The organism is Cellulomonas sp. (assembly GCF_036279715.1).
Taxonomy (GTDB): Bacteria; Actinomycetota; Actinomycetes; order Actinomycetales; family Cellulomonadaceae; genus Cellulomonas_A.
Genome location: NZ_DASUIR010000071.1, coordinates 1 through 50539 on the forward strand (window position 1 = coordinate 1; position 50539 = coordinate 50539).

50 protein-coding genes and 1 pseudogene are annotated in these 50539 nt (G+C 72.4%); 14 read left to right on the plus strand and 37 right to left on the minus strand.

Features of this window, described 5'->3' with window-relative positions:
• The 4 genes and pseudogenes from VFW79_RS07415 to VFW79_RS07430 form a co-directional block, all read left to right on the plus strand.
• Positions 1-1624, plus strand: a pseudogene (locus VFW79_RS07415) (phosphoketolase family protein); the annotation flags it as partial.
• Between the two features lie 92 nt (positions 1625-1716).
• The gene (gene pta, locus VFW79_RS07420; RefSeq protein ID WP_329676678.1) at positions 1717-3801 is read left to right on the plus strand and encodes a phosphate acetyltransferase; all 2085 of its coding nucleotides are present in this window, start codon (positions 1717-1719) and stop codon (positions 3799-3801) included.
• Positions 3798-4994, plus strand: a complete 1197-nt coding sequence (locus tag VFW79_RS07425; protein ID WP_329676679.1) for an acetate kinase — start codon at positions 3798-3800, stop codon at positions 4992-4994. The genes pta and VFW79_RS07425 overlap by 4 nt, the downstream gene beginning before the upstream one ends.
• A gap of 195 nt (positions 4995-5189) precedes the next feature.
• Positions 5190-6839: a tetratricopeptide repeat-containing diguanylate cyclase gene (locus tag VFW79_RS07430; RefSeq protein ID WP_329676680.1), complete on the plus strand. Its 1650-nt coding sequence runs from the start codon at positions 5190-5192 to the stop codon at positions 6837-6839.
• 22 nt (positions 6840-6861) lie between these two features.
• On the opposite strand, the gene VFW79_RS07435 is transcribed toward VFW79_RS07430, so the two are convergent.
• The 8 genes from VFW79_RS07435 to VFW79_RS07470 all read right to left on the minus strand — a co-directional run bounded on the left by VFW79_RS07435 (position 6862) and on the right by VFW79_RS07470 (position 15686).
• A complete protein-coding gene (locus tag VFW79_RS07435; protein WP_329676681.1) occupies positions 6862-8493 on the minus strand; it encodes a succinic semialdehyde dehydrogenase in 1632 nt (543 codons plus the stop codon).
• Positions 8494-8519: 26 nt separating this feature from the next.
• Entirely contained in the window at positions 8520-10238 is a 1719-nt protein-coding gene (locus VFW79_RS07440) for a phosphoenolpyruvate--protein phosphotransferase (RefSeq protein ID WP_329676682.1), read from the minus strand.
• Positions 10235-10555: an HPr family phosphocarrier protein gene (locus VFW79_RS07445; protein WP_329676683.1), complete on the minus strand. Its 321-nt coding sequence runs from the start codon at positions 10553-10555 to the stop codon at positions 10235-10237. The genes VFW79_RS07440 and VFW79_RS07445 overlap by 4 nt, the downstream gene beginning before the upstream one ends.
• Positions 10556-10655: 100 nt before the next feature.
• Positions 10656-12143 carry a PTS fructose transporter subunit IIBC gene (locus VFW79_RS07450; protein ID WP_329676684.1) on the minus strand — a complete coding sequence of 496 codons (1488 nt, stop codon included), beginning with the start codon at positions 12141-12143 and terminating at the stop codon, positions 10656-10658.
• Positions 12140-12595, minus strand: a complete 456-nt coding sequence (locus VFW79_RS07455) for a PTS sugar transporter subunit IIA (protein ID WP_329676685.1) — start codon at positions 12593-12595, stop codon at positions 12140-12142. The genes VFW79_RS07450 and VFW79_RS07455 overlap by 4 nt, the downstream gene beginning before the upstream one ends.
• 1 nt (position 12596) lies before the next feature.
• Positions 12597-13544: a 1-phosphofructokinase gene (pfkB, locus tag VFW79_RS07460; protein ID WP_329676686.1), complete on the minus strand. Its 948-nt coding sequence runs from the start codon at positions 13542-13544 to the stop codon at positions 12597-12599.
• Positions 13541-14302: a DeoR/GlpR family DNA-binding transcription regulator gene (locus tag VFW79_RS07465; protein ID WP_329676687.1), complete on the minus strand. Its 762-nt coding sequence runs from the start codon at positions 14300-14302 to the stop codon at positions 13541-13543. Before VFW79_RS07465 ends, pfkB begins: the two co-directional genes overlap by 4 nt.
• A gap of 247 nt (positions 14303-14549) precedes the next feature.
• A complete protein-coding gene (locus VFW79_RS07470; RefSeq protein ID WP_329676688.1) occupies positions 14550-15686 on the minus strand; it encodes a GuaB3 family IMP dehydrogenase-related protein in 1137 nt (378 codons plus the stop codon).
• 153 nt (positions 15687-15839) lie between these two features.
• Here VFW79_RS07470 and VFW79_RS07475 point away from each other — a divergent pair, with 153 nt between their 5' ends.
• Positions 15840-16559, plus strand: coding sequence for an exonuclease domain-containing protein (locus tag VFW79_RS07475; protein ID WP_329676689.1), 720 nt, complete (start codon positions 15840-15842; stop codon positions 16557-16559).
• A 36-nt stretch (positions 16560-16595) separates the two neighbouring features.
• Here VFW79_RS07475 and guaB read toward each other — a convergent pair whose 3' ends face one another.
• The 3 genes from guaB to VFW79_RS07490 form a co-directional block, all read right to left on the minus strand.
• Complete coding sequence (gene guaB / locus VFW79_RS07480; protein WP_329676690.1) at positions 16596-18125, minus strand: IMP dehydrogenase; 1530 nt, start codon at positions 18123-18125, stop codon at positions 16596-16598.
• A 30-nt stretch (positions 18126-18155) separates the two neighbouring features.
• Positions 18156-18818 (minus strand): response regulator transcription factor, encoded by a 663-nt coding sequence (locus tag VFW79_RS07485; protein ID WP_329676691.1) that lies wholly within the window; start codon positions 18816-18818, stop codon positions 18156-18158.
• Between the two features lie 152 nt (positions 18819-18970).
• Positions 18971-20062, minus strand: coding sequence for a MerR family transcriptional regulator (locus tag VFW79_RS07490; protein WP_329676692.1), 1092 nt, complete (start codon positions 20060-20062; stop codon positions 18971-18973).
• Between the two features lie 200 nt (positions 20063-20262).
• On the opposite strand from VFW79_RS07490, the gene VFW79_RS07495 reads away from it, so the two are divergent.
• Positions 20263-20553: a WhiB family transcriptional regulator gene (locus VFW79_RS07495; protein WP_329676693.1), complete on the plus strand. Its 291-nt coding sequence runs from the start codon at positions 20263-20265 to the stop codon at positions 20551-20553.
• 94 nt (positions 20554-20647) lie between these two features.
• Here VFW79_RS07495 and groES read toward each other — a convergent pair whose 3' ends face one another.
• Positions 20648-20944: a co-chaperone GroES gene (gene groES, locus VFW79_RS07500; RefSeq protein ID WP_109130710.1), complete on the minus strand. Its 297-nt coding sequence runs from the start codon at positions 20942-20944 to the stop codon at positions 20648-20650.
• Positions 20945-21188: 244 nt separating this feature from the next.
• On the opposite strand from groES, the gene VFW79_RS07505 reads away from it, so the two are divergent.
• Both VFW79_RS07505 and VFW79_RS07510 read left to right on the plus strand, forming a co-directional pair.
• Entirely contained in the window at positions 21189-22379 is a 1191-nt protein-coding gene (locus tag VFW79_RS07505; protein WP_329676694.1) for a class I SAM-dependent methyltransferase, read from the plus strand.
• Positions 22376-23521: a glutamate--cysteine ligase gene (locus tag VFW79_RS07510; RefSeq protein WP_329676695.1), complete on the plus strand. Its 1146-nt coding sequence runs from the start codon at positions 22376-22378 to the stop codon at positions 23519-23521. Before VFW79_RS07505 ends, VFW79_RS07510 begins: the two co-directional genes overlap by 4 nt.
• A gap of 47 nt (positions 23522-23568) precedes the next feature.
• Here VFW79_RS07510 and tsaD read toward each other — a convergent pair whose 3' ends face one another.
• Positions 23569-24627 (minus strand): tRNA (adenosine(37)-N6)-threonylcarbamoyltransferase complex transferase subunit TsaD, encoded by a 1059-nt coding sequence (gene tsaD, locus VFW79_RS07515; protein WP_329676696.1) that lies wholly within the window; start codon positions 24625-24627, stop codon positions 23569-23571.
• Between the two features lie 86 nt (positions 24628-24713).
• Between tsaD and VFW79_RS07520 the strand changes: the two genes are divergently transcribed.
• A complete protein-coding gene (locus VFW79_RS07520) occupies positions 24714-25367 on the plus strand; it encodes a malonic semialdehyde reductase (protein ID WP_329676697.1) in 654 nt (217 codons plus the stop codon).
• 104 nt (positions 25368-25471) lie between these two features.
• Here VFW79_RS07520 and VFW79_RS07525 read toward each other — a convergent pair whose 3' ends face one another.
• The 7 genes from VFW79_RS07525 to VFW79_RS07555 all read right to left on the minus strand — a co-directional run bounded on the left by VFW79_RS07525 (position 25472) and on the right by VFW79_RS07555 (position 31802).
• Complete coding sequence (locus VFW79_RS07525) at positions 25472-26335, minus strand: sulfurtransferase (RefSeq protein WP_329676698.1); 864 nt, start codon at positions 26333-26335, stop codon at positions 25472-25474.
• Positions 26332-26850: a ribosomal protein S18-alanine N-acetyltransferase gene (rimI, locus tag VFW79_RS07530; RefSeq protein ID WP_329676699.1), complete on the minus strand. Its 519-nt coding sequence runs from the start codon at positions 26848-26850 to the stop codon at positions 26332-26334. Before rimI ends, VFW79_RS07525 begins: the two co-directional genes overlap by 4 nt.
• Positions 26847-27548: a tRNA (adenosine(37)-N6)-threonylcarbamoyltransferase complex dimerization subunit type 1 TsaB gene (gene tsaB / locus VFW79_RS07535; RefSeq protein WP_329676700.1), complete on the minus strand. Its 702-nt coding sequence runs from the start codon at positions 27546-27548 to the stop codon at positions 26847-26849. The genes rimI and tsaB overlap by 4 nt, the downstream gene beginning before the upstream one ends.
• An 18-nt stretch (positions 27549-27566) precedes the next feature.
• Positions 27567-28169, minus strand: coding sequence for a tRNA (adenosine(37)-N6)-threonylcarbamoyltransferase complex ATPase subunit type 1 TsaE (tsaE, locus tag VFW79_RS07540; protein WP_329676701.1), 603 nt, complete (start codon positions 28167-28169; stop codon positions 27567-27569).
• Positions 28166-29377, minus strand: a complete 1212-nt coding sequence (gene alr, locus VFW79_RS07545) for an alanine racemase (RefSeq protein WP_329676702.1) — start codon at positions 29375-29377, stop codon at positions 28166-28168. Before alr ends, tsaE begins: the two co-directional genes overlap by 4 nt.
• Positions 29378-29464: 87 nt before the next feature.
• Complete coding sequence (locus tag VFW79_RS07550; RefSeq protein ID WP_414647908.1) at positions 29465-30085, minus strand: nucleoside/nucleotide kinase family protein; 621 nt, start codon at positions 30083-30085, stop codon at positions 29465-29467.
• A gap of 43 nt (positions 30086-30128) precedes the next feature.
• Positions 30129-31802 carry an NAD(P)H-hydrate dehydratase gene (locus tag VFW79_RS07555; RefSeq protein WP_329676703.1) on the minus strand — a complete coding sequence of 558 codons (1674 nt, stop codon included), beginning with the start codon at positions 31800-31802 and terminating at the stop codon, positions 30129-30131.
• Between the two features lie 20 nt (positions 31803-31822).
• Between VFW79_RS07555 and VFW79_RS07560 the strand changes: the two genes are divergently transcribed.
• Positions 31823-32809 carry an LLM class F420-dependent oxidoreductase gene (locus tag VFW79_RS07560; RefSeq protein WP_329676704.1) on the plus strand — a complete coding sequence of 329 codons (987 nt, stop codon included), beginning with the start codon at positions 31823-31825 and terminating at the stop codon, positions 32807-32809.
• 10 nt (positions 32810-32819) lie between these two features.
• Here the strand turns inward: VFW79_RS07560 and VFW79_RS07565 are convergent, their stop codons facing one another.
• Positions 32820-33173, minus strand: coding sequence for a holo-ACP synthase (locus VFW79_RS07565; RefSeq protein WP_329676705.1), 354 nt, complete (start codon positions 33171-33173; stop codon positions 32820-32822).
• Between the two features lie 10 nt (positions 33174-33183).
• Positions 33184-35043 carry a glutamine--fructose-6-phosphate transaminase (isomerizing) gene (glmS, locus tag VFW79_RS07570; protein ID WP_329676706.1) on the minus strand — a complete coding sequence of 620 codons (1860 nt, stop codon included), beginning with the start codon at positions 35041-35043 and terminating at the stop codon, positions 33184-33186.
• 130 nt (positions 35044-35173) lie between these two features.
• On the opposite strand from glmS, the gene coaA reads away from it, so the two are divergent.
• Positions 35174-36130 (plus strand): type I pantothenate kinase, encoded by a 957-nt coding sequence (coaA, locus tag VFW79_RS07575; RefSeq protein ID WP_329676707.1) that lies wholly within the window; start codon positions 35174-35176, stop codon positions 36128-36130.
• A 31-nt stretch (positions 36131-36161) separates the two neighbouring features.
• On the opposite strand, the gene VFW79_RS07580 is transcribed toward coaA, so the two are convergent.
• The 7 genes from VFW79_RS07580 to VFW79_RS07610 all read right to left on the minus strand — a co-directional run bounded on the left by VFW79_RS07580 (position 36162) and on the right by VFW79_RS07610 (position 43169).
• Positions 36162-36803 (minus strand): hypothetical protein, encoded by a 642-nt coding sequence (locus tag VFW79_RS07580; protein WP_329676708.1) that lies wholly within the window; start codon positions 36801-36803, stop codon positions 36162-36164.
• Between the two features lie 249 nt (positions 36804-37052).
• Complete coding sequence (locus VFW79_RS07585; protein WP_329676709.1) at positions 37053-37760, minus strand: DedA family protein; 708 nt, start codon at positions 37758-37760, stop codon at positions 37053-37055.
• Positions 37761-37996: 236 nt separating this feature from the next.
• The gene (locus tag VFW79_RS07590; RefSeq protein WP_414647909.1) at positions 37997-38611 is read right to left on the minus strand and encodes a peptide deformylase; all 615 of its coding nucleotides are present in this window, start codon (positions 38609-38611) and stop codon (positions 37997-37999) included.
• A 44-nt stretch (positions 38612-38655) separates the two neighbouring features.
• Positions 38656-40005, minus strand: coding sequence for a phosphoglucosamine mutase (gene glmM / locus VFW79_RS07595; protein WP_329676711.1), 1350 nt, complete (start codon positions 40003-40005; stop codon positions 38656-38658).
• Positions 40006-40171: 166 nt separating this feature from the next.
• Complete coding sequence (rpsI, locus tag VFW79_RS07600; RefSeq protein WP_109130728.1) at positions 40172-40660, minus strand: 30S ribosomal protein S9; 489 nt, start codon at positions 40658-40660, stop codon at positions 40172-40174.
• A gap of 49 nt (positions 40661-40709) precedes the next feature.
• A complete protein-coding gene (gene rplM, locus VFW79_RS07605) occupies positions 40710-41153 on the minus strand; it encodes a 50S ribosomal protein L13 (protein WP_109130729.1) in 444 nt (147 codons plus the stop codon).
• A 333-nt stretch (positions 41154-41486) separates the two neighbouring features.
• On the minus strand, positions 41487-43169 hold the full coding sequence (locus VFW79_RS07610; protein ID WP_329676712.1) for an ABC-F family ATP-binding cassette domain-containing protein: 1683 nt from the start codon (positions 43167-43169) through the stop codon (positions 41487-41489).
• 83 nt (positions 43170-43252) lie between these two features.
• Between VFW79_RS07610 and VFW79_RS07615 the strand changes: the two genes are divergently transcribed.
• Complete coding sequence (locus VFW79_RS07615) at positions 43253-43705, plus strand: DUF5709 domain-containing protein (protein WP_329676713.1); 453 nt, start codon at positions 43253-43255, stop codon at positions 43703-43705.
• A gap of 10 nt (positions 43706-43715) precedes the next feature.
• On the opposite strand, the gene truA is transcribed toward VFW79_RS07615, so the two are convergent.
• Positions 43716-44615 carry a tRNA pseudouridine(38-40) synthase TruA gene (gene truA / locus VFW79_RS07620; protein WP_329676714.1) on the minus strand — a complete coding sequence of 300 codons (900 nt, stop codon included), beginning with the start codon at positions 44613-44615 and terminating at the stop codon, positions 43716-43718.
• Between the two features lie 43 nt (positions 44616-44658).
• On the opposite strand from truA, the gene VFW79_RS07625 reads away from it, so the two are divergent.
• The gene (locus VFW79_RS07625) at positions 44659-45450 is read left to right on the plus strand and encodes an ROK family protein (RefSeq protein WP_329676715.1); all 792 of its coding nucleotides are present in this window, start codon (positions 44659-44661) and stop codon (positions 45448-45450) included.
• A 15-nt stretch (positions 45451-45465) separates the two neighbouring features.
• Here the strand turns inward: VFW79_RS07625 and VFW79_RS07630 are convergent, their stop codons facing one another.
• The 7 genes from VFW79_RS07630 to infA all read right to left on the minus strand — a co-directional run bounded on the left by VFW79_RS07630 (position 45466) and on the right by infA (position 49714).
• Positions 45466-46179: an alpha/beta hydrolase gene (locus VFW79_RS07630; RefSeq protein WP_329676716.1), complete on the minus strand. Its 714-nt coding sequence runs from the start codon at positions 46177-46179 to the stop codon at positions 45466-45468.
• A 133-nt stretch (positions 46180-46312) separates the two neighbouring features.
• Positions 46313-47014 (minus strand): 50S ribosomal protein L17, encoded by a 702-nt coding sequence (gene rplQ, locus VFW79_RS07635; protein WP_329676717.1) that lies wholly within the window; start codon positions 47012-47014, stop codon positions 46313-46315.
• 74 nt (positions 47015-47088) lie between these two features.
• Complete coding sequence (locus VFW79_RS07640; protein ID WP_329676718.1) at positions 47089-48102, minus strand: DNA-directed RNA polymerase subunit alpha; 1014 nt, start codon at positions 48100-48102, stop codon at positions 47089-47091.
• A gap of 137 nt (positions 48103-48239) precedes the next feature.
• Positions 48240-48641 carry a 30S ribosomal protein S11 gene (gene rpsK / locus VFW79_RS07645; protein WP_109130736.1) on the minus strand — a complete coding sequence of 134 codons (402 nt, stop codon included), beginning with the start codon at positions 48639-48641 and terminating at the stop codon, positions 48240-48242.
• A 105-nt stretch (positions 48642-48746) separates the two neighbouring features.
• Positions 48747-49127 carry a 30S ribosomal protein S13 gene (gene rpsM / locus VFW79_RS07650; RefSeq protein ID WP_329676719.1) on the minus strand — a complete coding sequence of 127 codons (381 nt, stop codon included), beginning with the start codon at positions 49125-49127 and terminating at the stop codon, positions 48747-48749.
• A 190-nt stretch (positions 49128-49317) separates the two neighbouring features.
• On the minus strand, positions 49318-49431 hold the full coding sequence (gene rpmJ / locus VFW79_RS07655; RefSeq protein WP_013117849.1) for a 50S ribosomal protein L36: 114 nt from the start codon (positions 49429-49431) through the stop codon (positions 49318-49320).
• A 61-nt stretch (positions 49432-49492) separates the two neighbouring features.
• On the minus strand, positions 49493-49714 hold the full coding sequence (gene infA, locus VFW79_RS07660; RefSeq protein ID WP_024286981.1) for a translation initiation factor IF-1: 222 nt from the start codon (positions 49712-49714) through the stop codon (positions 49493-49495).
• Positions 49715-50262: 548 nt separating this feature from the next.
• On the opposite strand from infA, the gene VFW79_RS07665 reads away from it, so the two are divergent.
• Positions 50263-50539, plus strand: a 277-nt coding sequence (locus VFW79_RS07665) for a hypothetical protein (RefSeq protein ID WP_329676720.1), incomplete at its 3' end; no start/stop codon positions are given.

Genomic DNA, 50539 nt, shown 5'->3' on the forward strand with positions numbered 1-50539 from the left:
CGACGACTCCCGTCCGCAGTGGCCGATGATCATCTTCAAGACGCCCAAGGGCTGGACGTGCCCGCCGGTCATCGACGGCAAGCAGGTCGAGGCCTCCTGGCGCTCGCACCAGGTCCCGCTCGCGAGCGCACGCGACACCGCAGCCCACCTCGACGTGCTCGAGGGGTGGCTGCGTTCGTACCGCGCCGAGGAGCTGTTCGACGCGACCGGGCGCCTCGAGCCGGACATCGCCTCCCTCGCGCCCGTCGGCCACCTGCGCATGAGCGACAACCCGCACACCAACGGCGGTCTGCTCCTCAAGGACCTCCGGCTCCCGGACTTCCGCGACTTCGCGGTCGACGTCCCGGTGCCGGGCGGCTCGATCTCCGAGGCGACGCGCGTCCTGGGCGACTGGCTGACCGAGGTCATCAAGCTCAACCCGGACAACTTCCGGATCTTCGGCCCGGACGAGACGGCGTCGAACCGGCTGCAGTCGGTCTTCGGTGTCACGGACAAGGTCTGGGACGCCGAGTACCTCGCCCCGGAGGTCGACGAGCACCTCGCCCGCGCGGGTCGGGTCGTCGAGATGCTCTCGGAGCACCAGTGCCAGGGATGGCTCGAGGGATACCTGCTGACCGGGCGCCACGGCCTGTTCAACTGCTACGAGGCGTTCATCCACATCATCGACGCGATGTTCAACCAGCACGCCAAGTGGCTCAAGGTCACCAACGAGATCCCGTGGCGCCGGCCGGTCGCGAGCCTGAACTACCTGCTCTCGAGCCACGTCTGGCGCCAGGACCACAACGGGTTCAGCCACCAGGACCCGGGGTTCATCGACCACGTCGTCAACAAGAAGGCCGAGATCGTCCGCGTCTACCTGCCGCCGGACGCGAACACCCTCCTCGCGACGTACGACCACTGCCTGCGCAGCCGGCAGTACGTCAACGTCGTCGTCGCGGGCAAGCAGCCGGCGCCGAACTTCCTGACGATGGACCAGGCCGTGGCGCACTGCTCCCGCGGCCTCGGCATCTGGGAGTGGGCCGGGACCGAGGTCGTCGGCCACGACCCGGACGTCGTGCTCGGGTGCGCGGGCGACGTGCCGACGCTCGAGGTGCTCGCCGCGGCGGACATCCTGCGCCGCGAGCTGCCCCAGCTCAAGGTCCGCGTGGTCAACGTCGTGGACCTCATGCGTCTGCAGGATGAGCACGAGCACCCGCACGGCCTGTCCGACCGCGACTTCGACACGCTCTTCACGACCGACAAGCCGGTGATCTTCGCGTACCACGGCTACCCGTGGCTCATCCACCGCCTCACGTACCGTCGCAAGGGCCACTCGAACATCCACGTGCGCGGCTACAAGGAGGAGGGCACGACGACGACGCCGTTCGATATGGTCATGCTCAACGACCTCGACCGGTTCCACCTCGTGATGGACGTCATCGACCGCACCAAGGGCCTCGGGTCCAAGGCTGCGGGCCTGCGTCAACGCATGTCGGACGCACGCCTGGCCGCGCGCCAGTACACCCGGGACTTCGGCGAGGACCAGCCGGAGGTCCGCGACTGGGTGTGGCCCGACGCGGGCGACACCGCCGACGCCGAGCAGGTGGCCGCCGCGATCAGGAACACGGGCGGCGACAACGACTGACCCCTGCCGAGACCAGCACGAGACGCACCTGACCCACGGCACGACACGGACGACGACCTGCGCGGAGCATCGCGCACGAAGAGGGCAGCACTGTGGCACGCAGCATCTATCTCACCTCCCCGGAGGGGGAGACCAACAAGTCGACGGTCGCGCTCGGTCTCGTGGACCTGCTGACCCGCACCGTCCAGCGGGTCGGGGTCTTCCGGCCGATCGCACGGTCGAGCGACAGCCGCGACTACGTGCTCGAGCTCCTGCTCGAGCACGACGGCGTGGACCTGTCCTACGAGGACTGCCTCGGCGTCACCTACGAGCAGGTGCACGCGGACCCGGAGGCGGCACTCGCCGAGATCGTGCAGCGGTACCACGCGGTCGCCCGTCAGTGCGATGCGGTCGTCGTCGTCGGCACGGACTACACCGACGTCTCCGGGCCGACGGAGCTCGCGTACAACGCGCGCATCGCCGCCAACCTGGGTGCGCCCGTCCTGCTCGTCGTGAGCGGGAACGGGCGCAGCCCCGACGAGGTCCGTCAGGCGGCTGAGGTCTCGATCGCCGAGCTCGAGGCCAACTACGCCCACGTCGTCGCCGTGATCGCCAACCGGTGCGCAGAAGGCGCCGTCGAGGAGATCCGTGCGGCCCTGAGCGCCACGGTCCCCGCGTGGGCGATCCCCGAGGATCCGTACCTGTCCGCGCCGACGGTGCGCCAGCTCATGGAGGCCGTCGGCGGGAGCCTCGTCGTCGGGGACGAGCAGCTGCTGTCCCGCGAGGTCGTCGACGTGCTCGTCGGCGCCATGTCGATCGAGCACCTGCTCGACCGGCTGCACGACGGTGTCGTCGTCATCACGCCCGGCGACCGATCGGACATCCTGCTCGGGCTCCTTACGGCGCACACGGCCGAGGGCTTCCCGTCGCTCGCCGGCATCATCCTCAACGGCGGGTTCTTCCCGCCGCCGACCGTCGCGCGCCTGGTCGAGGGCATCGGGACGAGGCTGCCGATCATCCGCACCGACCTCGGGACGTTCCGCAGCGCGAGTGCGGCCGCACGCACGCGCGGGCGGCTCAGCGCCGACTCCCAGCGCAAGGTCGACACCGCCCTTGCGCTCTTCGAGAAGCACACCGACAGCGCGGCACTCGTCGCGGCCCTCGAGGTCCCGCACCCCGAGGTCGTCACGCCGCTCATGTTCGAGTGGACGCTGCTGGACCGCGCGCGGTCACACCGCAAGCACATCGTGCTGCCCGAGGGCAACGACGACCGGATCCTGCGGGCCGCCTCGACGCTGCTCCAGCGCGGCGTCGCAGAGCTCACGCTGCTCGGCGACGAGGGGGCGATCCGCACCCGCGCCACCGAGCTCGGGCTGCAGATCGCCGACGCCCACGTGGTTGACCCCAAGCAGGGCGACCTGTTCGAGCGGTTCGCCAGCGAGTACACGGCGCTGCGTGCGCACAAGGGCATGACGCTCGACCGCGCCCGCGAGATCGTCTCGTCGGTGTCCTACTTCGGCACGATGATGGTTCACGACGGACTCGCCGACGGCATGGTGTCAGGCGCTCTCCACACGACCGCGCACACCATCAGGCCGTCGTTCGAGATCATCAAGACCGTTCCGGGCGTCTCCATCGTCTCGAGCGTCTTCCTGATGTGCCTCGAGGACCGGGTGCTCGTCTACGGCGACTGCGCGGTGAACCCTGACCCGACGGCCGAGCAGCTCGCCGACATCGCCATCTCGTCGGCCGCGACAGCTGCGCAGTTCGGCGTCGAGCCGCGCATCGCGATGCTGTCGTACTCGACCGGTGAGTCCGGCACGGGCGCCGACGTCGACAAGGTCCGGCGCGCCACCGAGCTCGTCCGCGAGCGGCGCCCCGACCTGTCGGTCGAGGGCCCGATCCAGTACGACGCCGCCGTCGACGCGTCCGTCGCCCACACCAAGATGCCCGAGTCGACGGTCGCCGGACGCGCGACCGTCTTCGTGTTCCCCGACCTCAACACCGGCAACAACACGTACAAGGCCGTGCAGCGCTCCGCAGGGGCCATCGCGATCGGACCGGTGCTGCAGGGTCTGCGCAAGCCCGTCAACGACCTGTCGCGCGGCGCGCTCGTTCAGGACATCGTCAACACCGTCGCGATCACCGCCATCCAGGCGCAGGCCCTGGACGCGTCCACCACGGAAGGCCTTCAGTGAACTCCCTCGTCCTCGTCATCAACTCCGGCTCGTCGTCGATCAAGTACCAGCTGCTCGACGTCACGGCGAAGGAGGTCCTCGCCAACGGCATCGTCGAGCGCATCGGTCTCGACATGGGGCGTGTCAAGCACGCCGGCCCGGACGGGGACACCGTCCTCGAGCAGCCCGTGCCCGACCACGAGGCGGGCATGAAGCTCGTGCTCGGCCTCTTCGCCACGCACGGTCCGCAGATCGACGAGACGGCACTGGTCGCGGTCGGCCACCGGATCGTGCAGGGCGGCAGCGTCTTCCAGGGACCCGCCCTGATCGACGACGCGGTCCTGCAGCAGATCTCCGACCTGTCTCCGCTCGCCCCCTTGCACAACCCCGCGCACGTCGCGGGGATCGTGGCGGCCCGGCACGCGTTCCCGACGGTGCCCCACGTCGCGGTGTTCGACACGTCGTTCCACCAGACCCTCCCGCCGGCGGCCTACACGTACGCGATCGACCGCGAGCTGGCCGCGACGTACTCCATCCGCCGCTACGGCGCACATGGCACGTCGCACAAGTTCGTCTCGCGCGCGGCGGCCGAGTTCCTCGGCAAGGACCCCAGCGAGATCAACGTCATCGTGCTGCACCTCGGCAACGGGGCGTCGGCGACGGCGGTGCGCGGCGGCATCTCGGTCGAGACCTCGATGGGTCTGACCCCCCTCGAGGGTCTCGTCATGGGCACCCGCTCGGGCGACATCGACCCCGCCGTCCTGTTCCACCTCGCACGCCAGGGACACCTGTCGATCGACGACCTCGACGACCTCCTCAACCGCAGGTCGGGCATGCTCGGGCTCTCGGGCTACACGGACATGCGCGACGTGCACGACGCCGTGGCCGCGGGCGACGAGAACGCGCGCACCGCCCTCGAGGTCTACTTCCACCGGATCAAGGGCTACGTGGGCAACTACTACGCCCAGCTGGGCCACGTCGACGCGATCGTCTTCACGGCAGGCATCGGCGAGAACGACGACATCGTGCGGATCGGCTCGCTGACGGGACTCGAGCGCCTCGGCATCGCCGTCGACCCCGACCGCAACGCCGGGCGGATCAAGGTGCCGACGATCATCTCCCCCGACGGCAGCGAGGTCACGGTGCTGGTGTACCCGACGAACGAGGAGCTCGAGATCGCGCGCGAGTCGGTCGAGCTGGTGCGGAGCCGCTGACGCTCGATCGCGGCTGCTGAGGCCGGTGCGGAGCCGCTGACGGAGCTGCGGGGAGGCTGGGCCGGCGCGGACACGCCGACCCAGCGCGTCCACGCCTCGGACGATCTGCCCTAATCGCTCACATCGCGCCCAAATGTGTCGATCATGGGGCGTGACCCACAGCCAGCTGCGGTGTCCGCCCGGTGCGGAGTGAGCGTGCATCCCGAGCGCGCCGTCTCGGAGCCGCGCGCCGAGCATCACGATCTCGTGGAGCACGTGCGTGTGCTGAGCGACAACGACCCGGCACAGTGCGTCGTCCAGGGGCGGCTCGGGCTGGGCATCGTCCGGGACGCCCGTGACGAGGTCGCGGAGATGCACCTGTGCGCTCACCTCGGGTTCGCGTACTACCTGCTGGCGGAGGATGCGCCCGCGCTCGAGGTGACCCAGCGGGCGCTCGACCTGGCCCGGGCGCAGCACGACCGGTCCTGGGAGGCCAAGGCGCTCGCCACCTTGGGAAGCGTGCACAGCGGGTTCGGGGACAACACGTCGGCGATCGACTTCCTCGAGCAGGCGCTTGCGATCCGGCGCGAGCTCGACGACACCTTCGGCACAGCGGTCGCGCTCAACAACCTGGCCGACACCTACGTCGAGATGCGGCAGTTCTTCGACCGCGCCCGCGAGCTGCTGACGGAGTCGCACGCGCTGTTCTCGTCGATCCCCGACTCAGCCGAGGCGACGAAGGGCGCGTCGGTCTCGCTCGGGACGCTCGCCGAGCTCGCCATGGCCGAGTCGGAGCGCGTGGGCCTCGCCGCGCACGACGCGGCGTCCGCGTCCGCGGAAGCCCTGATGCGCGCTCGCGAGAGCCTCGCGGTCGCCGAGACGCTCGACGACAACCTGCGCATCCTGGCGATCGCGCGGCTCGTGGAGGCGCGCGCCCTCGTCGCGTGCGGACGCCACGACGAGGCGGAGCAGGCGATCGGTCGGATCCGAGCCATGGGCGGGGTCACCGGCACGCCCTACTTCCAGATCATGGACAGCATGCTGACGGGCCGCATCCACCGGACGCGTGGGTTCCACGCTGCGGCCGCCCAGGCGGTCGAGGCCGGCCTCGCGTTGACCGACGACACGCCTCGCCTGACCGAGCGCGTCCAGCTGCTCAGCGACCTGGTCACGGTCCACGAGGAGCGCGGGGCGTTCGCCGACGCCCTCGGGGCGCATCGGCGACTGTTCGAGGCGACACTCCGGGCACGCGACGAGGTCGCCGAGCGCCGCGGTCGAGTCCTCAACGGCCATCTCGACCTGGAGCGCGCCCAGCTCGCCGCCGAGCGGGCGCAGCTGCGGTCCGAGCAGCTCGAGTCGGTCAACCGCACCCTGGCCTACGACGCGCTGCACGACGGGCTGACGGGCCTGGCGAACCGCCGCGACTTCGACTCCACGCTGACTGCCATCACGTCGCGGGCTCATGCCCCACTGACGCTGCTCCTGACGGACCTCGACAAGTTCAAGGGCGTCAACGACGAGTTCTCCCACCTCGTCGGCGACGAGGTCCTGCGGCGCGTCGCCCAGATCATCGGCGCGTGCGTCCGTGGCACCGACCTCGTCGCGCGGATCGGCGGGGAGGAGATCGCGGTCCTGCTCGCGTCCGACCTCGACCCGACGTTCGTCGCCGAGGTGTGCGAGCGGATCCGACGTTCGATCGCGGACTACGCGTGGGACGACGTCGCGCCCGGCCTGCGTGTGACGATCAGCATCGGCGCGGCGTCGTGGCGCCCCGGGGAGAGCCCCGTGCACCTGCACGGCCGCGCCGACGCGCTGCTCTACGAGGCCAAGCGGCTGGGCCGCAACCGCATCGTCCGGGACGCCTGAGCCGTCGTCGCCGACCGTCGGGTCATGGCAGGCGCAGCGCCCGCATCGCGCGCAGCGCGTGGGTGAAGACCACGGGCCACCGCTCGGTGCCGAGGTCGAACAGGCGCTGGAGCCCCATCGGCGGGCCGCCGAAGACCCCGTGCGCGCCGCGCTGGATCGCGACCGACTGCAGGTCCGTCGTCGCCCACAGCCCTTCGCGACCGTGCCGGTGCCCGAGCCCCGAGTGCCCGCGTCCACCCTGCGGTGCGCCGGTCGAGCCCCAGACCGCGACGTAGCCCTCGTTGACGTTGACCGTGCCCGCGTGGACCCGGGCAGCGATGGCGGCACCCCGGCGCGCGCTGCGCGTCCACACGCTCGCGTTGAGCCCGTACGGGCTGTCGTTCATGGCGGCGACCGCCTCGTCGTCCGACGCGACGCGGTAAACCGACACGACCGGGCCGAACGTCTCCTCGTGGAACACGCGCGCATCCGGCGTCACCCCGTCGAGGATCGTCGGCTCGTAGAACAACGGACCGAGGTCGATGCGGTGCACCCCGCCCGCGACGACGACCGCGCCGTGCGTGAGGGCGTCCTCGACGTGCTCGACGACCGTCGCGAGCTGGGCCGCCGACGTGAGCGAGCCGACGTCCGACCGGTAGTCGAGGTCCGTAGCGAGGCGAAGGTCGCGCGTGCGCCGCGCGAACGCGTCGAGGAACGCGTCCGCGACGTGCTCGTGGACGTAGAGGCGCTCGATCGAGATGCACAGCTGGCCCGTGCTCCCGAAGCACGCCCGGACGGCGCCCGCCGCCGCGACCTCGACGTCGACGTCCTCGGCGACGTACATCGGGTTCTTGCCGCCGAGCTCGAGGGTCACGGGGATCAGTCGCTCGCCGGCCCGGGCGGCCACGATGCGCCCGGTCGCGGTCGACCCGGTGAAGACCACGTGGTCGACGTGGTCGACCACGGCCGTGCCGAGCGCGACCCCGTCGCCCACGACGACCTGGAGCACGCCCTCGGGCAGACCCGCCGCCTCGAGCTGCTCGACGGCCCACAGCGCCGTCAGAGCGGTCTGCGGGTCCGGCCGGAGCACGACGGCGTTGCCGGCGACCAGGGCCGGCAGCGCGTCGCCGAGGGTCAGAGTGAGGGGGTAGTTCCAGGGCGCGATGATGCCCACGACGCCGACCGGGTGGCGCAGCACGCGCACGCTCGTGAGCCCGGGGACGAGCCCCCGGACGTGACGGTCGGCGAGGTACGCCTTGGCGTGCAGCGCGTAGTGCCGGGCCACGAGGGCGACGTCCGCGACCTCCTCGAACGCGCTCGCGCGCGACTTGCCGCTCTCGAGCTGGATGAGGTCCAGGACGTCGCTCTGGTGCTCGAGGAGCAGGTCGTGGAGGCGCAGGAGCACGGCGCAGCGTTCGCGCAGCGGGACCGTCGCCCAGGTGCGCTGGGCACGGCGGGCGGCGGCCGTCGCGCGTTCCACGTCGGCCGGGGTCGAGAGCGGGACCGCCGCGATGGGACCGCCCGTGAACGGCGCGTAGGTCGTGAACGTCGCCGCCCCGGGTGAGGTGACGATGCGGGCGACCAGCGAGCCGATGTCCTCGGGCTCGAGCACGTAGGTCGCGCGCGGGTCCGTCTCCGGGTCGATCAGGTGCGCATGCTCGGGTTCGTACGCCATGCGACGAGGTTACGTCGCGGAACGGCTCAGAGTCTCAGGAGGTCACGAACTTGCGGATCGAGAAGGTCCGCGGCTGCGCGACGTGCCTCGACAGCCGAGCCCGACGCGAGCGCGGCGTCCGCCATCTGGCGGCACACGGCCAGCGTGTGCCGACGAAGTGCGTGCCGGACGGCAGGAACCGCAGCACCCGCCATCGACAGGCTGGTGACGCCCAGACCGGTCAGGACGAGGGCCATCAGAGGGTCCGACGCGGACTCTCCGCAGATGCCGACCGGCTTGCCGACCTCGACGCCCGCACGGGCCGTCGCAGCGACGAGGTCGAGGACGGCGGGCTGCCACGGGTCGAGCAGGTCGGCGAGCTCGCCACGCAACCGGTCCGTCGCCATCGTGTACTGGGCAAGGTCATTCGTGCCGAGCGAGACGAAGTCGACCTCGGCGAGGATCTCCCGAGCCCGTAGCGCTGCCGCTGGAACCTCCACCATGACCCCGACGGTCGCGATGCCGTGGGTGCGCGCCGCCGTCGCGAACGCCCGGGCCTCACCCGGTGTGGCGATCATCGGCGCCATGACCCACGGGGCCACGCCGGTGTCCCGCTGCGCACGGGCGAGGGCGGCGAGCTGGGTGTCGAGGAGCTCGGGGTGCGTGCGCACGAGCCGGTAGCCGCGCACGCCCAGCGCCGGGTTCTCCTCGTCGGGCTGTGTCGCGAAGCCCAGGGGCTTGTCGGCACCGGCGTCGAGCGTCCGCACGACGACCTTGCGGCCCCCGAGGGCACGCAGCGCCTGAGCGTAGACCTGCGCCTGCTCCGACTCGGTCGGTGCGGCCGCCCGGTCGAGGAACAGCACCTCGGTGCGGAACAGCCCGACGCCCTCGACCGCACCGGTCGCGATGCGCTCGGCGTCGGCGGCCGTCCCGATGTTCGCGAGCAGCGCGACCGCGTGCCCGTCGGCGGTCCCACCGGCCGCGACGTCCTCAGCGAGGGCACGCTCGGCCGTCGCGCGCCGAGCGATCTCAGCGCGCAGCGCCTCGTCAGGCCAGGTCGTCACCGTGCCGGCGGACGCGTCGACGGCGACCTCGACTCCCTCCGGCAGGTCCGTCACGCCTGTGACCCGCACGAGGCACGGCAGGCCGAGCTGGCCCGCGATGATGGCGGTGTGCCCGGTCGGCCCGCCGAGCTCGGTGACGATCGCGAGGACGTGATCGAGGTCGAGCGCCGCGGTGTCCGCCGGCGCGAGGTCCCGGGCGACGACGACGGACGGCACCAGCAGCTCTGGCACACCCGGATCGGGCAGGCTCAGTGCACGGGCGACCACTCGGTCACGCACGCTGCGCAGGTCCGTCACGCGCTCGGCGAGGTAACCGCCGGCCTGCTCGAACATCGCAGCGAAGGTCGCCACCACGGCGTCGATCGCCGCGACCGGCGGCTCACCCGCCTCGACACGGGTGAGCACCTGACCGCGCCACGCGCGATCGGCCGCCATCTGGGCGGTTGCGGCGAGCACGTCGCGGATCGTGCCGGTCGCGCGGTCCGACTGCGACTGCAGGTCGGCAGCGACGCCCGTGAAGGCTGCCTCGAGCGTCGCCCGGGTCGTCGCCGCATCCGCCGGCACACCGTCGACCAGCACGCGGGCGTCCGGCGCCACGACCGGCGCCTGCCGCGCGTGGGCGACGGGCCCGACGACGCCGCCGCGCCCGACCCCGACACCGTGCAGGACCTGGCTGCTCGTGCCAGCCGTCGGCGCGGTCATGACACGACCGACGGCTGCCCGCCACCTGCCTGCGGGGCACCAGCACTGTCCGGCGCGTCGAGGTCGGTCGCGAGCAGCGCCACCAGCTCGGCAAGGACATCGTCGGCCCCCGGCCCGTCGGCGGTCAGCGTGACCTCCTCGCCGTTCGGCACGCCGAGCGACATGACGAACAGGATGCTGGCCGCGTCGACGGGCTCACCGCCGGGACGGGCGATCGTGACGGCGAGCCCGCTTGCTGCGGCAGCCTGAGTGAAGAGCATCGCGGGGCGGGCGTGCAGCCCGACCCGGGACGCGACGATGACGGTGCGCTCGACCATGAGAGAGGTCCTTCCGGTGCGCGTGGGGCGTTGATGTGCAGAGAGATACAGGATGCGCCCACGGTGCCCGACGGCGCATGGCCGCCGGGCACCGTGCGGGTCAGACGGCGGAGCCCACCACGACGGGGACGACGGCGGCGTTCGCGGTCCGGCTGCGACCCACGCCCTTGACGATGATCACCGCGGCCGCCGTGACGACCGTGCCGATCAGGACGGCCGCAAGGAATGCGAGCGGCTGCCCGATCAGCGGCGTGACCCACACACCGCCGTGCGGTGCACGCAGCGTCGACCCGAAGGCCATCACGAGCCCGCCGGTGATGCCCGAGCCGAGCATCAGAGACGGGATGACCCGCAGCGGGTCGGCGGCCGCGAACGGGATCGCACCCTCGGTGATGAACGACGCCCCGAGCAGCCAGGCCGCCTTGCCGTTCTCCCGCTCCTCCTCGGTGAACAGCGCACCACGGACGGCGGTTGCCAGCGCAAGGCCGAGCGGCGGCGTCATCCCAGCAGCCATGACTGCCGCCATGATCTTGAACTGCGTCGCATCGGTCGTCGGGTTGGCAAGCACCGCCTGGAGACCGGTCGTGGCGAACACGTAGGCCACCTTGTTGAGCGGGCCGCCCATGTCGAACGCCATCATCAGCCCCAGGATCACGCCGAGGATGATGATGTTGGCGCCGCTCATCCCGTTGAGCCAGCTGCTCAGCGCCTTCATCAGAGCGGCGATCGGACGACCGAGGACGACGTACATCATCAGGGCCGTCCCGATCACGGCAAGAAGCGGTGTGACGACCACCGGCATGATGCCGCGCACGCCCTTCGGGACCTTCCAGCGGGAGATCCAGAGCGCGAGGAACCCGGCGATGAAGCCGGAGGCCAGACCACCGAGGAACCCGGCGCCGACAGTCGCCGAGATGAGACCACCGACGAACCCGGGTGTGATTCCGGGTCGGTCGGCGATCGCGTAGGCGATGTAGCCGGACAACGCAGGCACCAGGAAGAAGAACGCCGCCTTGCCGGCCCAGAACAGCAGGGCGCCCCAGGCCATCTTCGAGGTCACGTTGAAGTCACCGTTGAACAGGCTCGTCTCGGCGAACTCGTAGACCTTGTAGCCGCCGAGCATGAAGCCGAGGCCGATCAGGATTCCACCAGCCGCGACGAACGGGATCATGTGCGAGACACCGGTCATCAGGTACTGGCGAATCCGGGTACCGACGCCGATCTTGCGTGCCGCCTGCGCCGGCACGGGGGCAGGAGCGGCTCCCGCCACCCGCTGGGGCGCAGCCTCGACCGCGGCGACAGCCATGGCGATCACCCCGACGGGGTCGTGGACGGCCTTCTTGACGCCGACATCGATCGCGGGCTTTCCGGCGAACCGCCCCTTGTCCTTGACCTCGAGGTCGGCGGCGTAGATGACACCGTCGGCGTCCGCGATGATCTGCGGGTCCAGCGGCGTCGAGCCGGCGGCGCCTTGGGTCTCGACGAAGACCTCGTGGCCGGCTGCCTTGCCGGCCTGCTCGAGGGCCTCGGCGGCCATGTAGGTGTGTGCGATCCCCGTGGGGCACGAGGAGACAGCGACGAACTTCATGAGGGGACGACCTCTCGGGTGATGATGTCGGCGACAGTGCCGGCGTCGGTGGCTTGGTGCAGGGATGTCCGGAACGACTCGTGGACGAGACGCCGTGCGAGCGCGGCGAGGATCTGGAGGTGGTCGCTGTCCCCTGCGGCGGGGGCCGCGATGAGGAACACGAGCGTGGCCGGTCCGTCGGGGGCACCGAAGTCGACCCCCGCGGGAACCTTGGCGACGGCCAGGCTCGGCACTGTCACGAAGGCGGAGCGCGCGTGCGGCAGGCCGATGCCGCCGGGCATGCCCGTCGCCATCTGGGCCTCACGTGCGCGCACGTCGGCGTGGAATCCGTCAGCGTCCGTCACCCGGCCGGCAGCGACCATCAGATCGATGAGCCGACGAGTCACCTCGTCGCGGTCTGAGGCGACGACGTCGACGGCGACGAGGTCGGCGGTGATGAGCGGGGTGGTCATGTCACAGCTCCTTCAGGGTGAGACGCGGATCGGGCGTGTCGATGACTCGGACGGTCCCGGCATCGATGTCTGCGGGTGAAGGCACGGCGCTGCCGGGCAGCTGGACGGCCGCGCGGCCCCAGGCGACGGCGGTGCACAGGCGCTCGGCAGGCGATCCGGTGGCACCGAGGTAGCCCGCGAGGGTGGTGTCCCCCGCACCCACCGTCGACACGGCTGCGAGCGGAGAGCCGCCGGCCCACCAGGTCCCGGCGACGGTCACGAGCAGCGCACCGTGCGCGCCAAGGCTCACGAGCACGTCGCCGTTGCCGGCCGCGATGACCTCGCGCGCCGCCTCGACGACGTCGCCGACGGTCGTGAGCTCGCTGCCGATGAGCTCGGCGAGCTCGTCGTCGTTGGGCTTGACGACGCGCAGGCCCCCGGCGCGGACGGCACGCGCGAGCGGCAGACCCGAGGTGTCGAGCGCGAGGGGCACGCCGTACCGGTCGGCGAGCTCGGCAACCCGGACGAAGAACGCGTCGCCGGTGCCGGGCGGCAGGCTGCCTGCGGCGACGAGCCAACGCGGCCCGCCCGCGAGCTGCTCCTCGACGGCCGCCAGCAGCGCATCGATCTCCTCGAGACCCAGGGGCGTCCCGGGAGCATTGATCTTGGTCGTCACACCCGCGTGCTCGACGACGGTGATGTTCGTCCGGGTCGGGCCGACCACGGGGACGGGCACGGTCCGGACGCCCTGCTCCGTCAGCAGGGCGACGAGCTGCTCGCCCGGCGCGCCGCCGACCGGCAGGACCGCAAGCGAGGCGATGCCCTGCGCGACGAGCGCACGCGAGACGTTGATGCCCTTGCCACCGGGGTGGACGTGCACGGCAGCGGCCCGGTTCACCTCGCCCACGACGAGGCGATCGACGTCGAGCGCACGGTCGAGGCTCGGGTTGGGAGTGAGCGTGACGATCATGCGCGCACCACCCTCGGCCCGGCCGCCTCGATCTCCTCGACGAGCTCAGGTGCCACGCCGGTGTCGGTGATCACCGTGTCGACGTCCGAGAGCGGCGCGACGTACGCGAAGTCGACACGGCCGATCTTCGTGTGGTCGGCGAGGACGACGACGCGCCGGGCTGCGGTGACGAGCGCCCGCTTGACCTCGGCCTCGGCGAGGTCCGGCGTCGTGAGTCCGTGCTCGACCGTCAGGCCGTTCGTGCCGAGAAAGGCGACGTCTGCCTGGATGTCCGCGAGGTCGCGCAGCGCCCAGGAGCCGACTGCGGCGAGCGTCCGCCCGCGCACCGTGCCGCCGACGAGGTGCAGCGTGACGCCCGGCCGGGTCGCGAGGACGGTCGCGACCGGCAGCGCATGGGTGACGACGATCAGCTCGCGGTCGGTCGGCAGCATCTCGGCGAGCCGGACCGTCGTGGTGCCGGCGTCGATGATGATCGAGCCACCGTCTGGCAGCTCGTCGAGCGCGGCCTTCGCGATGAGCTCCTTCTCGACCGAGAGCAGGCCCTCGCGATCGGCGAGGCCGGGCTCGAAGCCGAGGCGCTCGACAGGGATGGCACCACCGTGCACGCGGCGCACGAGGCCGTGGCGCTCGAGCACCGAGAGGTCGCGCCGGACGGTCTCCGGGGTGACGTCGAGCTCCCGAGCCAGGGCGCTGACATCGACCCTGCCGTCGGCACGGGCGCGTACCAGGATCTGCTGGTGCCGCTCGGTTGCGAACACATCAACTCCGTTGTCTGTGTCTTCGGCGTTCCCACCGTCGCCGTATGACGGAAATCGTGACGCACATCACGACCAATGTCAACCTATTCGGGCACGTTCGGGTACAACCAGATCTTCGAACGGGCATCCGTGCAGATGAGCGCACTCCCTGGACAGACGGATGCCCCGCCTCCCAGCGGTCGTGACGGCTGGGAGGCGGGGCGTTGGTGTGCCCGTGACGATGGCCGGGGCGCGCCCGGCGGACGCGTCAGACGGGGCGGTTCACCGGCTGGTACGGCGAGACGACGACCTCGACGCGCTGGAACTCCTTGAGGTCCGAGTATCCGGTCGTGGCCATGGCCCGCCGCAGCGCCCCGATGAGGTTGAGCGTGCCGTCGGCCGTCCGCCCCGGGCCGAACAGGATCTCCGAGAGCGTGCCGGCCGTCCCCACGCGCACACGCTCGCCGCGGGGCAGCTTCGGGTGGTGCGCCTCGGGGCCCCAGTGCCAGCCCCGACCCGGCGCCTCGGCGGCCCGCGCGAGCGCCGCACCGAGCATCACGGCGTCGGCGCCGCAGGCGATCGCCCGCACGAGGTCGCCCGAACGGCCGACTCCGCCGTCGGCGATCACGTGCACGTACCGGCCGCCGGACTCGTCGAGGTAGTCCCTGCGCGCGGCCGCGACGTCCGCGACAGCGGTCGCCATCGGCGCATGGATGCCGAGCGACGTCCGCGTGGTGTGCGCGGCTCCGCCGCCGAACCCGACGAGCACACCGGCCGCACCGGTCCGCATGAGGTGGAGCGCCGCCGTGTAGGTGGCGGCGCCGCCGACGACGACGGGCACGTCGAGCTCGTAGATGAACCGCTTGAGGTTGAGCGGCTCCGCGCGTCCCGACACGTGCTCGGCCGAGACCGTCGTACCCCGGATGACGAACAGGTCCACGCCGGCGTCCACGACGACCTTCGAGAGCTCCTGGGTGCGCTGGGGCGAGAGCGCGCCGGCGACGGTGACGCCCGCGGCGCGGATCTCGCGCAGCCGTAGCGTGATGAGCTCCGGGTTGATCGGCGCCGCGTAGATCTCCTGCATGCGGGCCGTCGCGGCGTCGACGTCGAGCTCGGCGATCTCGGCGAGCAGGGGCTCGGGCGACTCGTAGCGCGTCCACAGACCCTCGAGGTCGAGGACGCCGACACCCCCCGCGTGGCCGAGCGCGATCGCGGTGGCCGGGCTCATGACCGAGTCCATCGGGGCGGCCATCACCGGGACCTCGAAGTGGTAGGCGTCGATCTGCCAGCCGACCGAGACCTCCTCCGGGTCACGCGTGCGCCGCGAGGGCACCACGGCGATGTCGTCGAAGGAGTACGCGCGGCGACCGCGCTTTCCGCGCCCGATCTCGATCTCGTTGCTCACGGGTCCAGGCTACCGGCGCCCGAGACCACGGACCGCGCTCGACCGCGTGCGGTCCCGGTCGGCGCGGCTCAGCGGGGGTGTCGGCGCCCGGTGGCATCCTGGGCTCGGTCGGGCCGCGAGGCACCGCACGCGGACGACGACGACGGGACGCGCATGAGCTGGATCGAGGGGCCGCTGCTCGGCTTCGACACCGAGACCACGGGCGTCGACGTCGAGGTCGACCGGATCGTCACAGCCGCCCTCGTCCGCCGCGACGCGGCGGGCACGCACGTCCGCACGTGGCTCATCGACCCGGGTGTCGAGATCCCGGCGGCCGCGAGCGCGATCCACGGCATCACGACCGCCCACGCGCGCGCGCACGGCACCCCGCCCGCGGTGGCGCTCGAGGAGATCGCGACCCAGGTCGCGGCCGCGTTCGTCGACGGCATCCCGGTCGTGGCCTTCAACGCGTGCTACGACCTGTCCATCCTCGACGCCGAGCTGACCCGGCACGGCCTCGCCACGGTCCCGGACCGCCTCGGCCGGCCCGCCGCTCCGGTCCTCGACCCGCTCGTCCTCGACCGGCACGCGGACCGTTACCGCAGGGGCAAGCGCAAGCTCGTCGACCTGTGCGGCGTCTACGAGGTCGGCACGGGCTCGCTCCACTCGGCCGACGTCGACGTCGTCGCGACGCTCGACGTGCTCGCACGCCTGGTCGAGCGGTTCCCGGACCTCGCCGAGCTGGACCTCCCAGCGCTGCACGCCCGTCAGGTCGCTGCCCATCGCGCGTGGGCCGAGGATTTCAACGCGTGGCGCGCCGGTCAGGGGATGGCGGGACCCGGTGCCGAGGCCGACTGGCCGACGCGCACGCCGGTTGCCGCCGTCCCGTCCTGACGCCGCGCCCGCTGCGGGAGCGGCCCGCCGACGTGCCTAGCGGGACGAGTAGTTGGGCGAGTCGGAGATCATCTGCACGTCGTGCGGGTGGGACTCCTTGAGCCCTGCGGGCGTGATCCGCACGAACTTGCCGCGCTCCTGCAGCGCCGGGACGGTCCGTGCCCCGACGTAGAACATCGACTGGTGCAGGCCGCCGACGAGCTGGTGCGCGACGGCCGCGAGGGGACCGCGGTACGCGACCTGACCCTCGATGCCCTCCGTGATGATCTCGTCGTCGGACAGGTCGCCCTGGAAGTAGCGGTCCTTCGAGTACGAGCGGCGGTCCCCGCGTGACTGCATGGCCCCGAGCGACGCCATGCCGCGGTAGCGCTTGTACTGCTTGCCGTTGACGAAGACGAGGTCACCGGGCGACTCCTCGCACCCGGCGAGCAGCCCGCCGAGCATCACGGAGTCCGCTCCCGCCACGAGGGCCTTGGCGATGTCCCCCGAGTACTGGAGACCCCCGTCGCCGATGACCGGCACGCCGGCCGGCTTGCACGCGAGCGAGGCCGCGTAGATCGCGGAGATCTGCGGGACGCCGACGCCCGCGACGACGCGCGTCGTGCAGATCGAGCCGGGGCCGACGCCGACCTTGACCGCGTCCACCCCCGCGTCGACGAGGGCCTGCGCGCCGTCGGTCGTTGCGATGTTGCCGCCGATGATCTGCACGCCGCGGGTCGCCGGGTCGGACTTCAGGCGGCGGACCATGTCGAGCATCAGGCGCGCGTGGCCGTTCGCGGTGTCGACGACCAGCACGTCCACGCCGGCGTCGACGAGGGCCAGGGCACGGTCCCACGCGTCACCGAAGAACCCGACAGCAGCACCGACCACGAGACGACCCTCGCCGTCCTTCGTGGCGAGCGGGTACTGCTCGGACTTCACGAAGTCCTTGACCGTGATGAGCCCGCGGAGCATGCCGTCGCGGTCGACGAGCGGCAGCTTCTCGACCTTGTGCTTGGCCAGGAGCGCCGCGGCGTCCTCGCGAGCGATCCCCACCGGGGCCGTGATGAGCGGCATGGCCGTCATCACCTCGCGGACGCGGAGCACCGGGTAGTCGCTCGCCGCGACGAACCGCAGGTCGCGGTTCGTGATGATGCCGAGGAGGCGGCCGCCCTCCTCGACGACCGGGAGCCCCGACACCCGGTACTTGCCGCACAGCTCGTCGAGCTCGGCGAGCGTCGCCTCGGGACCGACGGTGACGGGGTCGGTGATCATGCCCGACTCGGACCGCTTGACGAGATCGACCTGGTGGGCCTGGTCGTCGATCGACAGGTTGCGGTGCAGGATCCCGACCCCGCCCTGGCGGGCCATGGCGATCGCCATGCGTGACTCGGTGACCGTGTCCATCGCCGCGGAGACGAGCGGGATCGCGACGGTGATCTCCCGCGTCAGCCGCGTGGTCGTGTCGACCTCGCTCGGGATGACGTCCGTCTCGCCCGGGAGCAGCAGCACGTCGTCGTACGTCAGGCCGACGTAGCCGAAGGGGTCCGAAGCCGGAGCGGGTGAGTCAGGGTGTCCGAGGGCCATGCGCCGATGATACGTCGGCGCCCAGGACGGTCAGCGGATGAGTCCGCGGCGCAGCGCGATCGCGACGGCCTGCGCACGGTCGGCCGCACCGAGCTTGCGGAAGAGCCGACGCGCATGGGTCTTGACGGTGTCCTCGGACAGGAACAGGTCCATGCCGATCTGGGAGTTCGAGCGCCCGTTGCTCATGCCGACGAGCACCTCGACCTCGCGCTTCGTCAGGGCGAGCTCCTCGCGGGCCGGCTGCTGGGCGGGCACCTCGACGAGCGGTCGCCCGACGACCGGTCCCGGGTCGAGGTGCGACAACTGGCGCTCGGGGTCGGCGACCACGGGGCTCGCGAGGACGTGCGCCGCGACGGCCGCCAGCTCGGCACGTCCGACGTCGGGCGCCAGGTAGCCGCGCGCGCCGAGCGCGACGGCCCGGTCGAGGGCGATCTCGTCCCCCGGCACGGCCAGCATGACGATCGACGCGGTGCTCGTGACCCCCCGCAGCCGGCGGATCGCCTCGACCGGCCCCTGACCCGGCAGGTGCGCGTCGAGCAGGACGATCGTGGGCGGGTTGCGGCGGGCGAGCGACATGAGCTCGTCGAGCGACGCGGCAGCACGGACCGGCGCGAGCGAGGGCACACCGACAGCCGTCAGGACCAAGCGCTCGCGCACCACGGTCGAGCCGTGACAGATCACGACTCCGGCCATCGAACCCTCCTCTTGGCTTCGGGTGCCCGTAGCCGTCATCTGTCTATCGACGCGCCGAGCCGCAACGTTAGTCCGCCGAACGGGTGATAGGCAGGGGATCTCCCCGCACGCGACGGGGCGGCGACGGTCTCGCGGCGGGGTACCGGCACCGGTCAGGTGCTGACCGCGAGGACCTCGTGCAGCAGGCCCGTGAACGAGCGCGCCCGGTGGACCAACCGGCCGAGCGGCAGGTCGGCCGCAGCCCCGTCGGGCAGGACGACGAACTGCGGCACGTCCGGCTGGGCCGTGGCGAGCGCACCGATCACCGCGAGGTCGGCGTCGGGACGCTCGGTGACGAGCACGATCGCGGCGGGCCTCGTCATGGCGGCGATCTCCACCGTGCGGTGCGGCTCGACCGGCCCGGCCACGACACGGGCGTCGACGCCACGGACCGCGAGCGCGGCGGCGAGCACATGGAGCGAGAGAGGTCTCGGCTCCTCGGGCGCCGCGAGGAGCAGCACGACCCGTCGGCCGGCGACGTGCGTGCGGGCGAGCGGTGTGCTGCGGCTCCGCAGCGCCGCGAGGACGGCCGCCACGACGATCGTGTCGGCCTCCTCCCCGGACCGGGCCAGGACCGTCCGCGCGGCCAGCCCCGCCCGCACGGGCTCGACCAGCTCGAGCCACCACGTCTCGACGGGCACATCCGCCGGGGGTGCCAGCAGGGCTCGGCACGTGGCCTCGTCGCCGCGCAGCGCGGCGTCGATCACGAGCGTCGGGGTGACCTCCTGCGTGCGCCCACGCGCCAGCGCTCCCGATGCGCGCACCGCTCCCGCGCCGGCGCCGGTCGCACCGCCGTGGTGCGGACCGCCATGAGGTTGCGCGTGCACGTACCGGTCGTCATGCGCGTCGCTCTCGCGTGCCAGCCGGGCCGCCTCGGACGGAGCGACCCCGTCGATGGTCAACCCGCGCATCACCAGCAGCCTGTCCACGTCGTCAGCCGTGTAGCGGCGGTGCGAGCCCGCGGCGTGCGCCGACGGGCCGAGCCCGTACCGGCGGTCCCACGTCCGCAGGGTCGCAGGCGCCACGCCGAGCCGGCGCGCGACGGCCGCGACGGTCAGCGCGGGGACCTGTCGGGGGGTGCGGCTCTGGGCCCGCATCGGCGCGAACTCGGTCACGGTCGCCGCAGGGCCTTCCGGGACGAGCCCGAGAACCGGCTCCGACGCGGCGGGCGGCGCTGCCGCGTCGTCGCCGTCGCGGGGAGCCATGGCTCGATTCTGCACAACTTGTGGCGCGATCGCCAACGGCCGTCCGCTCCGTGGTCGATTCGATCCGATTGAAGCGGTTGTGACCGGAGACTTGAACAACTTCTGACGCGCTTGTAGGGTCATCTCCACAGGCACGCACGACCGACGTTCCGCAAGTCGCCGATCCCCTCGCGGGCCCGGCGCCAAGTCAAGGAGGACCGATGGCTGAGATCTCGCGACTGCCCGGACCGGTGATGGACCTGTGGGAGTGGCAGTTCGAGGGCGCGTGCCGCGAGGCCGACCCCACGCTGTTCTTCCACCCGGAGGGCGAACGAGGATCCGCACGCCGACGCCGCGCCGAGGCCGCCAAGGCCATCTGCGCGACCTGCCCGGTGCTCAAGCAGTGCCGCGACCAGTCCCTCACCGTCCGCGAGCCCTATGGCGTCTGGGGCGGCCTCTCCGAGGACGAGCGCGCCGCGATCCTCGCGAAGCCCGTGCGTCGGGCGGTCTGAGCCGCGCAGGTCTCGGCGCCACAGGACCACACAGCTCGCAGCACGACGGAGCCCCTCCCGGCCAGGCCGGGAGGGGCTCCGTCGTGCGTACGAGCTACTTGACGACGATCGCCAGGATGTCGCGCGCGGAGAGGATGAGGTACTCCTCGCCGTCGTACTTGACCTCGGTGCCGCCGTACTTGCTGTAGATGACCTTGTCACCGACGGCGACGTCCAGCGGGACGCGATTGCCGTTGTCGTCGACGCGGCCGGGCCCGACAGCCAGGACCTCGCCCTCCTGGGGCTTCTCCTTGGCGCTGTCCGGGATCACGATCCCGGAAGCGGTCGTCTTCTCCGCCTCGAGCGCCTTGACGACGATCCGGTCCTCGAGCGGCTTGATGGAGACCGACACAGCGGACCTCCCCTTCACGTGTGAGTGCTTCAGTGATGTCTGGTGCCGTTCCGTGCAGGCCGACCGCCGTCGCGGGGGTCGGTGGGCCTCTCGGTTCGGGGCACCCCCCGGGGGAGAGCGCCATCGACCACTCTATGAACCGGTTAGCACTCGGTCAAGGCGAGTGCCAGCGCGATGGCGTCCGACGGCCGCGCACACCGCGGCCGAGGCGCCCCCCAGCCCGCAGCGTGGAAGGATCGCCCGCATGGACGCCACCGGCCTCGCCAAGCTCATGAGCCCGACGGGCTGGGCGCTGCTGAACGCGTTGCCGCCCTACGACGAGCGGGCGACCCTCGCGCTGTCCGAGCGCCTGCACCGCGACGGCATCGACCCGGACCTTGTCGCCGCCGCGCTCACCCAGTCCCGGCTGCGCGCCAAGGCCCACGTCAAGTTCGGCGACTTCGCCGACGGCATGCTCTTCACGCCGGCCGGGCTCGAGCAGTCGACCAGGCTCCTCGTCGCCGCGCACCACGCCCGGCGCTACACCGACGCGGGCGTCACCAAGCTCGCCGACCTGACGTGCGGCATCGGTGCCGACTCGATGGCGTTCGCGAGCATGGGCCTCGCCGTGCTCGCGGTCGACACGGACGAGGTCACCGCCGCCGTCGCGACCGTCAACCTGCGCCACTTCCCCGAGGTCGAGGTCCGGCACGGCGACGGGCTCACGATCGACCTCGCGGCCGACGGCGTGGACGGTGTCTACGCGGACCCGGCCCGGCGCACGAGCGGCGGCTCGCGCGTGTTCGACCCGGCCGCGTACTCGCCGCCGCTCGACTCCCTCCTCGCCCTGCGCGCGAACGTCCCCGCCCTCGGGCTCAAGCTCGGTCCCGGCCTGCCCCACTCGGCGCTCCCCGACGACGCCGAGGCGCAGTGGGTGTCCGTCGAGGGCGACGTCGTCGAGGTCGGCCTGTGGTTCGGCCCGCTCGCCCCCGACGGTCCCGGGCGCAGCGCCCTCGTGCTGCGCGCGGGCGGCACCCATGTCGTCCGGGTCGGCCCGCAGGGCCCGTCCGTGCCCGACGTCGGCCCGGTGGGGGCCTACCTGTACGAGCCGGACGGAGCCGTGATCCGGTCCGGGCTCGTGGGCGAGGTCGCCGCGCAGGTGCAGGGCCGGCTCGTCGACCGCACGATCGCCTACGTGACGTCGGACGTCCTGCACCCGACCCACCTCGCGACCGCGTACCGCGTCCTCGACACCCTGCCGTTCGGGCTCAAGCGCCTGCGCACCTACCTGCGCGGGCGCGACGTCGGGCGCCTGACCATCAAGAAGCGCGGCACCGCGGTCCTGCCGGAGCAGCTGCGGTCCCAGCTCGACCTGCACGGGGACGCCGAGGCGACGATCGTCCTCACGCGTGTCGCCGGCTCGCAGCAGGTCCTCCTCGTGGAGCCGGTCTCATGAGGACTCTCGCCCTGCCGTTCGCGACGTCGGAGCGGTCGTCGGTCGGGCTGGAGTGGGAGCTCGCGCTCGTCGACTCCGACTCAGGCGACCTGCGTCAGGTCGCACAGACAGTGCTCGACGCGGTCCGTCCCCCGGGTGGCGGCGAGCATCCGTCGATCCGCCCGGAGCTGCTGCTCAACACCGTCGAGGTCGTCTCGGGCGTGTGCCGCACGGTCGGGGAGGCAGGTGCCGACCTGCAGCGCGCGATCGAGGAGGTCCGCGTCGTCACCGACCCGCTGCGCGTCGAGCTCATGTGCGCGGGCACCCACCCGTTCGCCCGCTGGACGCAGCAGAAGGTCACCGACAAGCAGCGGTACGCGACGCTCATCGACCGCACGCAGTGGTGGGGCCGGCAGATGCTCATCTACGGCGTCCATGTCCATGTCGGCATCGAGGACCGCACCAAGGTGCTGCCCATCTCGAACGCCCTGCTCACGTGCTTCGCGCACCTGCAGTCGCTGTCGGCGTCGAGCCCGTTCTGGGGCGGCCAGGACACCGGGTACGCGTCCAACCGCGCGCTCATGTTCCAGCAGCTGCCCACGGCCGGGCTGCCGTTCCAGTTCGACCGCTGGGAACAGCTCGAGGGCTACGTCGCCGACATGATGCACACCGGCGTGATCGACCAGTTCGACGAGGTCCGGTGGGACGTGCGGCCCTCGCCGCGGTTCGGCACCATCGAGACGCGCATCTGCGACGGCTCGTCGAACCTGCTCGAGGTCACCGCGCTCGGCGCGCTCACGCACTGCCTCGTCGAGCACTTCTCGACGATGCTCGACCGCGGCGAGACCCTGCCGAGGATGCAGCCGTGGTACGTCCAGGAGAACAAGTGGCGCTCGGCGCGCTACGGCATGGACGCGATCATCATCACGAACTCGGCGGGCGACGAGGAGCACGTGACCGACGCCGTCGAGCGGCTCCTCGTCGAGCTCGCACCGGTCGCGGAGCGCCTCGGCTGCTCGACCGAGCTCGACAACGTGCGCGTGATCCTGCGCCGCGGCGCGTCGTACCAGCGTCAGCGGGCGGTGGCCCGTCGCAACGCCGGTGCTCTCGACGCTGTCGTCGCGGCGCTCGTCGCCGAGATGCGCGCGGGCCGCCCGCTGTAGCCCACCGCCGCGGCCAGCACCGGTGGACGCTGCCGCCGCTGCGGCGGCTAGACCCGAACCGTCTCGAGCGGCATCGAGGAGTCCACCGGCAGGTCGAGCGAGGACGGCGCGAGCCCGCGGCGCACGACGGCGGCCCCGAGCGCCGCGATCATCGCGCCGTTGTCGGTGCAGAAGCGGATCGGCGGGATGCGCAGCTCGATGCCCGCCTCCGCGCAGCGGATCGCGGCGAGCTCGCGGAGCTGGGAGTTGGCGGAGAAGCCGCCCCCGATGACCAGCGTTCGGACGTCGTGGCGCCGGCACGCGGCGATGGTCTTGGCGGTCAGCACGTCGGCGACCGCGGCGGCGAACGAGGCCGCGACGTCGTTCAGGGGGATCGGCTGCCCGGCGTCCGTGCGCGCCTCGACCCAGCGCGCCACGGCGGTCTTCAGCCCGGAGAACGAGAAGTCGTACGCGTGCTTCTCCTGGTCCTTCGCGGCCGTCAGCCCGCGCGGGAACCGGATCGCGGTGGGGTCTCCCTCGCGGGCCAGCCGGTCGATGTGCGGGCCGCCCGGGTAGGGCAGGCCGAGCAGGCGCCCGACCTTGTCGAACGCCTCCCCCGCGGCGTCGTCGAGCGTCGAGCCGAGCTCGGTGACTCCCGTGACGACGTCATCGACGAGCAGGAGGCTCGAGTGCCCGCCCGAGACGACGAGCGCCATCAGCCGCTCGGGGAACAGTCCGTCGACGAGCTCGTCGACCGCAGCGTGCCCGATGACGTGGTTGACCCCGAACAGCGGCTTGCCGAGTCCCAGCGCGAGCGCCTTTGCGGCCGAGGCGCCGACCGTCAGGGGTCCGACCAGCCCAGGCCCTGCGGTGACGGCGATCGCGTCGACGTCCGCCAGACCGACCCCGGCGGTCGCCAGCGCGCGCTCGATGGTCGGGATCATGGCCTCGAGGTGGGCGCGCGAGGCGATCTCAGGGATGATCCCGCCGAACCGTGCGTGCTCGTCCATCGAGCTCGCGACGACGTCGGCGAGGAGCTCGCTGCGGTCCGTGTGCGCGCGGACGAGCGCGACGCCGGTCTCGTCGCAGGACGTCTCGATCCCGAGCACGAGGGGGGCGGCAGTCATGCGGTCCAGGATAGGCGCGCGTCCGCACGTGACGGGTGTCACCTGCGCCGGCGGAATGGGTGCAGGGTGTTGACGCTTCAACCACCGTGACGACTGAGACCGCTGACCTGTCCGAGCTCGACCTCCGAACCGACCTCGAGGCTGCGCCCTTGTCGATCGGCGACGACGTCGCCGATCTGCTGTTCCGCGAGGCGCGCACCGTGAACGCGTTCGCCGACGAGGAGGTGCCCGACGGCGCCGTCCGTGCGGCCTACGACCTGGTCCGATGGGGTCCGACGATGATGAACACGGTGCCGCTGCGCCTGCTCCTCGTCCGGACCACCGACGCCCGGGCGCGCCTCGCCGCACACATGAAGGAGGGCAACCGCGCACGGGTCCTCGCCGCACCGCTGACGATCGTCGCCGCGGCTGACACGAACTTCCACCGCCACCTCGCGACGCTCGCGCCGCACGCGGTCGGGATGGTCGACACGTTCGAGGCCGACCCCGGCTCGCGCACGAGCGTCGCCCGGCAGTCGGGCCTCATCCAGGTCGGCTACCTCATCACGGGTCTGCGCGCGGCGGGGCTGCACGTCGGTGCGATGGGCGGGTACGACGCCGCGGGGCTCGACGCCGAGTTCTTCGCCGAGAACGGCTGGCAGTCGCTGCTCGTCCTCAACGTCGGCCAGCCTGCCGTCGCCGACGCCACGCGCCCGCGCGCGGAGCGCCTCACGTTCGCGGACGTCGCTCGGACCGTCTGACCGTCGCTGCGAGGCGGCTCGGGCATCGGCCTGGGCCGCCCGCCGCGGCACTCCAGGCAGGTAGGCACGGCGAGGTCGGCACCCGCCAGGTCGGCGCCGGTGCGTCAGCGCGGGTCGGGCCCCGTCGTCACGGCGCGGTCGGGGTCGGCTGACCACTGCGACCAGGAACCCGGGTACAGCGCCGCCTCGACGCCGATCGAGGCGAGGGCCGCAACCTCGTGCGCTGCCGTGACACCGGACCCGCAGTACACCCCGACCTGCGACGCCCCCGGCACACCGAGCGCCGCGAACCGGTCCCGGAGCGCCTGCGCACCGAGGAACCTGCCGTCCGCGTCGAGGTTCTCGGACGTGGGCGCGGACACCGCACCGGCGATGTGCCCCGCTCGGGGATCGACCGGTTCGACCTCGCCCCGGTACCGCTCCCCCGCTCGCGCATCGAGCAGCACGCCGGCCGATGCGAGCCCGGCCGCGTCGTCGGCGTCGAGCGTCGCGAGCGCACCCGGGACGAGCACGACGTCGCCGGCGGGTGCCGACACCTCGCCCGCCTCGAGCGACCCGCCGACGGAGAGCCACCCCGCGAGCCCGCCGTCGAGCAGCCGGACGCCCAGCACGCCGGCCCAGCGCAGGAGCCACCAGGCACGCGCCGCGGACATCCCGCCGATCGCGTCGTACGCCACGACCGACCCGCCTGCTCGCACGCCCCAGCGCCGAGCGGCCGCCTCGAGCGAGGCGACGTCCGGCAGCGGGTGGCGACCGTCCGCGGGCGTCGCCTGCGCCGCGAGCTCGGTCTCCAGGTCCACGTACACCGCGCCCGGCAGGTGACCCGCGAGGTACTGGGCGCGGCCGTCGCTCCGGCCCAGCGCCCAGCGGACGTCGAGCAGCACCGGCCGGTCCCCGCTCGCGATCTGCGCCGCGAGCTCCTGGCCCTCGACGAAGACGGTCGTCCGTGCCGTGTCGTTGGTGCTCACGAGATCTGCTCCTTGTCGTCGTCGCCCGGTACGGCCGGTGCGGCCGGGTGGCTCAGCGCCAGGCTCATCGTCCAGGCGTCGACGTTCTCCGGCTGGTAGTACCCGCGCCGACGTCCCATCCGCACGAAGCCGGCCCGCTCGTACAGCCGGAGCGCCGAGTCGTTGTCGACCCGGACCTCGAGGTAGACGTTCGCCGCACCCACCTCGCGCGCATGCCCGAGGAGCGCCGCGAGCAGGGCAGACCCGACGCCGCGCCGCTGGTGCCCGGTCGTCGTACCGATCGTCATGACCTCGGCGTCGACCCCGTCGAACGACAGCCCGGCGTAGCCGACGAGCTCCCCGGTCGCGACATCCTGCCCGCCGACGTACCAGCGCCCCGGTCCGTGGAGCTCCTCCGCGAGCGCGGCGCGCGACCACGCCCCTGGACCGAAGAGCTCGCGCTCGAACGTGTCCAGGGCCGGCAGGTCCGCCGTCGTGAGCGGGCGCACGACGACGCCCGGGTCGAACTCGGTCACCCGAGGACGCGCTTGCGTGCTGTCGGCGGCACGACGTCGGGACGGCGCAGGTAGAGCGGCTCGGTCGGCAGTGCGGCGGCCGGGTCGGACGCGAGCCGGCGCAGGGCGAGGCGGGCGAGCTCGGTCGGGTCCGGGTCGAGCGGGGCTCCAGCGGTCACGGGAAGGTCGTCGGGGTAGAGAGTCGCGCCACGCCCGACGACGACGCCGGTGACCCCGTCCGCCGCGACAGCCGCCGGGTGGTCGACCCCGGGCCCGGCCACGAGCTCGATCGCCCGCTCCGGGTCCGTCGCCGCCCCGGTCACGCGGTACCGGGCCCAGTACACCTCGCGACGGCGCGCGTCGGTCACCACCAGCACCTCGGTCCCGACCTCGAGCTCCAGGTCGCGTACGGCCTGCGCCGCGATGGCGTCGAGGCTGCACACGCCGTGCGCCGGCACCCCGAGGGCCAGGGCGAGCGCCCGCGCGGTCACGAGCCCGACGCGCAACCCCGTGAACGGCGCAGGACCGGTGCCGGCGACGACGGCGGTGATCGCCGTCCGGTCCAGGCCGGCCTCGGTGAGGACCTCACTGACCAGGGGCGCGAGCAGCTCCGCATGGCGCCGGTGCTCCTGCACGGAGCGTGCTGCGAGCGTCCGGCCCGCGTCGTCGGTGAGGGCGACCGCGACCGCAGCGGAGGTGTCGAGTGCGAGGACTGCCACGACCCCAGCATCCCACTGTCAGGACGGCAGCCGGATCCCCGCCCAGCGTGGACCGACCGCGCGCACCATGACGGTGCGCGTGCCCCCCGCGGGGTCCTCCTCGGACTCGGCCGCGCCGTCGGACTCGACGGTCGCGCCCCCGCGGGGCCGGTGGATCGAGATCTCGAGGCGGTCCACCGCGAGCGACTCGACCAGCCCCTCACCCCACTCGACGACCGTGACGGAGTCCTCGAGGCCCGTGTCGAGGTCGAGCGCCTCGACCTCGTCGAGCGAACCGAGCCGGTAGGCGTCGACGTGCACGAGGGCAGGCCCCGGCTGCCCGGCCGGCACGGACGACGCAGCCGAGGCCTCCGGCGTGCTCGCGGCCTGCGGCAGCGGCGGGTGGACGCGCGCGATGATGAACGTCGGCGACGCGACCTGCCCCCGGACGCCGAGCCCGGCGCCGATGCCCTGCGTGAGGGTCGTCTTGCCGGCGCCCAGGTCGCCCGTGAGCACGACGAGGTCGCCCGCGCGGAGCACCGCTGCGAGCGCGCGGCCGTAGCCGCGCGTCGCGTCGGCGTCCGCGAGCTCGACGGTGACAGGTGCGGGCAGCTCCTGGCCGGGCTCGGTCGGGGCGGTCACCGGCCGACCGCCCGGATCACCACAGGCGGCGTGGCCACGTCGTCGTCCGTGCGCAACGGCTCGCTGTCCACGTGCACGCGCGGCACCCGCGACCCGAGCCGCGTGACGATCTCGTAGCTGATCGTCCCGGCCGCCCGGGCCCAGTCCTCGGCGGTCGGCCCGCCCTCCACCCCGGTGCCGAACAGCTCGACGCCGTCGCCCGCGACCTCGCGCGCGCCCGGCCCGAGGTCGAGCACGAACTGGTCCATGCACACCCGACCGGCGACACCGAGCCGCCGTCCGCCGACCTGCACGGGTGCGCCCAGCTGACCTGCCGACCCCGATGCGTGCCGGGGGATCCCGTCGGCATACCCGAGCGGGACGACGCCGAGCGTCGTGGCGCCGGGCGTCACGTAGGCGTGCGCGTACGACACACCCTGGCCGCCACCCACCGTCTTGACCGTCGCGAGCTCCGCCTCGAGCGTCATCGCGGGCACGAGGCCGAAGTCCGCCGGACCGCCGAGCTGCGGGACGGGCGACAGGCCGTACACCGCGATGCCGGGCCGGACGAGGTCATAGTGGACCGCGGGGTTGGTGAGCGTCGCCGCCGAGTTGGCGAGGTGCCGGACCTCGAGGCGCGCCCCCAGCGACTCCGCGAGCGCGACGGCGCCGGCGAACACCTCGGCCTGGGCGAGCACGGTGGGGTGGGTCGGCTCGTCGGCGAAGGCGAAGTGCGACCAGATCCCGACGACGTCGAGAACCCCCTCGGCCTGCAGACGCAGTGCCGCGTCGAGCAGCGCCTCGAGCCGGTCGGGGGTGACGCCGTTGCGACCCAGGCCGGTGTCGACCTTCACGTGGACGCGGGCCGTGCGCCCGGCGCGGCGTGCACCGTCCGCGACCTCGTCGAGCGCCCATGGCGCCGCGACGGACACGTCGATGTCGGCCGCGACCACCTGCTCGAGGGGCGCGCCGGGCGCGTACAGCCACGTGAGCACGCGCGCGTCGAACCCGGCGGCCCGCAGGGCGAGCGCCTCGCTGACCTGCGCCGTGCCGAGCCACGTCGCGCCCCCGTCGAGGGCGGCGCGCGCCGCGGGGACGAGGCCGTGCCCGTAGGCGTCGGCCTTGACGACGGCCATCACCTGGGCGGTCGGTGCGTGCGCCGCGAGGGCCCGGACGTTGCCGCGGATCGCTGCGAGGTCGACGACGGCATGCGCGGGGAAGATGCTCACGGCTCCAGTCTCCCACCGGTGCCGCACCGGCCTGCTGACCGTTCCGCAACGCCACCGGACAACCCCGCTGCGACAGCGCAAGGCACCTCACGGCATGGGCACGACGATGTCGGCCCTCGACCGCGTCGCGGCGACGAGCTCGGCGTTGCGCTGGTCGGGACCGTGCGCCCAGTCGTGCGTGGCGCTCGGCGCCTTGCCGGTCAGCTCGTGCCGCGCGACCAGTCGTGCGAGCCGCCGGTGCTCCGGCTGGTCGGCGAACCACACCTCGTCGAGCAGGTCGGCGACCGGACTGAACCCGTCCGACCCCAGCAGCAGGTAGTTGCCCTCGGTGAGGACGAGCGGCACGTCGGCGGGCACCGGGATCGCCCCCGCGACGGCGTTGTGCAGCTCACGGTGGTACTCGGGCGCGTACACGGTCTCCCCCGCGACCGGTGCCCGCAGCCGGCGGAGCAGGGCGACGAAGCCCGCGGCGTCGAACGTGTCGGGGGCGCCTTTGCGGTCGGCGCGACCGAGCCGCTCGAGCTCGCTCTGGGCCAGGTGGAAGCCGTCCATGGGCACGACGACGCACAGCCCGGGGAACGCCGACGCGACGGCGGCAGCCAGTGTCGACTTGCCCGCCCCGGGCGGCCCGGCGATCCCCAGGATCCGGCGCGTGCCGGTGTCCATCAGCGCGTCGATGCGCGCGCCCAGCGAGTCCTCGAGCAGCACGCGCCCAGTCTGCCCGGTGCGAGCCCCGGCGTGCGGCGTGCCGTCAGTCTCGGTCGCCACGTAGGACGGCCGCGATCGTGGCCGGGAGGGCGTCGGCGACCGCGAGCGCGGCGACCGGACCACCCGGGTTCGCGCGGTGTGCCGCGCGCCCGTGCATGAGAGCAGCCGCCGACGCGAGCGCCGCCACGAGGGTCGGGTCGGCGACGACGGCCTGCGCGCGGCCGGCCAGGAGGGCCCCGAGCAGTCCTGTGAGCACGTCGCCCGCACCCGCCGTGGCGAGCCACGACGGGGCGTCGGCCTGCGCGTACACAGCACCCTCCGGCCCGACGACGATGGTCACCGCACCCTTGAGCAGCACGGTCGCACGGGTGAGCTCGTGCGCCCGCCGGGCCCAGCGCAGCGGCTCGGCCTCGACCTGAGCGCGGTCCACGTCCTCGCCACGCGCGCTCAGCAGCGTCGCGAGCTCGCCCGCGTGCGGCGTGAGGACCACCCACGGCGCGAGGCGGTCGGGCAGGAGCGCGAGGCCACCGGCGTCGACGACGGCGGGCAGCTCGCGAGCGAGCGCCTGGGCCAGACCGTCCCTGACCCGGTCCGCCTGCGCGCGGTCCTCGGGGTCGACCCCCGGCCCGAGGGCCCAGGCCTGCACCCGTCCGTCGACCGCGACGACCTCGGGCCGCGCGGCCAGGACCGTGGCCGTGACGCCCGGTGACCCCAGGAACCGGACCATGCCGACGCCGGCGCGCACCGCAGCACTGACCGTCAGCACCGCTGCGCCGGGGTAGGCCGGCGTCCCGGCGACGACGCCCAGGACACCGCGCGTGTACTTGTGCGAGCTCGCCCCGGGCACGGGCCACAGCCCGGCGATGTCGCCGGGCTCCAGCCGCGCCACCGCGGGCCGCGAGCCCGTGAGGTCCAGACCGATGTCGACCACGTCGAGCCGCCCGACGAGTCCGGCGGCGGGCGGCAGCAGCAGCCCTGGCTTGGCCGCACCGAACGTGACCGTCACGTCCGCGGGCAGCACCGAGCCGACCGCGGCCGGCCCGTCGCTGCGACCATCGGCGCCCGCGCGACCGCCCGCGTGGTCGTCGCCCCGCGGCACGTCGCCCGCATCGACACCGATCCCGCTCGGCAGGTCGACCGCTACGACGAGCGGCCCGGAGCCCCGCCCACCGACGCTCTCGTCGGCCATGAGCTCACCCAGCAGTCGCACGACCTCCGCCGCCGGCCCCCGCAGCGCACCACGCGCCCCGATGCCCAGGAGCCCGTCGAGGACGACGTCGGCGGCGTACGCCTCCGCGATCGCGTCGCCGGCCCACACGTGCGGACCGGGGCCGCCGTCGGCCACCGACACGACCCGCCCCCCGGCCGCGCAGAGTGCTGCCAGCCCGCCGGCGTGCACGCGGTCCGACGTCGCGACGGCCAGGACCCCGGCACCGCGTCGCGCGAGCAGCGCACCGGCATGCAGGGCGTCGCCGCCGTTGTTGCCGGCGCCGACGAGCACGACCACGACGGCCCCGACGACGCGCCCCCGCCGCGCGCGCAGCTCGGCCGCGACCCGCACCGCGAGCGCGAAGGCGGCCCGGTCCATGAGCGGCGCACCGGCGGCGAGCAGGGGCTCCTCGGCTGCGCGCACGGCGTCTGAGTCGAAGGCGAGGATCACGGTCCCCATCATGCCGCCGCCCAGCCCGCGCGGGCGGCCCACCGCCCCGACCGCCATCGGCGCGGTACGTTCGGACCATGCGCTTCGGACTCTTCATCCCCCAGGGTTGGCGTCAGTCCCTCACCGGGATCCCCCCGCAGGACCACTGGAAGGTCATGCACTCGCTCGCGAAGCATGCCGACGACGGCGACGCCTTCGAGTCGATCTGGGTGTACGACCACTTCCATGCGGTGCCCGAGCCCAACGGCGAGGCGACCCACGAGGCATGGAGCCTTATCAACGCGTACGCCGCGAGCACCACGCGCGTCCGCCTCGGGCAGATGTGCACGTGCATGGCGTACCGCAACCCGGCGTACCTGGCCAAGGTCGCCACCACGGCCGACATCATCTCGGGCGGCCGCGTCGAGATGGGCATCGGGGCCGGCTGGTACGAGCACGAGTGGCGCGCGTACGGCTACGGGTTCCCGCGTGCCGGCGAGCGGATCGCGATGCTCGAGGAGGGCGTCCAGATCTTCAAGCAGATGTGGACCAACGGCACCGCGACCCTGGACGGCGTGCACTACAAGGTCGACGGTGCGCAGCTGTCGCCGCTGCCCCTGCAGGTCGACGGCCCGCCCCTGTGGATCGCCGGCGGCGGGGAGAAGAAGACCCTGCGTATCGCCGCCGAGCACGCGGCGTACACGAACTTCGACGGCTCGCCCGCCGGGTTCGCGCACAAGTCGGCGATCCTGCGCGGGCACTGCGACGACATCGGGCGCAGCTTTGACGAGATCACCCGCTCGGCCAACTACAACGTGGTCATCGGCAGCACCCAGGCCGAGGTCGACGACCGTATCGCGTGGATCGAGGAGCACTACAGCCTCACCGTCCCCGACAAGGCACCCGGAGTCGCCGAGGAGTTCCGTAACGGCCCCCTCGTCGGCACCCCCGAGCAGATCGTCGAGAAGCTGCGCGAGCTCGAGAATCTCGGCATGACGTACGCGATCACGTACTTCGCCGAGGCCGCCTACGACCGCTCGGGCATCGAGCTGTTCGAGCGCGAGGTCGTCCCGGCGTTTCGCTGAGGTCTGCTGCTCAGTCGCTCTCGGCGACGACGACCGCCGACGCGATGCCGGCGTCGTGCGAGATCGACAGGTGGAACCGGGTGACCCCGAGCTCGGCCGCGCGGGCAGCGACCGTCCCGCGCGTCTCGACGACCGCCTGACCGCCGCGCACGCGGTGCACCGTGGCGTCCTGCCAGCTCATGCCGGCCGGCGCACCCAGGGACTTCGCGATGGCCTCCTTCGCGGCGAACCGCGCAGCGAGCGACGCGGGCGGGAGGTCGCGCTCGTCCGCCGTGAACAGCCGCGTCCGTAGCCGCGGCGCCCGCTCGAGCGTCGCGAGAAAGCGAGCGACGTCCACGACATCGATCCCGACGCCGACGATCACGCGACGCCGCTCACTCGACCGTGACGGACTTCGCCAGGTTGCGCGGCTGGTCGACGTCGAGCCCGCGAGAGGTCGCGAGCTCGCACGCGAAGATCTGCAGCGGCACGACCGTGAGCAGCGGCGCGAGCAGGACCGGCGACTGCGGGACGTAGAACACCTCGTCGGCGAACGGCCGCACGGCCTCGTCGCCGTCCTCGGCGATCACGAGCGTGCGGGCCCCGCGTGCACGGATCTCCTGGATGTTCGAGACGACCTTCGAGTGCAGCGAGTCCCGGCCACGCGGCGAGGGGACGATGACGAACACCGGCTGCCCGGGCTCGATGAGCGCGATGGGACCGTGCTTGAGCTCCCCCGCCGCGAACCCCTCGGCGTGGATGTAGGCGAGCTCCTTGAGCTTGAGCGCACCCTCCATCGCGACCGGGAACCCGACGTGCCGGCCGAGGAACAGCACCGAGGACGTGTCGGCCATCCACCGCGCGATCTCGCGGACGCGGCCGGCCCGGTCGAGAACCTGCTGGATCTTGGCGGGCATCAGTCGCAGCTCGTCGAGGATGGCCGAGATCTCGTCGGGGAACTTGTTCCCGCGCAGCTGCGCCAGGTAGAGCCCGAGGAGGTACGCGGCGGTGATCTGCGCCAGGAACGCCTTGGTCGAGGCGACGGCGATCTCGGGGCCGGCATGCGTGTAGAGGACCGCGTCGGACTCGCGCGGGATCGTCGACCCGTGCGTGTTGACGATCGCCAGGACCTTGGCACCCTGCTCGCGCGCGTGCCGGACGGCCATCAGGGTGTCCATCGTCTCGCCGGACTGCGAGATCGCGACGACGAGGGTCTTCTCGTTGACGACCGGGTCGCGGTACCGGAACTCGTGAGCCAGCTCGACCTCGACCGGGATCCGGCACCAGTGCTCGATCGCGTACTTGGCGACGTGCCCGGCGTAGGCCGCCGTCCCGCACGCGATGACGATGATCTTGTCGATCGAGCGCAGCACGGCCTCGTCGATGCGCAGGTCGTCGAGGACGAGGTGACCCGCGAGGTCGGTGCGCCCGAGGAGCGTGTCCGCGACCGCCTTCGGCTGGTCGTGGATCTCCTTGTCCATGAACGAGCGGAAGCCGCCCTTCTCGGCCGCGGCGGCGTCCCAGTCGACGGTGTAGCGCCGCCCCTGCGCCGGGCCGCCGGCGAAGTCGGTCACGACGACCGACGTCGGGGTGATCGTCACGACCTGGTCCTGGTCGAGCTCGAGCGCTTCCTTGGTCTGCGCGATGAACGCGGACACGTCCGACCCCAGGAAGTTCTCGCCGTCGCCGAGCCCGACGACCAGCGGCGAGTCGTGCCGGGCGCCGACGACGACGTCGGGGATGTCGGCGTGAACCGCGAGCAGCGTGAACGTGCCCTTCAGTCGCTGGACGACCGCGGTCAGGGCGGCCGTCAGGTCGCCGTGCACGTCGTAGGCGCCGGCGAGCAGGTGCGCCACGACCTCGGTGTCCGTCTCGGAGGTGAACGTCGTGCCGGCGGCCAGCAGCTCGGCCTTGAGCGCGACGAAGTTCTCGACGATGCCGTTGTGGATGACCGCGACCTTGCCGACGACGTGCGGGTGCGCGTTGACGTCGGTGGGACCGCCGTGCGTCGCCCAGCGCGTGTGCCCGATGGCCGCGGTCGACGCGGGCAGCGGGTCGAGGTCGAGCGCGTCGATGAGGTTGACGAGCTTGCCGGCCTTCTTGGTGACCGCGAGCTTCCCGTCGCTCGTCCCGGTCAGCGCGACGCCCGCCGAGTCGTAGCCGCGGTACTCGAGGCGGCGCAGGCCCTCCAGGACGACCTCGAGGGGGCGCCCGTTGGGCTGCTGGCTGCCGACGTATCCGACGATTCCGCACATGGCGGGGAGTCTACCGGGGTGCCGCGGCGGGGCCGGTCTGGTCGGCCTGGGCCCGGGCCGCACACCAGGCTCAGCCGATCGACCTCCCGGGGCGCCGTCCACGGGTCCGGCGATCGTGCACAATCGGTGCGTGTCTCACAGTGCCGACTCCGTGCCGTCCACGCCGTACGTCGAGCTCGACCGGCAGGCGTGGACCCGGCTCTCGGCGTCCACCCCCCTGCCGCTGACCGATGCCGACGTGACCCGCCTGCGCGGTCTGGGCGACCCGATCGACCTCGCGGAGGTCGACGCGATCTACCGCCCGATCTCCCGTCTGCTCGATCTGTACGTCGCCGCGACCCGCGGGCTGCACGAGGCGTCGAGCACGTTCCTGCGCGAGGACACCGGCAGCACCCCGTTCGTCATCGGCGTGGCCGGGTCGGTCGCCGTCGGCAAGTCGACGACGGCGCGGCTGCTGCGCGAGCTCATGGCACGCTGGCCCGCGACCCCCCACGTCGAGCTGCTCACCACCGACGGCTTCCTCTACCCGAACGCCGAGCTCGAGCGTCGCGGCCTCATGGACCGCAAGGGCTTTCCCGAGTCGTACGACCGGCGCGCGCTCGTCCGGTTCGTCTCGAGGGTCAAGGCCGGTCGCCCCGAGGTCCGGGCCCCCGTCTACGACCACCTGACCTACGACATCGTCCCGGGCGCCGAGGTCGTCGTGCGCCGGCCCGACGTGCTCATCGTCGAGGGCCTCAACGTCCTGCAGCCCGCGCGTCCCGCGGCCGAGGGCCCGTCGAGCCTGGCCGTGAGCGACTTCTTCGACTTCTCGATCTACGTCGACGCCCGCACCCCCGACGTCCGCCAGTGGTACGTCGACCGCTTCCTGTCCCTCCGCAGCACCGCGTTCGCACGGCCTGAGTCGTTCTTCCACCGGTACGCGTCGCTGTCCGACGACGAGGCCGTGGAGCGGGCGGAAGGGATCTGGGACGCGATCAACGCGCCGAACCTCGTGCAGAACATCCTGCCGACCCGGAGCCGCGCGACGCTCGTGCTCACGAAGGGTGCGGACCACGCGGTCCAGCGGGTGCGCCTGCGCAAGCTCTGACAGCTCTCGCCGGGGTGACGGTCGGGCGGTGTCAGCCGACGGCCGGCCGGGCGGTCGGCTGTGGGGTCGGCAGGCGGGTCGACTGCGTGGTCGGACTGACCGTGGCGCGCGATGCCGCGAGATGCACCCGGTAGTGCGTGACCTCGATCTCGGCCAACGCGGCGACCGCCGCGCGGACCCCCGCCATGGGTGCCCCGCACGCGTCGACGGGCGGCGCAGGCCGGACCGCCCTGCCGAGCGCGTCGACGAGCCAGAGCTCGGACGCCGCGACGTCGGTCGCCGGGCACAGCTGGTCGCCGGTCGAGGTCGACCGCGGTGCGGCGAGCGCCGCCAGCAACGGAGCGAGGTCACCCTCGAGGTGGCGCACGGTGATGGCGTCCCACACTCCCTGCGCGTCGGTGAGCCGCTCGCCGGTGGTGCACTCCACGACACTCACGGGCTCGAAGCCTGCTGGGACGGCGCCGGGATCGGGCACGTCGGGGTGCGAGGTCGCTGACAGCTCACGCGCGTCCGCCCGTAGCCCGAGATCAGCGATCACCTGCGGCGCCAGGCAGTCAGCAGCCGACGCGATCGTCGCAGGTGAGGGGATCGGCGAGGTGTCAGACGAGCAGCCCACGAGCAGTGTCACGGCGGCAGCGACGGTCGCGAGGCGCGCAGCAGTCTGGCCGCGCATGTCTCACCACCTCGGTCTCGTCCGTCGGAACGCACCCCACGAGGAGCGGGCTGACGGCCACGACGACGACCTGCGGAGGGGTGCAGGGGACGACCACGGTGTGCCCCCGGCTCCGAGCCTAGACACGGCCGACGGACGCAGAGCGCGGTGAGACCAGATCGTTAGCAGACAGGGTGGATCGTTGTGCGGACGTGACCGGGAGAGCCGATGCGACGACCGACCGCACGGCGGCCGACCGCGGACGTGAGGCTACGAGCCCGTCGACGGACGCGGCTCGGCGGCTGCCGGCGCCGTCGCCCCCCCGGAGTCCGGCGCCGCATCGGCGGCAGGCTGCGAAGCCCGCTTCTGGTCCAGCGCGACGGGGGGGTCCCCCGCCGGCAGGAACCGCCGCAGCGCCCAGTCGATCACGAGCCCCACGACGACGCCGACGACGATCCCGACAGCGACGGCGACGACCGGGTGCCCCTTGAGCCAGGCTCCCGCACCGATGCCGATCGCCGTCCCGTACGCCGCCCAGGTCAGGCCCGCGAGCGCCGTGAGGCCGACGAACCGGCGACGTGGGAAGCCGAGCGCGCCTGCCGTCATGTTCACCGCGACGCGGCCGACCGGGATGTAGCGCGCTGCCAGGATGAACGACGACCCGCGGTGCGCGAGCGCGTTCTCGGCCCACTCGAGCGCCCTGCGGCCCTTGCGCCCGCGGAACAGGCGGACACGGTGAAGGTCGACCCTCGTCCCGATCGTGTAGGCGATCTGATCGCCCGTGAACGCGCCGAGCGCAGCGACGGGGATGAGCACCGCGATCGCCGGCTCACCGGTCGACGCCGCGAGCGCGGCGAGCCCGATGACGACCGACTCGCTCGGGATCGGGGGGAAGAACCCGTCGATCGTCGCGAACACGTAGAGCGCGACGTACACCCACGGCGAACCGGCGAGCGCAAGGGTCCAGTGCTCGAGCACCGTGCATCAGCTCCAGGGATCGGGTGGGCGCGGACCGGTCGGGACGTCGATCTCTACGGTAGGGCGGTCCCGGTCCGGGCGGAACACGGCATGACCCTGAGCCGACCCCTACGGATCCCTGACTCGACCCTGCCGTGCGGCTGGGCGCCGTGTCGTCCTCCCGTCGGATGACACACCCCGCGGGCCGTCCACCGGACGGCGGACGGCCCGTGGTCCCGACGCCGCACCGCCGCACGTCACGCCAGGTCGAAACCGAGCTCCCGCGCCGCCGCACGAGGTCGCGGCTCACTGGCCCAGTGGGCTCCGAGCCGGTCTGACGCGGCGAGCGAGCGCAGCCGTGCCCGGTCGATGTAGAGCGTCCCGCCGAGGTGGTCGGTCTCGTGCTGCACGATGCGCGCGGGCCAGCCGGTGACGACCTCGTCGAGCGGGGTACCCGTCTCGTCGGTGCCCGTGAGCCGCACGGCCCGCAGGCGCGGCACGACCGCCTGGTACCCGACGAAACTCAGGCAGCCCTCGTAGAAGTCGACGCGCTCCTCGTCCCCGACGGCCGCCTCGTAGCGAGGGTTGACGAGCACGCGGAACCCCAGCACGGACCGCTCGCGCACGCGCTCGATCTCGGGATCGACCGTGCCCGGGTCCTCAAGCACCGCGATCGCGACCGGAAGGCCGATCTGGGGCGCGGCGAGACCGACCCCGGGCGCCAGGCGCATCGTGCGCTGCATGACGGCCACGAGAGCCGCGAGCGTCGCGTCGTCCAGCTGACCGTCGTACGGCTCGGCCACGGCGCGCAGCACGGGATGCCCCACCTGGACGATGCCGACGGTCCCGGTCGGCGACTGCTCGGCCTCCATCAGCAGCTCCTCGACGATCCCCCGCACGGCGGAGGCGGGCACGCTCACAGCGCGAGGCGGTCGCGGACGATGTCGGCCAGTCGTCCGGCGATCCGGTCCGCATCCGGCTGGCTCGCGGCCTCGACCATGACGCGCACGAGCGGCTCGGTGCCCGACGGCCGCAGCAGCACCCGACCCGTCTCGCCGAGCTCGACCTCCGAGGTCCGCACGGCCTCGGCGAGGACCTCGTCCGTCGCGGTGCGCGCACGGTCGACGCCGGAGACGTTCACGAGCGTCTGCGGCAGCCGGCGCACGGTCGACGCGAGCTTGGCGAGGTCCCGGCCCGTGCCCGCGACCCGCGCGGCGAGCTGGAGGGCCGTGAGCACACCGTCGCCGGTCGTCGCGTGCTCCGCGATGATGACGTGGCCCGACTGCTCGCCGCCGAGGGAGTAGCCGCCCTCGCGCATCGCCTCGAGGACGTACCGGTCGCCGACGCCCGTGACGAGCGTGCGGATGCCCTCGGCCGTCATCGCGAGGCGAAGGCCGAGGTTGCTCATGACGGTCGCGACGAGCGTGTCGTCCACGAGCCGCCCGCTCTCGCGCATCGCGATCGCAAGGACGCCCATGATCTGGTCGCCGTCGACGAGCCGCCCCGTGTGGTCGACCGCGAGGCAGCGGTCGGCGTCGCCGTCGAACGCGACGCCCAGGTCGGCCTCGGAGGCGACGACGACGGCCTGCAGCTGCTCGGGGTGCGTCGACCCGCACTTCTCGTTGATGTTGCGCCCGTCGGGCGAGGCGTTGATCACGACGACGTCGGCTCCTGCAGCCCGGAGGGCGGCCGGGCCGACCGCGCTCGCGGCACCGTTCGCGCAGTCCACCGCGATGCGCAGACCCGTCAGCCCCACGTCGATCGTCGAGACGAGGTGATCGACGTAGGACGAGCCGGCGCTGCCGTTGTCGAGCCGGATCCGGCCGACATCCGCGCCGACCGGGTGCGCCCACTGCTGGCCGAGCAGGTCCTCGATCTCGATCTCGAGATCGTCGTCGAGCTTGAGCCCGCCGCGCGCGAGGAACTTGATCCCGTTGTCGGGCATCGCGTTGTGCGACGCCGAGAGCACGACGCCGAGGTCGACCCCGAGAGTGGCCGTCAGGTACGCGACCGCGGGCGTCGGCAGCACGCCGACGTCGAGCACGTCCACCCCCGCACTGGCCAGACCGGCCGCCACGGCCGCGCTGAGGAACTCACCGGAGACGCGCGAGTCGCGGCCGACGATGGCCCGCGGACGGTGCCCGACGAACTCGCCCTGTGCGGCGAGCACCCGCGCGGCGGCGACCGAGAGCCCGAGCGCGAGCTCGGCCGTCACGTCGCGGTTGGCGAGGCCTCGGACCCCATCGGTCCCGAACAGTCGACCCATCAGCTGACTCCTTCGTCGTTCCCGCGCGGCTGCTCGTGCACTCGCCCGCGCCTCGCCTTCGTCCGTCCTGGCGCCCGACCGCTCGTCACACGGTACGACGCCGTGACATGCCGATGGCCCCGAAGGTCGCGGTGACCTTCGGAGCCATCGGGCCCACGCGCAGGGATCAGCGCTTGGAGTACTGCGGGGCCTTGCGCGCCTTCTTGAGGCCGGCCTTCTTGCGCTCGACGACGCGCGAGTCGCGCATCAGGAAGCCGGCCTTCTTCAGTGCAGGGCGGTTGGCTTCCTCGTCGATCTTGTTGAGCGCGCGGGCGATGCCGAGACGCAGCGCGCCGGCCTGCCCGCTGACGCCGCCACCGGTGATGCGGGCGACGATGTCGAAGCGACCCTCGACGTCGACGAGCTTCAGCGGCGAGTTCACGAGCTGCTGGTGCACCTTGTTCGGGAAGTAGTCCTCGATCGTGCGACCGTTGATCTTCCACTGGCCGGTGCCGGGCACCAGGCGCACGCGGGCGATGGCCTCCTTGCGACGGCCGAGCGCCTGGGCGGGCGCCGTGATGCTCTGGCCGCGGCCCGTGGGGGCAACCGTCTCAGAGGTGTAGCTGGTGGGCGTGTCGTCGCCCTCAAGGTCGATGTCGACCGTGGTCTCGGCCACTGGTGGTGTCCTCGCGTCCTGTGTCGTGAATGCTGGCAGTGGCCGAGGCCTACTGCGCTACCTGGGTGATGACGAACGGCTTGGGCTGCTGGGCCGCGTGCGGGTGCTCCGAACCGACGTACACCTTGAGCTTCGAGAGCTGGGCACGGGCGAGCGAGCTCTTCGGGAGCATGCCGCGGACGGCCTTCTCGATCGCGCGCTCAGGGTGCTTCTCGAGGAGCTCGGCGTAGGTGGTCGCACGCAGACCGCCCGGGTAGCCCGAGTGACGGTAGGCGAGCTTGGTCTCGCGCTTGTTGCCGGTGAGGGCGATCTTCTCCGCGTTGATGACGATGACGAAGTCGCCGCCGTCGACGTGAGGAGCAAAGGTCGCCTTGTGCTTGCCGCGCAGCAACGTGGCCACGTGGGTGGCCAGGCGACCCAGGACGACATCGTTCGCGTCGATGATGTGCCAGGTCCGCTCGACGTCGCCGGGCTTCGGGGTGTACGTGCGCACGGTCTAAGCCTTCGTTTCGTATAGCTGGATGTGTCCACAGCGATGGCCCGCAGGAGGCGGACCCGCCGATGAGTGCTGTCGGTGGAGCATCCCTGGGGGCCGGCGAGTGGGAGCACCGAACCTGACCGTCCGTACTGCGGCCTGCGGATCTGCCGGGAGCAGCTGCTCCTTGCGATCCTCAGAAGCGGCCTCAGTGTGGACGGGAGACGCACAACGACACACCAGAGTAGCCGCCGCCGAGCCGCAGGGTCAAAACGCTCCGACGTCGCACCCTGTCGCGCACCCCCGGGAGCGCCCTCGGGCACATCCCCGCAGCGCCCGCGGCCGGTGCCCTCAGCGGGCCCGCTTGACCCGACCCGAGTCCCACACGGCCTCGGGCGTCTCGACGACCTCGCCGTCCGCGCCGAACACGAGGAACCGGTCGAAGCCTCGCGCGAACCAGCGGTCGTGCGTCACCGCCATGACCGTCCCCTCGAACGCCTCGAGACCGGCCTCGAGCGCTTCGGCCGAGTGGAGGTCGAGGTTGTCGGTCGGCTCGTCGAGCAGGAGCAGGGTCGCGCCGCCGAGCTCGAGCAGCAGGATCTGGAACCGCGCCTGCTGCCCACCGGACAGCGTCTCGTACGTCTGCTCGGCCGCCGCGACAAGCTCGTAGCGGTCGAGCGCCTTGCTGGCGGGCTCGCGTCCCATCCCGGCTCGGTGCCCGTCACCGCGGTGCAGGATCTCCAGCAGGGTGCGTCCCACGAGCTCGGTGTGGTCGTGGTTCTGCGCGAACCAGCCGGGCCGGACGCGCGACCCGAGCACGACGCGGCCGGTGTGGGCGACGGGCGTGACGTCGACGTCACCGGCGGGCTCGTGCTCGGGCGAGGGGTCGGAGCCACCGGTCGCGAGCAGCCGGAGGAAGTGCGACTTTCCCGAGCCGTTCGAGCCCAGGACCGCGATGCGCTCGCCGAACCACACCTCGAGGTCGAACGGCTTCATGAGCCCCGTGAGCTCGAGGCCGGTCGCCACGACGGCCCGCTTGGCCGTGCGTCCGCCGCGCAGCCTGACCCGGACATTCTGCTCGCGCGCCATGACCTGCGGCGGGCCGGCCTCCTCGAACTTCCGCAGCCGCGTCTGTGCCGCCGAGTAGCGCGACGCGAGCCCGTCGTTGAAGGCGGCCTTGTTCTTGAGGGTGAAGACGAGCTCCTTGAGCTTCGCGTGCTCCTCGTCCCAGCGCCGCAGGAGCTCCTCGAGCCGCGAGCGCCGGTCCTCGCGCGCCTCGGGGTAGCTCCCGAAGCCGCCGCCGTGCACCCAGATGCCCGACCCGGACGCCGTCGGCTCGAGGGTGGCGATCTGCGTCGCGGTGCGCGCGAGCAGCTCGCGGTCGTGGCTCACGTACAGCACGGTCTTGGGGGAGGCCGCGAGCTGGGTCTCGAGCCAGCGCTTGGTCGGCACGTCGAGGTAGTTGTCGGGCTCGTCGAGCAGCAGGACCTCCTCGGGTCCGCGCAGCAGCGCCTCGAGGACGAGCCGCTTCTGCTCCCCGCCGGACAGCGTGCGCACCTCGCGGTACTGCGCCGCGTCGAAGCCGATGGACAGCACGGCGTCGGTGACCTTGTCCCAGCCCGCCTCGGCCTCGTAGCCTCCGACGTCGGCCCAGTCGACGAGCGCCGTCGCGTACCGCATCTGCGCGGGCTCGTCGTCGACCTCCATGATCGCAGTCTCGGCCGCCGCCAGCTCGACGGCGGCGTCCCGCACGCCCGCCGGGGCGAGCGACGCGAGCAGGTCGCGGATCGAGCGCCCGTCGTCGATGCGTCCGACCATCTGGCGCATGATCCCCAGCCCGCCGCTGCGCACCACGGTGCCGCCGTGCGCGACCTCGTCCCCCGCCACGATCCTCAGGAGCGTGGTCTTGCCCGCCCCGTTGGGACCCACGAGCGCCACCTTGGCGCCGTCGGCCACGCGCAGGTCGACCTCGTCGAGGAGGGGGCGCCCGTCGGGCAGGAAGTAGCTCACGGCGCTGATGTCGAGGTGTCCCACGCCGACCAGTGTCCCTGGCGGCGCACGCGCGCGTCGAACTCATAGGCCGCGCAGGGTGGCCCGTCTGGTGCCATCGTGGAGCCATGAGCAACGACACGCCTGCCGCGGACAACGAACTCACCGGCGGCTCCGAGGGCGACAGCGACCAGCTGCCGATGGAGGACACGCTCCTGGACCGCGGGGTCGACGACCTCCTCGACGAGGGGTACGTCGCGCCGGAGCGGGAGCGCACCAACCACTACGGCGAGACCGCGTGGGAGCAGCAGCACCGAGAGACGCTCGACCAGCGCCTCGCAGAGGAGGAGCCCGAGGTGTGGGTCGTCCACCCGCGCATGGACCCGGCGCGCGAGCCCGACCGCGCGGGCCGGCTCGTCGCGGACGAGCAGGCTGTCGAGGCGGGCGGCAACGACGAGTTCGCGATCGACGCGGGGATCTCCGGCGGCGCCGCCAGCGCCGAGGAGGCTGCGGTGCACCTCATCGAGGAGGAGTACACGACCGAGGAGGACGCGACCGACGAGGAGGGTGACGAGGCCTGAGCCCGCCCTGTCAGCAGGGTTCGGACGCCGCGTCCAGGTCGCGACGCAGCGAGTCGACGTCGTCGGCCGACCGGATCGCGCGCGTGCGTTCGGCGCGCGCTGCCAGCTCGTCGTCCGGCGGGTAGGTGACCTCCTCGAGCGTGAGGCCCAGCGCGGGCACCACGACGTTGCCCGGGTCGCGCTGCCTCCCCGCGAGCAGGTCGGCCGGCCAGCGCACCTCGCGCCGCCCCTCTCCGACCGCGAGGCTCGCCCCCACGAGCGCACGCACCATGCTGTGGCAGAACGCGTCCGCCTGCACATGGGCGACGACGAGTCCCGCGTCCGGCCCGTCGACGGGTCGCTGCCACGTCAGCACCTCGAGCGTGCGGATCGTCGTCGCTCCCACGCGCGGCCTGCAGAACGCCGCGAAGTCATGGCGTCCGAGCAGCGCCCGCGCCGCAGCGTCCATCGCGTCGTCGTCGAGCTGGTGGGAGTGCCACAGGACGTGCGCCCGTCGCAGGGGGTCGCGCAGGGTCGCGTCGTCGCACACGCGGTAGACGTACCGGCGGCGGAGCGCCGAGAACCGGGCGTCGAAGCCCGGGGGCGCGACGCTCACACGGTGCACGACGACGTCCGGTGGCAGCAGCCCGCCGAGCCGGGTGACAAGCACGTCCTCGGCGCTGCGGGTCGACCGCCCGGGGACCGCGAGCCACGTGTCGGCCGGGACGTCGACGTGCGCCACCTGACCCCGCGCGTGCACGCCCGCGTCCGTGCGCCCCGCGACCGTCACCCGCAGGTGGTCGAGGTGCAGCACCGTCGCGAGCGCCTCCTCGAGCACACCCTGGACGGTGCGCAGCACAGGCTGCACCGCCCAGCCGGCGAACCGGGTGCCGTCGTACGCGAGGTCGAGTCGGAGCCGTACCGTGTTCACGCCCGACACGGTAGCCCGCTCCTGCCCCCGCTACCGTGAGCAGGTGACATCGAGCACACCCGTCGCCCCGAGCGGCCGCCCCGTCTTCACGCTCGCCGTCGACTGCGGCGGCACCGGCATCAAGGCGTCGGTCCTCGATGCGGCCGGAACGTTGCACGTGCCCCCGATCCGGGTGCTGACGCCCTACCCGTTCCCACCGTCGCTGCTCATCGAGACCGTCGTCGAGATCGCCGCCCGGCTCCCGCGTGCCGACCGGCTGACCGTCGGCATGCCCGGCATGATCCGGCACGGCGTCGTCGTCGCCACCCCGCACTACGTGACCACGGCCGGGCCGCACACCCGCGTCGACCCCGCCCTCGTCGACAGCTGGGCAGGCTGCGACATCCGCGCCGCGCTCGAGCATCGTCTCGGCATCCCGACCCTGGTCCTCAACGACGCCGAGGTCCACGGCGCCGGTGTCATCTCGGGGACCGGCGTCGAGCTCGTCCTGACCCTCGGCACCGGTCTCGGCTCGGCGCTGTTCGACGGTGGCGTCCTCGCCCCGCACCTCGAGCTCTCGCACGCACCGATCCGGCGCGGCACGACCTACGACTCCTACATCGGCGAGATCGAGCGCGCCAGGCTGGGTGACCCCCGATGGTCAGGCCGCGTCCGTCGGGCCGTCGAGGGCCTGCGCCCGGTGTTCTGCTGGGACCGGCTCTACCTCGGCGGCGGCAACTCGCGCCGGATCATCCCGCAGGCACTCGAACGTCTCGGCGACGACGTCGTCGTCGTCCCGAACCAGGCCGGCATCGTCGGTGGCGTCCGCGCGTGGGACCTGCGCTCGCTGGTGTGACGCACCGGGCGCCACTCACCCCTGCAGGGCGTCCAGGGCCTCGAGGACCACGCGTGTGAACCGTACGGGAGCGACGAGGCTGACCAGGTGGGTCGCGCGGGGAACGACGACGAGACGACCGTCCCGGCATGCCGCCAGGTAGCGGTGCTCCTCCCCCCGGAAGTGGTCGTACCGGCCGTTGACGAGCCACACCGGCACCTCGATGCGAGCCAGGTCGTCCACCGGCCGCGCCGCCCTGACGGCGCGCAGCACGTCCCGGCCCACGTCGAGGGCGAACCCGCCCGCTCCGACGTCACGCGCTCCGGCCGACGGCAGAGCCAGGTCGACCATCAGCTGGTTCAGTCGTGCCCCCTCGTCGGGCAGCTGGTCGATCACCCTGACCGCGAGCTCCCAGCCGCCCACGAGCGACCGCAGCGGACGCGTCGAGCAGGCGGCAGCGACCAGACCCGCGACCTGCTCCGGATGGCGCGCCGCGTGCGCGATCGCCACGTATCCGCCGAGCGACAGCCCGACGACGAGGGCGCGGCCCCCCGCGTCGTCCACACCCCGGGCGACCGCATCGATGGCGCCGTCCCACGTGAACCGGTCGCCGCGCCGGTGACCGTGCCCTGGCAGGTCGATCGCGACAGCGGTGTGCCCCACTGCCTCGACAGCCGCCACCTGTGCGCGCCACATCGTGCGCGAGGTGCGCAGGCCGTGCACGAACACGACGGGCAGCTCAGCGGCCATCACGCCTCCGCAACGTTGGCAGCGGACCCGGCCGGCGGCCCGGTCCGCGTCCGAGGCTAGCGCCGCGAACGACGACAGCCCGGCAGGGGATCTCACCCCGGCCGGGCTGTCGTGCGTGTCGTGCTCGTGCTGGTCAGGCCTCTTCGGTGTCTGCAGCCTGCGCCTTGGCGCCACCGGCCGGGACGAAGCCAGCGGCCTCGGCGGCCTCGGCCGTCTCGAACCAGACCTCGGCGACGGTCGCGTCGTACCACTGCGAGCCCTCGACGTGGTACTTCATCGAGTCCTCGTTGCCCTTGACGGTGAAGCCCTCGGGCACGTCCTCGCCCTTGTAGGAGCCCTCGCCGTACGGCTGGGTGCTGACGGACTCCTCGACGACCTCGGCCGGCGCGTCGACGACAGTCGCCGGAGCGGCCTTCTTCGGCGCGGACTTCTTGGCGGCCTTCTCGGCCTCCTTGACGACGGCCTGCTTCGGCGAGAGCGGCTCGAGGACGAGCTCGATCACGGCCATGGGCGCGTTGTCGCCCTTGCGGGCACCGATCTTCGTGATGCGGGTGTAGCCACCCTGACGCTCCGCGACAGCGGGGGCGATCTCGGTGAACAGCGCGTGGACGACGGACTTGTCCCGAACGACGGTCATGACGCGGCGGCGCGCGTGCAGGTCTCCACGCTTCGCGAACGTGATGAGCCGCTCGGCGAGCGGGCGAAGGCGCTTTGCCTTGGCCTCGGTCGTCGTGATGCGCTTGTGCTCGAACAGTGACGTGGCCAGGTTGGCCAGGATCAGCCGCTCGTGCGCCGGACCGCCACCGAGGCGGGGACCCTTGGTGGGCGTAGGCATGATCTATTGCTCCTTGCGTTCCAGTGATGGGCTACGCGCGGCACCCGTCGACGGGCACCGCGCATCCCCCGGCGTCAGTACTGCTCGTCCTCGGTGAAGTCACCCTCGTCGGCGTCGTAGTAGCCGGCGGCGGCGGTCGGGTCGAAGTCGAGCGGGCTGTCCTTGAGCGACAGGCCGAGCTCGGCAAGCTTCTCCTTGACCTCGGTGATCGACTTCGCACCGAAGTTGCGGATGTCGAGGAGGTCGGCCTCGCTGCGCGCCACGAGCTCGCCCACCGAGTGGATCCCCTCGCGCTTGAGGCAGTTGTAGGACCGGATCGTCAGCTGCAGGTCCTCGATGGGCAGTGCGAGGTCCGCGGCGAGCGCGGCGTCCGTCGGCGACGGGCCGATCTCGATGCCCTCGGCCTCGACGTTGAGCTCACGGGCAAGCCCGAAGAGCTCGACGAGCGTCCGACCGGCCGACGCGAGCGCGTCGCGCGGGGTGATGGCCTGCTTGGTCTCGACGTCGACGATGAGCTTGTCGAAGTCGGTCCGCTGCTCGACTCGCGTCGCCTCGACCTTGTAGGTCACCTTGAGGACCGGCGAGTAGATCGAGTCGACCGGCACGCGGCCGATCTCAGCGTCGTAGGACTTGTTCTGGTTCGCCGAGACGTACCCGCGGCCGCGCTCGACCGTGAGCTCGATCTCGAGCTTGCCCTTCTCGTTGATCGTCGCGAGGTGAAGGTCCGGGTTGTGCACCTCGACGCCCGCCGGCGGGACGATGTCCGCTGCCGTGACCGCGCCGCCACCCTGCTTGCGCAGGTACATGACGACGGGCTCGTCGTTCTCCGAGGAGACCACGAGCTGCTTGATGTTGAGGATGATCTCGGTGACGTCTTCCTTCACACCCGGGATCGTCGAGAACTCGTGCAGCACGCCGTCGACACGGATGGACGTCACTGCGGCGCCCGGGATCGAGGAGAGCAGGGTCCGACGGAGCGAGTTGCCGAGCGTGTAGCCGAAGCCGGGCTCGAGGGGCTCGATGGAGAACCGCGAACGGTACTCCGAGATGACCTCTTCGGTCAGGGTGGGGCGCTGTGCGATGAGCACGGTGTGTTTCCTCTCAGCGGGCGTCCGCCATATGACGCCGCGCAGTACGACAACCCGGCCGGGTCTCGGTCTACCCGGTCAGACAACTCCAGGCGGCCCGGCACGAGGTCTCCCCCGCGCCGGGTCGCCCGCCGGTATCAGACCCGGCGACGCTTCGGCGGGCGGCAACCGTTGTGCGCCTGCGGGGTGACGTCCTGGATCGAGCCGACCTCGAGGCCGGTCGCCTGGAGCGAGCGGATCGCGGTCTCGCGGCCCGAGCCCGGGCCCTTGACGAAGACGTCGACCTTCTTCATGCCGTGCTCCTGCGCACGACGCGCGGCGGCCTCAGCAGCGAGCTGAGCCGCGAACGGCGTCGACTTGCGCGAGCCCTTGAAGCCGACCTGGCCCGACGAGGCCCAGGCGATCACGGCACCCGAGGGGTCGGTGATGGAGACGATGGTGTTGTTGAACGTGCTCTTGATGTGCGCCTGGCCGTGGGAGACGTTCTTCTTCTCCTTGCGGCGCGGCTTGCGAACTGCTGCACGAGTCTTCGGGGGCATCTGCGGTTTCTCTCTGATTCTCCGGCTGTCGCCAGGGTCGTGATGTCGGTTGTCCCGACGCGTGGGCGGCGGCGCGAGCTGCGCCGACCGGGCCCTGCGCCGGTGCTACTTCCGGCCGGCCTTCTTCTTGCCGGCGACGGTGCGCTTCGGACCCTTGCGGGTACGCGCGTTGGTCTTCGTGCGCTGTCCGTGCACGGGAAGGCCACGGCGGTGCCGCAGGCCCTGGTAGCAACCGATCTCGACCTTGCGGCGGATGTCCGCAGCAACCTCACGGCGGAGGTCACCCTCGAGCTTGAAGTTGCCCTCGAGGTAGTCACGCAGGACGACGAGGGTCGCGTCGTCGAGGTCCTTGACGCGCAGGTCCGGGCTGATGCCCGTCGCGGCCAGCGTCTGGTGCGCGCGGGTACGACCGACGCCGTAGATGTAGGTGAGCGCGATCTCGAGCCGCTTCTCGCGGGGGAGGTCGACGCCGACAAGACGTGCCATGTGTCTGGTGACTCCTGTAACGCTTCGGAGGTCTGCCGCACTGCCCTCCCGCGTGCTGCGGGCCTCGGCCTCCGACCGAGGGTTCACCGGCGCCGACCGAAGGGCCGATGCCGGAGTGGCGGTGCGCTTGCTGGTTCTGGCAGGGCCAGGACCGGTGGTGCTGCTCGGGTGCGCCCCGAGCGTCAGGGCATCAGCCCTGGCGCTGCTTGTGGCGCAGGTTCTCGCAGATCACCTGGACGCGACCGTGCCGGCGAATCACCTTGCACTTGTCGCAGATCTTCTTGACGCTGGGCTTGACCTTCATTGCGTGTTCCTCCGCCGCCGCGGCGCCCGGGGTCCGGACCGACGGCGTGTTCGAGTGGCGGTTACTTGTAGCGGTAGACGATCCGGCCGCGGGACAGGTCGTACGGGCTCAGCTCAACGACCACGCGGTCCTCAGGGAGGATCCGGATGTAGTGCTGACGCATCTTGCCTGAGATGTGGGCGAGCACTCTGTGGCCGTTGGCCAGCTCCACGCGAAACATCGCGTTCGGCAAGGCCTCGACAACGCTGCCTTCGATCTCGATGACACCGTCCTTCTTTGCCATATCCTCCGCTAACTCTCTGATGGATGAACCAGTCCACGTGGACCACGATGAGACCACTCGTGCGTTCCGTGGATTCGTGCAGGGTAGTGAACCTCGGCGTGCAGCCACCGCCACCGGGTCGATCACCGGGGCAAGACAGCACAGGGCACACACACCCAACGGGCGATTCTACGCCATCGGCAGGCTCGGACGAAACGGCGCCCGGAACGTACCGCTGCCCCGGACAGATCACCGGGGCCGCCCGAGACTGCGGACACCCCGCCCGCTCGCCCACGACGTGACGCCGACGCCGCCAGGGATCAGAGAACCCTGGCGGCGTCGGCGTCACCGGGCACAGCTCGCTGCTGGTCAGATGCGCCAGTCGGCGAGTTGGCCCCGTCGGTGTGTCGCTTGGTCGGTCGGTTCAGGAGCCTTGACCCGAACGTCGGCGCAGCGTCACCAGCAGCCCTCCGGCGACGAGCAGCACCACGGCGCCGCCCAGCACCGGTCCCACCGAGGAGCCCGTTGCTGCCAGGTTCGGCTGCGCATCGAGCACTTCGGAGACATAGGTGGTCGACGGTGAGGGCGTCGGGGTGGGCGCCCCGGCGCTGAGGACTTCGGAGACGTACGTCGGGGTCGCGCTGGGCGTCGCCGTCGGCGTGGCGGCCGGCGTGCCGGTGGGCGTCGGTATGGCGAGCGGCACGTCAGTGGGGGAAGAACTCACGGTCGGCGTGCCCGTGGGCGACGGGGTCACGGTCGGCGTGCCCGTGGGCGACGGGGTCACGGTCGGCGTGCCCGTGGGCGACGGGGTCACGGTCGGCGTGCCCGTGGGCGACGGGGTCACGG

What these genes read in the sequence shown, in the direction of transcription:
- rpsK (WP_109130736.1), bottom strand. Translation starts at nt 48,641, where the DNA reads ATGCCCCCGAAGACTCGTGCAGCAGTTCGCAAGCCGCGCCGCAAGGAG.
- glmM (WP_329676711.1), bottom strand. Translation starts at nt 40,005, where the DNA reads ATGGGTCGACTGTTCGGGACCGATGGGGTCCGAGGCCTCGCCAACCGC.
- VFW79_RS07435 (WP_329676681.1), bottom strand. Translation starts at nt 8,493, where the DNA reads ATGGCGTACGAACCCGAGCATGCGCACCTGATCGACCCGGAGACGGAC.
- VFW79_RS07560 (WP_329676704.1), top strand. Translation starts at nt 31,823, where the DNA reads ATGCGCTTCGGACTCTTCATCCCCCAGGGTTGGCGTCAGTCCCTCACC.
- rplQ (WP_329676717.1), bottom strand. Translation starts at nt 47,014, where the DNA reads ATGCCTACGCCCACCAAGGGTCCCCGCCTCGGTGGCGGTCCGGCGCAC.
- VFW79_RS07510 (WP_329676695.1), top strand. Translation starts at nt 22,376, where the DNA reads ATGAGGACTCTCGCCCTGCCGTTCGCGACGTCGGAGCGGTCGTCGGTC.
- guaB (WP_329676690.1), bottom strand. Translation starts at nt 18,125, where the DNA reads ATGGCCCTCGGACACCCTGACTCACCCGCTCCGGCTTCGGACCCCTTC.
- VFW79_RS07485 (WP_329676691.1), bottom strand. Translation starts at nt 18,818, where the DNA reads ATGGCCGGAGTCGTGATCTGTCACGGCTCGACCGTGGTGCGCGAGCGC.
- VFW79_RS07630 (WP_329676716.1), bottom strand. Translation starts at nt 46,179, where the DNA reads ATGGCCGCTGAGCTGCCCGTCGTGTTCGTGCACGGCCTGCGCACCTCG.
- VFW79_RS07450 (WP_329676684.1), bottom strand. Translation starts at nt 12,143, where the DNA reads ATGAAGTTCGTCGCTGTCTCCTCGTGCCCCACGGGGATCGCACACACC.
- glmS (WP_329676706.1), bottom strand. Translation starts at nt 35,043, where the DNA reads ATGTGCGGAATCGTCGGATACGTCGGCAGCCAGCAGCCCAACGGGCGC.
- VFW79_RS07615 (WP_329676713.1), top strand. Translation starts at nt 43,253, where the DNA reads ATGAGCAACGACACGCCTGCCGCGGACAACGAACTCACCGGCGGCTCC.
- VFW79_RS07475 (WP_329676689.1), top strand. Translation starts at nt 15,840, where the DNA reads ATGAGCTGGATCGAGGGGCCGCTGCTCGGCTTCGACACCGAGACCACG.
- VFW79_RS07555 (WP_329676703.1), bottom strand. Translation starts at nt 31,802, where the DNA reads ATGGCGGTCGGGGCGGTGGGCCGCCCGCGCGGGCTGGGCGGCGGCATG.
- infA (WP_024286981.1), bottom strand. Translation starts at nt 49,714, where the DNA reads ATGGCAAAGAAGGACGGTGTCATCGAGATCGAAGGCAGCGTTGTCGAG.
- VFW79_RS07590 (WP_414647909.1), bottom strand. Translation starts at nt 38,611, where the DNA reads ATGGAGGCCGAGCAGTCGCCGACCGGGACCGTCGGCATCGTCCAGGTG.
- tsaD (WP_329676696.1), bottom strand. Translation starts at nt 24,627, where the DNA reads ATGACTGCCGCCCCCCTCGTGCTCGGGATCGAGACGTCCTGCGACGAG.
- VFW79_RS07440 (WP_329676682.1), bottom strand. Translation starts at nt 10,238, where the DNA reads ATGACCGCGCCGACGGCTGGCACGAGCAGCCAGGTCCTGCACGGTGTC.
- pfkB (WP_329676686.1), bottom strand. Translation starts at nt 13,544, where the DNA reads ATGATCGTCACGCTCACTCCCAACCCGAGCCTCGACCGTGCGCTCGAC.
- VFW79_RS07580 (WP_329676708.1), bottom strand. Translation starts at nt 36,803, where the DNA reads ATGCGCGGCCAGACTGCTGCGCGCCTCGCGACCGTCGCTGCCGCCGTG.
- VFW79_RS07495 (WP_329676693.1), top strand. Translation starts at nt 20,263, where the DNA reads ATGGCTGAGATCTCGCGACTGCCCGGACCGGTGATGGACCTGTGGGAG.
- rpmJ (WP_013117849.1), bottom strand. Translation starts at nt 49,431, where the DNA reads ATGAAGGTCAAGCCCAGCGTCAAGAAGATCTGCGACAAGTGCAAGGTG.
- VFW79_RS07455 (WP_329676685.1), bottom strand. Translation starts at nt 12,595, where the DNA reads ATGACCACCCCGCTCATCACCGCCGACCTCGTCGCCGTCGACGTCGTC.
- VFW79_RS07490 (WP_329676692.1), bottom strand. Translation starts at nt 20,062, where the DNA reads ATGGCTCCCCGCGACGGCGACGACGCGGCAGCGCCGCCCGCCGCGTCG.
- rpsM (WP_329676719.1), bottom strand. Translation starts at nt 49,127, where the DNA reads ATGGCACGTCTTGTCGGCGTCGACCTCCCCCGCGAGAAGCGGCTCGAG.
- VFW79_RS07505 (WP_329676694.1), top strand. Translation starts at nt 21,189, where the DNA reads ATGGACGCCACCGGCCTCGCCAAGCTCATGAGCCCGACGGGCTGGGCG.
- VFW79_RS07445 (WP_329676683.1), bottom strand. Translation starts at nt 10,555, where the DNA reads ATGGTCGAGCGCACCGTCATCGTCGCGTCCCGGGTCGGGCTGCACGCC.